General features: G+C 55.1%; 61 protein-coding genes and 1 pseudogene (1 of these 62 running past the window's edge). 31 read left to right on the top strand and 31 right to left on the bottom strand.

What is annotated here, in order from left to right; all coding sequences use genetic code 11:
• The 4 genes from AC0IYS_RS00310 to AC0IYS_RS00295 form a co-directional block, all read left to right on the top strand.
• Nucleotides 1-270: the 3' portion of a hypothetical protein gene (locus tag AC0IYS_RS00310; RefSeq protein ID WP_471703327.1), read on the top strand. Its footprint begins 63 nt before the window's first position; only the last 270 of its 333 coding nucleotides appear in the window; its start codon lies off the left edge, out of view; its stop codon occupies nucleotides 268-270.
• Nucleotides 271-349: 79 nt separating this feature from the next.
• On the top strand, nucleotides 350-562 hold the full coding sequence (locus AC0IYS_RS00305; RefSeq protein ID WP_471703326.1) for a hypothetical protein: 213 nt from the start codon (nucleotides 350-352) through the stop codon (nucleotides 560-562).
• 387 nt (nucleotides 563-949) lie between these two features.
• Nucleotides 950-1606 carry an OmpW/AlkL family protein gene (locus AC0IYS_RS00300; RefSeq protein WP_471703325.1) on the top strand — a complete coding sequence of 219 codons (657 nt, stop codon included), beginning with the start codon at nucleotides 950-952 and terminating at the stop codon, nucleotides 1604-1606.
• Between the two features lie 22 nt (nucleotides 1607-1628).
• Nucleotides 1629-2249 (top strand): recombinase family protein, encoded by a 621-nt coding sequence (locus AC0IYS_RS00295; protein ID WP_471703324.1) that lies wholly within the window; start codon nucleotides 1629-1631, stop codon nucleotides 2247-2249.
• On the opposite strand, the gene AC0IYS_RS00290 is transcribed toward AC0IYS_RS00295, so the two are convergent.
• Both AC0IYS_RS00290 and AC0IYS_RS00285 read right to left on the bottom strand, forming a co-directional pair.
• Nucleotides 2237-3538 (bottom strand): Y-family DNA polymerase, encoded by a 1302-nt coding sequence (locus AC0IYS_RS00290; protein ID WP_471703323.1) that lies wholly within the window; start codon nucleotides 3536-3538, stop codon nucleotides 2237-2239. The two genes, AC0IYS_RS00295 and AC0IYS_RS00290, sit on opposite strands and share 13 nt — an antisense overlap.
• Nucleotide 3539: 1 nt before the next feature.
• Nucleotides 3540-4010, bottom strand: coding sequence for a LexA family protein (locus AC0IYS_RS00285; RefSeq protein WP_471703322.1), 471 nt, complete (start codon nucleotides 4008-4010; stop codon nucleotides 3540-3542).
• Between the two features lie 1148 nt (nucleotides 4011-5158).
• On the opposite strand from AC0IYS_RS00285, the gene ssb reads away from it, so the two are divergent.
• The 4 genes from ssb to AC0IYS_RS00265 all read left to right on the top strand — a co-directional run bounded on the left by ssb (nucleotide 5159) and on the right by AC0IYS_RS00265 (nucleotide 8164).
• Nucleotides 5159-5671 (top strand): single-stranded DNA-binding protein, encoded by a 513-nt coding sequence (gene ssb / locus AC0IYS_RS00280; RefSeq protein ID WP_471703321.1) that lies wholly within the window; start codon nucleotides 5159-5161, stop codon nucleotides 5669-5671.
• Nucleotides 5672-5801: 130 nt separating this feature from the next.
• On the top strand, nucleotides 5802-6572 hold the full coding sequence (locus AC0IYS_RS00275; RefSeq protein ID WP_471703320.1) for a ParA family protein: 771 nt from the start codon (nucleotides 5802-5804) through the stop codon (nucleotides 6570-6572).
• Nucleotides 6569-7747 carry a ParB/RepB/Spo0J family partition protein gene (locus AC0IYS_RS00270; RefSeq protein ID WP_471703319.1) on the top strand — a complete coding sequence of 393 codons (1179 nt, stop codon included), beginning with the start codon at nucleotides 6569-6571 and terminating at the stop codon, nucleotides 7745-7747. The genes AC0IYS_RS00275 and AC0IYS_RS00270 overlap by 4 nt, the downstream gene beginning before the upstream one ends.
• Before the next feature lie 54 nt (nucleotides 7748-7801).
• Nucleotides 7802-8164: a TrfB-related DNA-binding protein gene (locus tag AC0IYS_RS00265; RefSeq protein WP_471703318.1), complete on the top strand. Its 363-nt coding sequence runs from the start codon at nucleotides 7802-7804 to the stop codon at nucleotides 8162-8164.
• Nucleotides 8165-8492: 328 nt separating this feature from the next.
• Here AC0IYS_RS00265 and AC0IYS_RS00260 read toward each other — a convergent pair whose 3' ends face one another.
• The 5 genes from AC0IYS_RS00260 to AC0IYS_RS00240 form a co-directional block, all read right to left on the bottom strand.
• Nucleotides 8493-8636 carry a hypothetical protein gene (locus AC0IYS_RS00260; RefSeq protein WP_471703317.1) on the bottom strand — a complete coding sequence of 48 codons (144 nt, stop codon included), beginning with the start codon at nucleotides 8634-8636 and terminating at the stop codon, nucleotides 8493-8495.
• 68 nt (nucleotides 8637-8704) lie between these two features.
• A complete protein-coding gene (locus AC0IYS_RS00255) occupies nucleotides 8705-8839 on the bottom strand; it encodes a hypothetical protein (protein WP_471703316.1) in 135 nt (44 codons plus the stop codon).
• Between the two features lie 24 nt (nucleotides 8840-8863).
• Nucleotides 8864-9346 carry a hypothetical protein gene (locus AC0IYS_RS00250; RefSeq protein ID WP_471703315.1) on the bottom strand — a complete coding sequence of 161 codons (483 nt, stop codon included), beginning with the start codon at nucleotides 9344-9346 and terminating at the stop codon, nucleotides 8864-8866.
• Complete coding sequence (locus tag AC0IYS_RS00245) at nucleotides 9346-10068, bottom strand: P-loop NTPase family protein (protein WP_471703314.1); 723 nt, start codon at nucleotides 10066-10068, stop codon at nucleotides 9346-9348. Before AC0IYS_RS00245 ends, AC0IYS_RS00250 begins: the two co-directional genes overlap by 1 nt.
• Nucleotides 10069-10071: 3 nt before the next feature.
• Nucleotides 10072-10425, bottom strand: coding sequence for a hypothetical protein (locus AC0IYS_RS00240; protein WP_471703313.1), 354 nt, complete (start codon nucleotides 10423-10425; stop codon nucleotides 10072-10074).
• Between the two features lie 335 nt (nucleotides 10426-10760).
• Between AC0IYS_RS00240 and AC0IYS_RS00235 the strand changes: the two genes are divergently transcribed.
• Together AC0IYS_RS00235 and AC0IYS_RS00230 are read left to right on the top strand one after the other, a co-directional pair.
• Nucleotides 10761-11123, top strand: a complete 363-nt coding sequence (locus AC0IYS_RS00235; RefSeq protein WP_471703312.1) for a plasmid mobilization protein — start codon at nucleotides 10761-10763, stop codon at nucleotides 11121-11123.
• Complete coding sequence (locus tag AC0IYS_RS00230; RefSeq protein ID WP_471703311.1) at nucleotides 11113-13941, top strand: LPD7 domain-containing protein; 2829 nt, start codon at nucleotides 11113-11115, stop codon at nucleotides 13939-13941. The genes AC0IYS_RS00235 and AC0IYS_RS00230 overlap by 11 nt, the downstream gene beginning before the upstream one ends.
• Before the next feature lie 236 nt (nucleotides 13942-14177).
• Here AC0IYS_RS00230 and AC0IYS_RS00225 read toward each other — a convergent pair whose 3' ends face one another.
• The 15 genes from AC0IYS_RS00225 to AC0IYS_RS00155 form a co-directional block, all read right to left on the bottom strand.
• On the bottom strand, nucleotides 14178-14366 hold the full coding sequence (locus tag AC0IYS_RS00225; RefSeq protein ID WP_471703310.1) for a hypothetical protein: 189 nt from the start codon (nucleotides 14364-14366) through the stop codon (nucleotides 14178-14180).
• Between the two features lie 71 nt (nucleotides 14367-14437).
• Nucleotides 14438-15046 (bottom strand): TrbM/KikA/MpfK family conjugal transfer protein, encoded by a 609-nt coding sequence (locus AC0IYS_RS00220; protein ID WP_471703309.1) that lies wholly within the window; start codon nucleotides 15044-15046, stop codon nucleotides 14438-14440.
• A 98-nt stretch (nucleotides 15047-15144) separates the two neighbouring features.
• Nucleotides 15145-16800, bottom strand: coding sequence for an LPD7 domain-containing protein (locus tag AC0IYS_RS00215; RefSeq protein ID WP_471703308.1), 1656 nt, complete (start codon nucleotides 16798-16800; stop codon nucleotides 15145-15147).
• A 14-nt stretch (nucleotides 16801-16814) separates the two neighbouring features.
• A complete protein-coding gene (locus AC0IYS_RS00210) occupies nucleotides 16815-18698 on the bottom strand; it encodes a type IV secretory system conjugative DNA transfer family protein (protein ID WP_471703307.1) in 1884 nt (627 codons plus the stop codon).
• Nucleotides 18691-19923, bottom strand: coding sequence for a P-type DNA transfer ATPase VirB11 (gene virB11 / locus AC0IYS_RS00205; RefSeq protein ID WP_471703306.1), 1233 nt, complete (start codon nucleotides 19921-19923; stop codon nucleotides 18691-18693). The genes AC0IYS_RS00210 and virB11 overlap by 8 nt, the downstream gene beginning before the upstream one ends.
• Nucleotides 19904-21193: a TrbI/VirB10 family protein gene (locus tag AC0IYS_RS00200; protein WP_471703305.1), complete on the bottom strand. Its 1290-nt coding sequence runs from the start codon at nucleotides 21191-21193 to the stop codon at nucleotides 19904-19906. The genes virB11 and AC0IYS_RS00200 overlap by 20 nt, the downstream gene beginning before the upstream one ends.
• Nucleotides 21190-22020: a TrbG/VirB9 family P-type conjugative transfer protein gene (locus AC0IYS_RS00195; protein ID WP_471703304.1), complete on the bottom strand. Its 831-nt coding sequence runs from the start codon at nucleotides 22018-22020 to the stop codon at nucleotides 21190-21192. The genes AC0IYS_RS00200 and AC0IYS_RS00195 overlap by 4 nt, the downstream gene beginning before the upstream one ends.
• Nucleotides 22017-22823: a VirB8/TrbF family protein gene (locus AC0IYS_RS00190; protein WP_471703303.1), complete on the bottom strand. Its 807-nt coding sequence runs from the start codon at nucleotides 22821-22823 to the stop codon at nucleotides 22017-22019. Before AC0IYS_RS00190 ends, AC0IYS_RS00195 begins: the two co-directional genes overlap by 4 nt.
• Nucleotides 22824-22964: 141 nt before the next feature.
• Nucleotides 22965-23894, bottom strand: a complete 930-nt coding sequence (locus tag AC0IYS_RS00185; protein ID WP_471703302.1) for a TrbL/VirB6 family protein — start codon at nucleotides 23892-23894, stop codon at nucleotides 22965-22967.
• An 81-nt stretch (nucleotides 23895-23975) separates the two neighbouring features.
• Nucleotides 23976-24635 carry a P-type DNA transfer protein VirB5 gene (gene virB5, locus AC0IYS_RS00180; protein ID WP_471703301.1) on the bottom strand — a complete coding sequence of 220 codons (660 nt, stop codon included), beginning with the start codon at nucleotides 24633-24635 and terminating at the stop codon, nucleotides 23976-23978.
• 102 nt (nucleotides 24636-24737) lie between these two features.
• On the bottom strand, nucleotides 24738-27107 hold the full coding sequence (locus AC0IYS_RS00175) for a VirB4 family type IV secretion/conjugal transfer ATPase (protein ID WP_471703300.1): 2370 nt from the start codon (nucleotides 27105-27107) through the stop codon (nucleotides 24738-24740).
• A complete protein-coding gene (locus tag AC0IYS_RS00170; protein ID WP_471703299.1) occupies nucleotides 27082-27444 on the bottom strand; it encodes a VirB3 family type IV secretion system protein in 363 nt (120 codons plus the stop codon). Before AC0IYS_RS00170 ends, AC0IYS_RS00175 begins: the two co-directional genes overlap by 26 nt.
• A 2-nt stretch (nucleotides 27445-27446) precedes the next feature.
• Nucleotides 27447-27725, bottom strand: coding sequence for a hypothetical protein (locus AC0IYS_RS00165; protein WP_471703298.1), 279 nt, complete (start codon nucleotides 27723-27725; stop codon nucleotides 27447-27449).
• A gap of 30 nt (nucleotides 27726-27755) precedes the next feature.
• Nucleotides 27756-28382, bottom strand: a complete 627-nt coding sequence (locus AC0IYS_RS00160) for a lytic transglycosylase domain-containing protein (protein WP_471703297.1) — start codon at nucleotides 28380-28382, stop codon at nucleotides 27756-27758.
• Nucleotides 28375-28704 (bottom strand): hypothetical protein, encoded by a 330-nt coding sequence (locus tag AC0IYS_RS00155; protein ID WP_471703296.1) that lies wholly within the window; start codon nucleotides 28702-28704, stop codon nucleotides 28375-28377. The genes AC0IYS_RS00160 and AC0IYS_RS00155 overlap by 8 nt, the downstream gene beginning before the upstream one ends.
• Nucleotides 28705-28889: 185 nt before the next feature.
• Between AC0IYS_RS00155 and mnmH the strand changes: the two genes are divergently transcribed.
• Nucleotides 28890-29963: a tRNA 2-selenouridine(34) synthase MnmH gene (gene mnmH / locus AC0IYS_RS00150; RefSeq protein WP_471703295.1), complete on the top strand. Its 1074-nt coding sequence runs from the start codon at nucleotides 28890-28892 to the stop codon at nucleotides 29961-29963.
• A gap of 211 nt (nucleotides 29964-30174) precedes the next feature.
• On the opposite strand, the gene AC0IYS_RS00145 is transcribed toward mnmH, so the two are convergent.
• The 5 genes from AC0IYS_RS00145 to AC0IYS_RS00125 all read right to left on the bottom strand — a co-directional run bounded on the left by AC0IYS_RS00145 (nucleotide 30175) and on the right by AC0IYS_RS00125 (nucleotide 33926).
• The gene (locus AC0IYS_RS00145) at nucleotides 30175-31143 is read right to left on the bottom strand and encodes an SOS response-associated peptidase family protein (protein WP_471703294.1); all 969 of its coding nucleotides are present in this window, start codon (nucleotides 31141-31143) and stop codon (nucleotides 30175-30177) included.
• Nucleotides 31144-31280: 137 nt separating this feature from the next.
• The gene (locus AC0IYS_RS00140) at nucleotides 31281-32384 is read right to left on the bottom strand and encodes a fatty acid desaturase (RefSeq protein WP_471703293.1); all 1104 of its coding nucleotides are present in this window, start codon (nucleotides 32382-32384) and stop codon (nucleotides 31281-31283) included.
• 40 nt (nucleotides 32385-32424) lie between these two features.
• On the bottom strand, nucleotides 32425-33171 hold the full coding sequence (locus AC0IYS_RS00135) for an autoinducer binding domain-containing protein (RefSeq protein WP_471703292.1): 747 nt from the start codon (nucleotides 33169-33171) through the stop codon (nucleotides 32425-32427).
• Nucleotides 33172-33338: 167 nt separating this feature from the next.
• Nucleotides 33339-33605, bottom strand: a complete 267-nt coding sequence (locus AC0IYS_RS00130) for a hypothetical protein (protein WP_471703291.1) — start codon at nucleotides 33603-33605, stop codon at nucleotides 33339-33341.
• Between the two features lie 3 nt (nucleotides 33606-33608).
• On the bottom strand, nucleotides 33609-33926 hold the full coding sequence (locus tag AC0IYS_RS00125; RefSeq protein WP_471703290.1) for a hypothetical protein: 318 nt from the start codon (nucleotides 33924-33926) through the stop codon (nucleotides 33609-33611).
• 833 nt (nucleotides 33927-34759) lie between these two features.
• Between AC0IYS_RS00125 and AC0IYS_RS00120 the strand changes: the two genes are divergently transcribed.
• The 14 genes from AC0IYS_RS00120 to AC0IYS_RS00055 all read left to right on the top strand — a co-directional run bounded on the left by AC0IYS_RS00120 (nucleotide 34760) and on the right by AC0IYS_RS00055 (nucleotide 43056).
• On the top strand, nucleotides 34760-35584 hold the full coding sequence (locus AC0IYS_RS00120; RefSeq protein WP_471703289.1) for a DUF932 domain-containing protein: 825 nt from the start codon (nucleotides 34760-34762) through the stop codon (nucleotides 35582-35584).
• A 63-nt stretch (nucleotides 35585-35647) separates the two neighbouring features.
• Nucleotides 35648-35836, top strand: a complete 189-nt coding sequence (locus AC0IYS_RS00115) for a hypothetical protein (RefSeq protein WP_471703288.1) — start codon at nucleotides 35648-35650, stop codon at nucleotides 35834-35836.
• Nucleotides 35837-35863: 27 nt separating this feature from the next.
• Nucleotides 35864-36112, top strand: a complete 249-nt coding sequence (locus tag AC0IYS_RS00110) for a hypothetical protein (RefSeq protein ID WP_471703287.1) — start codon at nucleotides 35864-35866, stop codon at nucleotides 36110-36112.
• Between the two features lie 23 nt (nucleotides 36113-36135).
• Nucleotides 36136-36444: a hypothetical protein gene (locus tag AC0IYS_RS00105; RefSeq protein WP_471703286.1), complete on the top strand. Its 309-nt coding sequence runs from the start codon at nucleotides 36136-36138 to the stop codon at nucleotides 36442-36444.
• Nucleotides 36445-36521: 77 nt separating this feature from the next.
• On the top strand, nucleotides 36522-36896 hold the full coding sequence (locus AC0IYS_RS00100; protein WP_471703285.1) for a hypothetical protein: 375 nt from the start codon (nucleotides 36522-36524) through the stop codon (nucleotides 36894-36896).
• Nucleotides 36897-36922: 26 nt separating this feature from the next.
• Nucleotides 36923-37612 (top strand): hypothetical protein, encoded by a 690-nt coding sequence (locus AC0IYS_RS00095; RefSeq protein ID WP_471703284.1) that lies wholly within the window; start codon nucleotides 36923-36925, stop codon nucleotides 37610-37612.
• Nucleotides 37613-37654: 42 nt separating this feature from the next.
• Nucleotides 37655-38188 (top strand): hypothetical protein, encoded by a 534-nt coding sequence (locus AC0IYS_RS00090; protein WP_471703283.1) that lies wholly within the window; start codon nucleotides 37655-37657, stop codon nucleotides 38186-38188.
• A complete protein-coding gene (locus tag AC0IYS_RS00085; RefSeq protein ID WP_471703282.1) occupies nucleotides 38169-39533 on the top strand; it encodes a hypothetical protein in 1365 nt (454 codons plus the stop codon). Before AC0IYS_RS00090 ends, AC0IYS_RS00085 begins: the two co-directional genes overlap by 20 nt.
• 1307 nt (nucleotides 39534-40840) lie before the next feature.
• Nucleotides 40841-41500: a site-specific integrase gene (locus AC0IYS_RS00080; protein WP_471703281.1), complete on the top strand. Its 660-nt coding sequence runs from the start codon at nucleotides 40841-40843 to the stop codon at nucleotides 41498-41500.
• Complete coding sequence (locus AC0IYS_RS00075) at nucleotides 41500-41712, top strand: transcriptional regulator (protein WP_471703280.1); 213 nt, start codon at nucleotides 41500-41502, stop codon at nucleotides 41710-41712. The genes AC0IYS_RS00080 and AC0IYS_RS00075 overlap by 1 nt, the downstream gene beginning before the upstream one ends.
• 69 nt (nucleotides 41713-41781) lie before the next feature.
• Complete coding sequence (locus AC0IYS_RS00070; protein WP_471703279.1) at nucleotides 41782-41946, top strand: hypothetical protein; 165 nt, start codon at nucleotides 41782-41784, stop codon at nucleotides 41944-41946.
• A gap of 17 nt (nucleotides 41947-41963) precedes the next feature.
• Nucleotides 41964-42131 (top strand): hypothetical protein, encoded by a 168-nt coding sequence (locus AC0IYS_RS00065; protein WP_471703278.1) that lies wholly within the window; start codon nucleotides 41964-41966, stop codon nucleotides 42129-42131.
• Nucleotides 42132-42147: 16 nt separating this feature from the next.
• Entirely contained in the window at nucleotides 42148-42474 is a 327-nt protein-coding gene (locus tag AC0IYS_RS00060; protein WP_471703277.1) for a hypothetical protein, read from the top strand.
• Between the two features lie 213 nt (nucleotides 42475-42687).
• Complete coding sequence (locus AC0IYS_RS00055; RefSeq protein ID WP_471703276.1) at nucleotides 42688-43056, top strand: hypothetical protein; 369 nt, start codon at nucleotides 42688-42690, stop codon at nucleotides 43054-43056.
• 617 nt (nucleotides 43057-43673) lie between these two features.
• Here AC0IYS_RS00055 and AC0IYS_RS00050 read toward each other — a convergent pair.
• On the bottom strand, nucleotides 43674-44042 hold the full coding sequence (locus tag AC0IYS_RS00050; protein ID WP_471703275.1) for a hypothetical protein: 369 nt from the start codon (nucleotides 44040-44042) through the stop codon (nucleotides 43674-43676).
• Between the two features lie 1255 nt (nucleotides 44043-45297).
• On the opposite strand from AC0IYS_RS00050, the gene AC0IYS_RS00045 reads away from it, so the two are divergent.
• The 4 genes and pseudogenes from AC0IYS_RS00045 (at nucleotide 45298) to AC0IYS_RS00030 (ending at nucleotide 49720) form a co-directional block, all read left to right on the top strand.
• Nucleotides 45298-46911: a Mu transposase C-terminal domain-containing protein gene (locus AC0IYS_RS00045; RefSeq protein WP_471703274.1), complete on the top strand. Its 1614-nt coding sequence runs from the start codon at nucleotides 45298-45300 to the stop codon at nucleotides 46909-46911.
• 2 nt (nucleotides 46912-46913) lie between these two features.
• Complete coding sequence (locus AC0IYS_RS00040) at nucleotides 46914-47822, top strand: TniB family NTP-binding protein (RefSeq protein ID WP_213355006.1); 909 nt, start codon at nucleotides 46914-46916, stop codon at nucleotides 47820-47822.
• Entirely contained in the window at nucleotides 47819-49030 is a 1212-nt protein-coding gene (locus tag AC0IYS_RS00035; protein ID WP_213355008.1) for a TniQ family protein, read from the top strand. Before AC0IYS_RS00040 ends, AC0IYS_RS00035 begins: the two co-directional genes overlap by 4 nt.
• 82 nt (nucleotides 49031-49112) lie before the next feature.
• A pseudogene (locus AC0IYS_RS00030) lies at nucleotides 49113-49720 on the top strand (recombinase family protein).
• 633 nt (nucleotides 49721-50353) lie between these two features.
• Here AC0IYS_RS00030 and AC0IYS_RS00025 read toward each other — a convergent pair.
• The 3 genes from AC0IYS_RS00025 to AC0IYS_RS00015 form a co-directional block, all read right to left on the bottom strand.
• Entirely contained in the window at nucleotides 50354-50878 is a 525-nt protein-coding gene (locus AC0IYS_RS00025) for a flavodoxin family protein (protein WP_079384242.1), read from the bottom strand.
• 614 nt (nucleotides 50879-51492) lie between these two features.
• Entirely contained in the window at nucleotides 51493-52782 is a 1290-nt protein-coding gene (locus AC0IYS_RS00020) for an ISL3 family transposase (protein ID WP_023343400.1), read from the bottom strand.
• 14 nt (nucleotides 52783-52796) lie between these two features.
• The gene (locus tag AC0IYS_RS00015; RefSeq protein ID WP_032429244.1) at nucleotides 52797-53114 is read right to left on the bottom strand and encodes a DMT family transporter; all 318 of its coding nucleotides are present in this window, start codon (nucleotides 53112-53114) and stop codon (nucleotides 52797-52799) included.
• 188 nt (nucleotides 53115-53302) lie between these two features.
• Between AC0IYS_RS00015 and istA the strand changes: the two genes are divergently transcribed.
• Both istA and istB read left to right on the top strand, forming a co-directional pair.
• Complete coding sequence (istA, locus tag AC0IYS_RS00010; RefSeq protein ID WP_471703273.1) at nucleotides 53303-54382, top strand: IS21 family transposase; 1080 nt, start codon at nucleotides 53303-53305, stop codon at nucleotides 54380-54382.
• On the top strand, nucleotides 54379-55164 hold the full coding sequence (gene istB / locus AC0IYS_RS00005; RefSeq protein WP_471703272.1) for an IS21-like element helper ATPase IstB: 786 nt from the start codon (nucleotides 54379-54381) through the stop codon (nucleotides 55162-55164). The genes istA and istB overlap by 4 nt, the downstream gene beginning before the upstream one ends.
• The last annotated feature ends 107 nt before the right edge of the window (nucleotides 55165-55271 follow it).

The following is a 55271-nucleotide window of genomic DNA, read 5'->3' as shown; positions in this document are numbered from 1 at the left end:
CTAGCATCAGGCATGTGGTGGCATCTGTCGCGTTTCCCCGCTTACCGCGACCAGCTAAAGGGCCTATCGTTAATTAGTGTGTGCTTTGTGTCTGGATTAGCTATGGACAGCAATCTGACCTACTTGCTATGGGGGATCGGATTGCCGATGGAAATAGGAACGGTGAAGGCTGGAAAGATGGCTGAGGTGTACTGGCTTCCACCGCTCACGCTGCTGTATGCTGTATTTGGTTATGCTGTTCTGACTTACCTTGCCAAAAAGAAGAGTTGATTTTTTTGGTGACAAACATAGCGCACCAGGTAGGCGGCGCCGTCACCAAGCAGCCGGGATTAATTTTAGAGGCTCAAATATGAATTCAGATTTCGACCATGATGGCGACCCGATCACGATGACGGCACACGATAAGGCACTGGTGGCGGCTGAAATCATTGACATCGACTCGGAGCTGGCTCATTGCGACAACGACGCTTTGCGTGTCGAGTTGACACGCCAGCGCCGCCATCTTGCGGCAGAAGTCACGGCAGGTCGCCGCCTACCGCTGTCGGACACGGATGGAGCATAAGCGATGGCTCTATATTTTTTTCTTTTCGCTGCGTTTGCCTTAGTCGTGTCAATGCTTCTGCTGGCCTACGCGCTGAGAATTTCGCGGACGCGAAAATATGGCAGCCTCGGGGCGAGTCCCAAAACCCGCTTTGTCTCTATAGGGGCAACACGGCAGGGTAAGCCAACTTGGAGCAAAGACACGGCCTTGTTGCGAGAAATTCTTAAGCACGAACGCGAGCGTCATACCGAATAAAGAATGGTGAGTCGCGTTGCTCTTTTACAGTGTCGTCTTGTGCGACGTATTTTCAATTTTCCGGATATTTTTGACCTTTATCAAATAGGTAATATTGCTAAATAGAATTCTTTAGAATGCAATGTAACTAAATTTCTTGAGAGAGGATTCAAAATGGCACGGTTTAATATAGCTGTCTTGGTAGCGTTGGCACTGGCTGGGGGCAACGCCGCCGCGCAATCTACTGGAACTTTGAGCGCGAAGGCTGGATACAACCAGTTTTTCCCGCAGGTGAAGAGTGGCGATATAACCGGGGTGCCCGGTGCTAAAGTCGATGTGGGCGACGGCGGCGCGCCGTTCGCCAGCGCGGCCTATATGTTCAACGATAGCGTGTCGGCCGAGCTGGCTTTTGGGGTGCCGCCTAAGCTGGACATCGACGGTCGCGGCACCATCGAACAAGCCGGTAAGATTGCCGATGCTAAGGTGTGGTCGCCCATCTTGATGTTCCAGTACCGGTTCGGCCGTCCTGATTCGGCTTTCCGCCCGTATGTCGGACTGGGCGGAACGTACGTCAAATTCAGCAGCGTGACCACAACGCCTATTTTGAGTATGCTGACCAATCCAGGCGGTAAGACGACGGCGGCGATAGACAATGCTTGGGGTGCGGTGGCCCAAATTGGCGCTACATACAGCATTGAAAAGAATTGGTTTATCGACTGCTCTATTGTGCCCATGCGGGTTAAGACTACAGCTCACCTTTCAACCGGCCAATCGGTCAACGTGAAGGTGAATCCAGTCTTGGTCAATATCGCTGTGGGTTACAGGTTTTGATGATTAATTAACTGGACAGACTATGCAGGTTGCAAGAATTTATCAACGTGTCAGCACGGCCGACCAAGACTTGACGCGACAAGCGGCTATTGAGGCGGCCGCTACGGCGGCCGGCTTCTACATCGCTGGCGTCTACCGTGAAAAGGCTTCCGGCGCGCGCGCCGACCGGCCCGAGCTGCTGCGCATGATCGCTGACCTGCGGCCCGGCGATGTGGTCATCGCGGAGAGCATCGACCGCATCAGCCGGTTGCCGCTGGAGGAGGCTGAAAAGCTGGTCGCCTCGATCAAAGCAACTGGGGCCAAGCTATCGGTGCCGGGGATCGTGGACCTGTCGGACATCGCCGCCGCGTCCGATGGCGTCGCCAAGATCGTGCTGGAGTCTGTCCAGAATATGTTGCTTCGCCTCGCGCTACAAATGGCGAGGGATGAGTACGAACAGCGCCGCGAGCGGCAACGTCAAGGTGTGACGCTGGCTAAGATCGATGGCAAATACAAGGGCCGCAAAACCGATACGACGACCCATGAGCGCATTGTCACCTTGCGCGAAGCAAAAAAAACGATCGCTGAGACTGCGCGACTTGCGGGCTGTTCCCACAGCCAAGTCAAGCGGGTATGGGCAATGCACCAAGCTCAGACGGCGTAGACCTTCGGTAGCTCGTCCCATCGTGTGGTGTAGCACGGAGTCTTATTCTCCGACTTCATCGCCCATCGCTGCACCAATCCGGCCGAGCCTATGTGCAGAGCATCGCGACCGAATCGCTGATTCAGCGCATCGAGCGTCGCCATAACACGTGTCGATTGCTCTCGGGACGGCTGGGGATCGAATAGCGTGCCTTGGCTTATTGTATTGGCGCGCAAGTCCATCAGCATAACCCCCGCTTTCTTGTACTGAAATCCCTCGCGGTAGATGAGGGCCAGACCTTGCAACGCAGCGGCCGCCAATATACGGTTGTCGTCTGTCGGCTCGATCAGCGGCACGGTCAAGCCATTGCTGTACTGTGGGTCTTGTTCGCGGAATGGGTTGGTATGCACAAACACATGCACCGCACCGCAGAGCGAGCGTTGTCCGCGCAGCTTTTCGGCCGCCCTGGCGATATAGGTCGACACCGCTTCTTCAAGCTCCATGAGACTTACAGCCATTGTGCCGAACGACTTGGAGGACACGATTTCTTTGCGCGGCGGCGCTATCTCTTCCAGCGCAAGGCATGACAGGCCGCGCAGTTCCTGACAAGTGCGCTCCATCACCACCCCGAATCGAGCGCGAATGTCTCGCGGCGAGGCGTCTTTCAGATCCTGCACCGTGTTGATGCCCATATCGGCCAGCTTGGCAGCTATCCGGCGTCCCACTCCCCATACTTCGCCCACGTCGATACGCAAGAACAGCCAACGCATACGGGCGGCCGACATCGTAGTCAGGTCGCATACGCTATCGAACAGCGGGAATTTCTTTGCGATGTGGTTGGCTAGTTTGGCTTGCGTCTTCGACGCGCCCACACCCACGCACACCGGCAAGGAAGTCCATTGAAGGATGCGCTGCCGTATTTCTTGTCCCATCGCGGTAGGGCTGTCCCAAAGCCCGCCCATGCCGTTCAACGACAGGAAGGACTCATCTATCGAGTACACCTCTACGTGCGGGCTGTAGGTGCGCAGGATGGTCATGATTCGATTGCTCATGTCCCCATAAAGGCAGTAGTTCGAGCTTAGTCCAATAATGCCGTGCTGGCGGGCCAAGTCCTTCATCTGAAACCACGGAGTGCCCATCTTGACGCCCAGGGCTTTAACCTCGTTAGAGCGCGCTACAGCGCATCCGTCGTTGTTAGACAGCACGACTACCGGCCGCCCTTGCAGCTTTGGGTTAAAGGCCCGTTCGCAACTGACGTACATATTGTTCACGTCCACCAGTGCAAAGATTTGTTGGTGCGGGTCCGACATTTCACACCCTGTATTTTCTGATGACGGCAGACACCACGCCCCATACTTGCAATTCCTGCCCTTCGATTAGCCTGATAGGCTCATAGGCGCTGTTCTCCGGGTGCAACTCGATCACGCCTTGTCGCTTATGCAGCCGCTTGAGTGTGTAGTCTCCATCGATGACCGCCAACACGTAATGTCCGTGAATAGGCGTCACGGACCGGTCCACGAGAACGATATCGCCGCCTAGAATTCCGATGCCCGACATGCTGTCCCCCACGACTTCAAAGAAGAACGAAGCTTCTTTGTGCTGTATCAAAAAGGCATTCAGGTCCAAGCCTTTTTCTACGTAATCAGCGGCCGGGGAGGGGAATCCAGCCGATAGCTTGTGTTGCAGCAAGGGCCGGGTGCTGGGTTGCAGATCGAGCGCCGGGGCGAGGATCGCGCAGGGCGGCGACTGGTCTGCAAAGGGGGAGGGGAGGGAATGGTTCATTTTCTTAAATCCAATTACTGTGTTTTTGTACAGTATCGGCAGTATAGCGCCGCAAGTCCAGCGCTGGAAGGGCGGGCGTGGTTTATGTGTGAGCCGCCGCCCGCTCTGATCGCCAGATCGTTTAAGAACTAAAAGCAACTTCTGGGGCTTTTTTTCGCGTACGCGAAAAAACCGGGATGCCCGTTCCGGAGCGCGGTCGCTTACGCTCCCTTGGTCGCTGCGCGACTGGGCGATGAAGCCGCCCACCCCTCCAGGCCACGCCTAGCCAACCCCAACCCCAACCCCAACCCCAACCCCAACCCCAACCCCAACCCCAACCCCAACCCCAACCCCAACCCCAACCCCAACCCCAACCCCGCACTGTACGTACTTGGTGACGCCGCGGTGCTCCTGCAGGAGTTGGCCAGTCACCAAAAAGCGCAACGGTGAAGCGGCTTTTCTTGGTGACGCCGGCGCGCACCAGGTCCGCGATCGTTGTCACCAAAAACGATTGGTGACGCCAGGCCGTCGCCGGCGCCGCGACCGTGTCACCAAACCCGCGATTCGATCCCTCGACGTTCCGGGCCTGTCGCATCGGGGCTGGCCGGGGTCGGCCCGGCCAAACCCGCCCCTACATGCTCCAGCGTGGCAGGGGGTGCCGTCCTTCGGCGGCATCCCGACATTCGTCGGGACTTGAGCCGCCCCCGTTTGCTTTGCTCATCCGTTCTTAAAACCGGCTTGGCAGTACCGGGGTAGGGGGCGGCCAGCGGCAGGGAAGGGGGGCGGGTGGTCTCGTATGGCTCATATGTTGGCTATTCAAACTAGCTATCGTTATTGATTTTTCGATTAACAAAAATGTGTCTAAAAGACAGCATTGACAACTGTAATCGGTTGTCAAAAGGGTTGTCATGAACTATAATAATTACATGGTGGACGAAACGATTCACCAGCAAAAAAACAGTAATTCGTCAACGTAAGTAACCGGAGATTTAAGAATGAACATTAATGCTAAAAGTTTCTGGCTTGGATTTATTACGGCAGCAATCATCATCCTGCCGACTGTGGTTGTCTTGTTCTACAAGCTCGATCAAATGTTCGATCTTCATTAAGTTCACGGCCCCGGTTAAGGCCGGGGCCAATCGGAAACCTCACTTTCAAGGAGAATCAAAATGGCCTCAGTCAACAAAGTAATCATCGTCGGCAACCTCGGTCGCAATCCAGATATCCGCTACTTGCCAAGCGGCGATGCTATCGCCAATATCGCGGTAGCGACCAGCTACCAGCACAAGGACCGTAATACCGGCGAACAGAAGGAGATAACCGAGTGGCACCGTATTACTTTCTTCGGCCGCCTTGCCGAAATCGTCGGCCAGTATCTGAAAAAGGGCTCGTCGGTCTACGTGGAAGGCCGCTTGCAAACGCGCAAGTACGTTAAGGATGGCGTGGATCACTACGCAACCGATATCATCGCGGAGCAAATGCAAATGCTGGGCGGCCCGGCCGGTGCTAACCGCGACGCCAGCCAGCAACAAGCAGACAGCCAGCAGGAAACCCCGGCCAGCGCTCCAGCCGCGCCAGCCGCGACGCCAGCGCCCGCAGCGGCCGCGCCTAAAGGCAAGAACAAACCGCGTGCAGCACCGCAGCCTGAAGGCGCAGAGCGTGACTCTGATATTCCGTTCTAATCAGGTGCTTGTCATGCTGGTATTTTCCCAGCATGACAAGCAAAATGTGTTGCCATTGGTAGGGCGAGACTATAATTGCCCCCGGATAATGATGCTAAATCAGTCAACGTACAGAAATTAAGAGGCTCCTATGAGTATCCTTGCTGTGACAAACCAGAAAAGTGTCGGTAAAACGACCATTGTGTTCAACTTGACCCACAGGGCCGCCGACGCCGACAAGAGCGTTTTGATTGTGTCACTCGATGCACAGGGCAGCCTTGAACTGGTCTTGCCCAAGGCTGACGAGTCGCAGACGAATTTGATGGCCTACGAACTTTTCGAAGAAGAGTTGCCATCGACGCCGCTCGAATATCTGACCGATAAAGTCGCTTTCGTGCGCGCCCGCGATCCTAGGATGTTCGACCTGGACACGAAGGGCGAGGACTACGTCAAACGGTTCAGGAAGAACTTGCGCAAGCTCGCCAAGGACTTCGATTTTTGCATCATCGACACCCCTGGCCGCATTTGCATGCCGCTGACCGCCAGCATGGCCGCCGCCGATGTGGTGCTGTGCCCTACATCGATGGGTCTGTTCGAGCTGGACGCGCTGTCCCAGCTTTGGAAGTTCATCCAGTCCATCAAAAAGGGCGGCACCAATCCGCAATTGCGCTTGTTGGGCATTCTTCCGAGCCTCATCAACACCAAGAGCAAGGACGAGTTGAAAGGGCTGGACCAGCTGCGCCAGAGTTTCGGCAAGGCCGTGTTGCCTATGCAATTGTCGCGCAATGCAGCCGTCCACAAGTCGATCATCAACCGCCGCCCGGTTTGGCAGAATACCAACGGACAGGGCCACCGCAACGCCGCCGCAGAGTGGAAACACGTGTGCGATTTTGTTCTGACGAACATGGGAGTATTGAAATGAAAAAGAATTCTTTGTCGGCCAAGACTGCGGCCCCGAAAGTGACCGGCAACGCCTTCGCCGGTATGAGCGACGTGTTGAGCGCTGGATTTGGCGACATCATCAATGAAAGCGAATACAACGTCGCAGTGCTCAAGCTGACTGACATCTACGTCAGCCCTCAGATTCGTGAGGAAATGGAGGACGAAGAAAATACGATGGCCGAAATGCAAGCGAGCGTTGAGGAGCACGGCGTTTTCCAAACCGTACTAGTGCGGCCGATGGAGAACGGTCCAGCACCTTACGAACTTGTGGCTGGTGGACGGCGGTATAAGGGATCGGAGCTAGCAGGAAAATTGGATATTCCGGCTCTCATCAAAAAGATGACGGACGCCGAAAAGGCCACCATCCAGATGCAGGAGAACATCCAGCGCAAGAACCTGACCCAGTTGGAACTTGCTAAAAGCATTCAGAAGGATTTAGACCAACTGGGCAGCGTCGAGGCAGTATTGGCGAAGCATAAGAAAGGCCGCGCTTGGCTCTCGCAAATCACTGGTTTGCTCAAGCTGCCTGAGCAAGCGAAACGTCTTGTCACTGAGAGAATCAGCGCCGATCTGGACGTGATTAACAGCGTGAAGGTGATCGAGAAGCACGACCCGGACGCCGCGAAAGAACTGGTAGACGACCTGAAACAGTCGAAAGGCAAGAAAGACTCGCGCAAGCAGGTAGCCGAAGTTAAAGCCAAGGTAAAGCCAAAAGCGGAGAAGGGCGAGAAGGCCAAACAGGTGACGGCCGCCGACAAGACCGAGGACATTTTCGCGTCCGCGAAAATCGATGCCCCGATCCCGCAACAGCCGGAAGAACCTGAGCTGGACGACCGACCCGGCCCGGCGCTGGCACCGTGGGATATTCTGACCAACGCTTACAGCCTGATCTACGAAAGCGGGGCCAATCCGAAAATGTTCATGGAAACGCTGGCGCCAGAGGATCGGGCGAACGCAAAGGATTGGCTGGAATCGATGTTCAAGGCGGGCCGCGCATGCAAAACCCTTTCGCAATCCATTATGAAGGGATTGCGGGATCACACCTTTGCGGAGGAAGGACCGGGCGCATTCGCCATGATCGCTTTCTTGCAAGGAGCAGATATCGAAGTGGAAACCTTCAACGCGATTGATATACTAGGCCAAGTTAAGAAGTAGCCGAAATAGGGCGGGGCGCTAACGTCCCGCCCTCAATGATTTTGAGGGTAGATTATGGCAAGAGAAAAACTTCGGCGCATGACCGCAGCCGACTTTGATTCAGTCCGACCGCTATTGAAAAACGTCAGCGATGACCGAGCCGCCGCCGCAAGGGCGGCGCTTGTCGATGGGGAAACGCTTGCAGTGATAGCGCAGCGGCATGGGTGCAGCCGTTCAGCGGTTAACGGAGCCGTAGGGACGTTTTGGAACCGATTGGAGGAATACCACGAGGCGCAGCGCGCAGCGGCCCATGCGGGCCTTCTGGTGCCTCCAGGCTGGGAAGTAGTGACGCTGGTAGCGCCGAGCGCACTGGTAACGAAATTTCGCGCCGAAATCGCGTTGGCGGCCGCCGACGAGCACAAACCCGCCTCAGCATAAAAAAACCCGGCCACGCCTAAGCGCACCGGGTATCAAGTCAACGTAAGCCGAATCGAAAAGACCCCGACTTAACGGGGCAGATTGTAACACACCGCCTTACCTCCCAAGACCGTCGCCAGTCCCGCCGCCTTCCGCATACCGCCCCACTGACGGCCGGTTTTCCAATGCGTGCGGAAAGCAAACGGGGGCGGCTCAAGTCCCGACGAATGTCGGGATGCCGCCGAAGGACGGCACCCCCTGTCACGCTGGAGCATGTAGGGGCGGTTTGGCCGGGCCAACCCCGGCCAGCCCCGATGCGACAGGCCCGGAGCGGCGAGGGATCGAAACGTTACCGGTTTAGCGCGATGACCAGCCACCACGCCCAAACGAACACCAGAATAAAACCAAAGAACGGTATGTGTGCCCATCGCATGAACAGAATCGATAGCAGACCCCGGCCAGCCTTGGCAGCAATGGTTTTGAGTATAGACATAGCAAGCCTCCTTTTGGATTGGTCACAGATCCAGCCAAACCTGGCGCGCCGGCTGTCACCAAACGGCGCTACTTGGCGAATTGGTCGTCAAACGTCTTGTTTCGTTCAGTGGCGACATTTTTTTCGCTGCGGTCGAGGGCCAAGTAACCGACCACGGATGACAGCAACACGACGATGATTACTATGATTGGCATTTTGCGCATGATGGTTTCCTTTGAGTGCAATAGTTATTGCATGTAGTGCATGTATAACAATAGTGTGCTTCCCGCCACGATACCACCAATCACCGCATGCACAGTTGCGGTAATCCATCGCCCCATCTTTTGTTCTCTCGCTTCTTCACTGGCGACAGCCAGTTCGTCGGCTGCTGCCGATATTCTCGATACAGCCTGTTTGACTTCAACATGCATGGCTTCCATTATTTCAGCCCTTGCGTTTGTCGCTGCCTGTAATGCCGCCGCTTTGTGTTGGATATTCGCCCGCTCAACCAGATTGTTAGATGCCGACACCATGCCGTTACGCAGTTCAACCATTTTGCCAATGCGTTCGTCCAGTTCGGCATTGTTGTTATCTTGAACAACTTTAAATGCCGCGATGCTTTCCTCAAGCATCGCTTCATTTAACGCCACTAACGTAAATATCGGGTCCGTGGCGTCAACACGAACGCCGGTTTTCTCGAAGATCGCCGTTCGCAGCTTCTGAATATCCATTACCATTCCACCGTATCAAGCTTTTTGTAAATGTCACCAATTACCGTTTTGAGGCGACTACGTTCCAGAACGTTAAAATTATGGTTGTCCAGTACTTCGCTCAACGTCAATCGCAGTTTTTGCATGCGTTTGATATCATCGCCGAAGGTGTCAGAGTTGCGACCTTGCATCAGCACTACCCCGCGAACATTATCGGCATTTTTTACAAATATGTCCGACTGTACGAAGTTTTCAGTAGTTCCCCAGCTCGCATTCTCGTTCAACCAAATCACCATTGGGCAAGAGGTTTGTTTCGCCAGCGATACAAACCCCGACATGGTATCTTTCAGGTTATCCCCACCACCGATGATGGTATGGATGTACACCGTTTTCCCCGATTCTTGCAGCAGGTCAATAAAGCTGTTTTCCATCAAATAGGACATTAGCGGCGAGAAGGTGTTAGCCCCGTTGTCGATGACAATATTCTTGTCATCTTCCGCGAGTATATCTAGCAACATCTTGTCGAACATTTTGCGGTTGATGGTACGGTCTTCGTTCATGACATCGACCGGCTGCACGTTCAACGCCTTATAAGCGGCAAGCGTAGCGTTTTCTTGATCGGTATCGAAACACTTCAATGTGCCCGGAAACTTCTCCTGTATATATTGTGCAATGATTGTTGACACCAACGTTTTACCGATGCCGCCTTTACCTTGCAATACAAAGTGAACAGTATTTTTCATAGTTTATTCCGTTTGTTTTCCTGATTTGTCATGTTTAAATAAGGTAGAGCGCGCATCTTCTTTCTGTTCTGCTAAACGCCTTTGAAGTTTAGCGGCCTGTGATTCGTTTATGTTCTTGCCGATGTCTTCAACGGTTTGCTTATCGGCATTGGTTGAAGTTATCGGTTGTGAAATCTTTTTTGCAAATCGTCGTACGGCTTCTCGCGATACGACAACATTATTCTCTGCTAGCCATTGGCGTATTTGATCGTCAGTGTATCCTTTGGCTTTCAGCGCACCTATTTGTTGCTCGTATTGTTTAAGCCGGGAAACCTTTTTGCCCGGCTGGACCTTGCTCACGAATTCGTCGATGTCCATGTTGTTTTGTGTTTCCGTTTTGTTGTTACTTGGTATCCGGCCAGCGTGCCGGTGGCACTGGTCTTTGCAACCGTTTGCAACCTCCGTGCAACTATAATATGTCGCTTTGCTCTGTAATGCAACCGAAAGCTACCGAATGCAACTCAGATGCGTGCTTCTCTTGGCAGAGTTGGCCTCTGCCAAGGCACGACAGATATGAATACAAAACTCTTCGAGTTTGGTATCATATCCGTGCCAAAGGGGTGATCCCCTTTGAAACCCCAGCGCCTCCGGCGCAGGGAGCGCCCAGGGGCGCGGGCATTAACGCGACGCGTTGTACTGTTCCAGGGGGAAGCATGGCAAGACCAACTAAAAACAAAGACGCTCTCACCGAGCCTTACTCATTTCGCTTGAGTAAGGCTGAGTCTGCTGTTCTTGCTGATAAGATCAGCCGGTCAAATATGAAGGCTTCCGATTTTCTTCGTGACTGTGTACTAACAAACAAGACGGTAGTGGTTGCAAAACAGAGTGCCAGCCTTGAGAAGAAACGCATGCAGTTCCTTTTCAATAAGACCAGCAATAATATGAACCAGATTGCCCATGTGCTTAACGGTGCGAACGCGGCAGGGAAACTATCCGCCCCGCTCTGCCGGAACGCCATAGCCGATCTGGAAGCCATCGCCAAATATTTAAGATCGGCTCTCCATCATGTTGATTAGAATTAGCGGCGGAAAAGAAGGCATCAAGGAATACTTGGAGAACGGTCACAAGCAAGGCCGTGAGTTCTCCCGTGATGAATTGGACGAACGCGTAATACTGGCTGGCGACTTAGATTTCACAGATCACATCATCAATGACCTCGAAACGGATGGAGAGCGTTACTTGCATATCACGCTCTCGTTCAAGGAGGATGTCGTGTCACGTGCGGATATGGAAAACATTGTTCGTGATTTTGAGAAATTCGCATTTGCAGCTTTTGACCGCGATGAGTATAGCTTTTACGCTGAAGCGCACATTCCAAAAATTAAGAGCTATGTAAGTCAGAAAACTGGGGAAACCGTAGAGCGCAAGCCGCATATCCATTTTGTCATTCCCAAGACAAATATGTTGAGCGGTGGCGCTTTGAATCCTTTCGGGTTGGTTGAGTACAACGAGCGTTTTATCGATGCTTTTCAAGAACACGTAAACAACAAGTATGGCTTAGCCAGCCCTAAAGATAACCGTCGCATTGAATTCACCGATGCTTCCGACATGATTAATCGTTATAAAGACGATGAGTTTTTAGGGAATAACCGGGACTTGAAGAAGGAAATATTAGACCGTGTGATTGATCGAAACATCACCAGTTACGAAGGCTTCAAAGCCTTGCTTAGAGATTTTGGTGATACAAGGACGCGCAATGGCGGTAAGGACAGCGAGTATCAGAACGTCAAACCATCCGACAATGCGAAAGGCGTCAATCTCAAGGAGTACGTGTTTTCCCGCGAATTTATAGAATTGAGCAGGGATGATAAGCGTGCCAGTCTCTCCGCCGAAGTAACACGCAAGTATGAGGTTTCGGGCATCGAAAGAATGGACAGTTCCATCATTCGGGATGGCTTGGAAGAATGGTTCTCGCGCCGCTCTTTAGAGGTTAAATATCTCAATAGCGGAAATTCAAAGCTTTATCAGCAATACAAGGAATCTGATGCTGAAGGCAAGCATCAAATCTTATCCGATCAGGCAAACAAGTTTTATGCCAAATATAAGGAGCCTCACCATGAGTCAGAAGGATTCAGAAGAAACCCATTCGACCAAACCTACGGATTCAAGCAATCCGAACTGGGACGAGACGGACGGGATCACGGACCCGGCTCACCCGGAGCCGTCGAACGCGGCCCAGGGCGAGAACCCGCCATCGATGGAAGACCTGATGTCCCAGTTCGAGGAATTGCCGTACGGGGAACCGGCACCCCAGCCCACGGCCACGAAACCGCCGAAGTCGGGCGGGGCGAAGGCCAAGAGCAAGGCCAAGCCCAAGGAACAAGCGCAGAACGAGAATTCATTCGACTCCAACTCGCGTTTGCCGCAGGTAGGCACCATGACCCTTTCTCGCATCCCCGAGTCGCGTCGGCCCGATCCATCGACGGTTTGCGAACATTGTCCGGCGTCGATGTGGTTGGCTTCCCCCGAGGAAGTCAAATGCTACTGCCGGATCATGCACCTAGTCAGTTGGTCGACCACGGCACCGGTCCCATTGACGGACTGCGACGGCATCGCGATAGCGAGCGCGGCGGCGGAGTCGTAAGGCCGACCGGGCGTCTGACCGATTCCCGGATCAGTCAGCACGGCCGCGATCTGCGCGAACGCGATCAGATCGAGGTCAGTAACGAAATCGAAGAGTTCCGGCAAATAAGGCTTTACCTCGATGCTCACCGATTGCTGGCGGACCTGTCCCAGTCGCACGGTCTAATTCTGGACAAATACGAGGTCATCAAAGCGCCCGATGGGAGCGCTCGTATCATTTGCGGCAACCGCAAGTTGAATGTGTCGGACTTCCTGACGCGGGAAATGCGCCTGTCGTGGACCGACGCGGCTGCGACCCTTCGCGACTCCTACGGACGGCAGGAGGGAATGGAGCCAGTGCGGGGGCCACGGTTGGCGCCATCGTCGGCGCTTTGGCGGCAGTTCCAGAACGAGCGCAAGCGGCTCGGCGGCCAGCGCGCATTGTGGACAAAACAGTTCGCCAGCGAGAAATCGCGCCGGGACGCACTCAAGCACGAACGTGCCCACAATAAGCGCGCCAGCGGCCTTGTAACGCCGATGCAGCGCAAAGCGCAGGACTCTGTAGCCAAGATGGCTTACGTGGCCGCTGAGCGCGATCTGGACGCCTCTATTCGCATCGAGCGCAAGCACCTCAGCAAGCCTGTCACGGAGCAGTACAGGGAATTTTTGCGTGATCTGGCCGGAACCGGGCACGGACCGGCGCTGGCCGAGCTGCGGCGCATGGCGAAGCACCAGCCAGCCCAGGAGCCGCTAGCTGGCGGCTCCATATCTGCGGCCGAAGGCCACCGCGAGGAAAACGGCATCTTCTACAAGGGCCGGGATGTGAAATACCGCGTCCACATCAACGGCGATGTGGTGTATTCGTTGGGCGGCCGCGCCATCATCGAGGATCGGGGTTCCAAGCTGATGATGTTGCAGACAGACCGATTTGCGGTTGAAGCTGGTTTAAGGCTGGCGGAAGCCAAGTTCGGCAGCATCATGATCGTGTCCGGTCCGAAGGAATTCAGAGAGCGCGCCGCTATGGTGGCCGCCGAAGCCGGGCTGAAAGTCACGTTCCAAGACAAGGGGCTGGAGAAGATCAGGGAGCAGCGAGCAGCCGTTATCGCTTCCGAACGCGCCGACAAAGCCTACCACCGCAAGCTGGGACAAGATTACAAACCGCAAGCGCCGTTGCCGACAAGCGCTAGTACGGTCAAATCCCCAGTTGCGCCCTCGCCCGACCGGGGACCGGTACGGGACGATCCGAGCAAGAAGCAAGAGCGGGAGAGGTGATTTGGGTACACCTGGCAGCTCCTGCAGGAGCTGGCCAGTCACCAAACGCCTAAGCCGTGATGACACGATCCGCCGATCGATGCGCGTCGGCTGTCACCAAGTTTCGCGTCCGCGAAAACGCCGACTTACGGACAATAAAAAACCCTGCGTGAGCAGGGCTGATGTGGTGACAGATCCTGTGACCAGGTGCGCGTATTCTGTCACCATCATTGTGACTGTATGTTCCTCCAATGGGTTCAGTTAATAAATTCGTTTGTGTCGCCATCGTCGTTCGGCCGCGTCTGGTCCTCGAATCCCAAGAGGATGTCGCCGTCATCGTCGGACTTGACCTCGACCGCGCCGGTGTCTTCGTTGAACGAAACCACCCTGCCCGCAATTTCAGTAAAGCGGTCTATTAAAAAGTAAATCCTGTCCCCTTCTTTCATACGAACACCTTTCCGATGATTTGGTGACACGATCGCGGCGCCGGCGCGCCAATCGTGTCACCAATGGTTTGCTACTGGGGCGCGTTAGCGAGCATGCTTTCGAGCCGGGTAATTTCAGCGCGCAAGGCGATGGCGGGCGCACGCTTAGCGTCGAAGTCTGCTTTCTCGGCTTGGCAATGCCCTGCTTCGACCGCACCTTGTTGCGCGATGCAACTTTCCAACACTTGACGAGCCGCCACGCTTTGCTGAGTTTGCGTGTTGTAGACCGGCGTCAGTGATTCAAGCGCCGCTTGAATTTGCTCCTTTGGCGGCAAAGCGGACTGCGCGCCCTGCTGGGTATCCTCGCTATCCTCGCCCGCCTGTTGTTGTGCGGCCTCGTTGCGCTCGCTCTCAGTTAGCGATTGTTCGGCTTTACTCTGCGCATCGCCCTCTTGAACGTCAGGACAAAGTTTGAGGAAATTTTTGCGCGCCTGTAGGGTTTTCCAAGGTTTTGTGAACACGATGCTGAAATATTTTTTGAGTGACGGCGTGCATTCATGCGGCGGTTGGCCGGTCGATAAACACAAGGTTGCCTCGCAAGCAAGCGAAGCCATAGCGCTTAAGTTCTGCGCATGGGCTGACTGCAAGCCCAAGGAGAATGTGACGACAGCCAGAGTGGCGGCCATACGTTTCAATTTCATGGTTAATCTTTCATAAAGGTTGTGCGTAGTGGATGTTGGTGACGCCGGCAGCGCCAGGTGCGCGCCATCGTGTCACCAAGATTTTCGCGGCCGCGAAATTATCGGCTGCGAACCTGCTCTTGTTTTACGCCCCGATCACGCGTTTGTTCTGGCACTGGCTTCTCAACTGATCGAACCGACACCTTGGGGGCAGGCACCTGCGCAAGATTTACAGTGCCGTTATTGATGCCTTCGGTCAGGCTTGAAATGATCTTCTGGCGTTCACTTTCCGGGTACTTGGCAATTTGCTTGCTTAGCACCTTGGCAATACCGTCCACCTTCAGTTTCTCGTCGCTCGTCATCGACCGTTCCACCTTGAGTTCAACCGGCTTGACTTCCCACTTGTTACGGAAGGCGTCGATGGATTCCTTGCCCACGATCCGGCCGTTATCATCGAGCTTGTTCCGGTCAACAACCACATCCTCGCTGCCTTTGCGCGTCAAGGTAACGGAGTCGCCCTTCTTGACGGCTGCGTCACTGATGGCCCGTTCCAAGTCCTTGCCCCAAATGACCTTTTCGCCGCTCGCGGTTTCGAGCTTGACGAAGTAATTGTCGTTTTCCTTGGGGTTGAAGTTGAACTTGGCCGGGCCGTGATCCAGCAGCTTGCCGGTTTGGCGGTCGTCGCGCGCGACATCGTGCGCCGGATCGGTCGCTGTGACGGACGGCGTCCCCGGCTTCTCAGTTTTGGGCGCTGGCTTTGCTGGCGCTTCCGTCGCGACTTCCGGCGTGGCTCGCTCGCGGCCAACAACAACCTCGACGCTGTTGCCGGTCTTTTCGGGCGCGCCAGCGATGGCTGGCTTGTCGCTGGTCATGCCGCGTTCGCGTTTCAGTTGTTCGAGCTGCTCCAGGTCGCGCTCGTTCGGTTTGTAGTTCTTCGTCTCCATGCCACGCGCCGAGGCTTCCAGCCAAGCGATCTGCTTGAAATTGTCGGTGCCCTTCAACTCCAGCGTGCCCCAGTTCTTGGCGGCCGCCACGGCGATCATGTCGGCAATCACAGCCCTGTCTTCAACCGGTGTAGATAGCTTTTTGCCGTGATCTTCAAACCGCAGCGCATCCGTGGATTTATCCATGAATTTGCCGTCCTTGACCTTGTAGCTGCCGATCACCGTTTCAGGTAACGCGTAATCAGTCTTGCTGAGGATGATCTTGCGACCCTTTTCATCCACAACCGCTGCCGCGTCCGTGCCCGGTTCCTGTTTGTCGGACGCCGATTGCGGTTTTGGGGCGTCTAGAGTCGCCGTAGCCCCTTTTTTTTCTGATGAGACGGGGGTTGTGGCCTCCGCTTCCTTCGAAGCGCTGGGGGGCTGTTTTGAAGGCTCTTGCTGGTCCTTCATCTTGGACGATTGGCGCGCTTCATATGCCTTGCTATCGATAGGCAGCTTGTCATAGAAGCTCGGTAGCACGTTCTCGCCCAGGCTCTTTACAAAGGTGCCATCCGGGGCGGTGGCGGGCTGGATCACGCGGCCGATATCGACGTTTTTGTCGATGTTGGATTTGGCGTGGACCACATGGGGATTCGCCTTTTCGTTGACCAGTATGTCGGAGCCGTTCGCTTGAAGCTTGTTGGCTTCCTTCATGATCTTCTGGAAGTCGGCACCCTCGTAGCTCAGCGTGTACGCCTTCTCGTCCGATGCCTTGGTAGACAATTGCATCACCGTCTGCGGTTTGGTGTTCTCAACCTCTTTGGCAATTGGTGTTACCTCAATGCTGTTCATAGTGACTCCTTGGATTAAGCGGCTTGCGCCATAGTGTTTTCTTCGTCATGCGCTGCTTTTGCTTCAAATGCCGCAAAGTCGAAACCGATGGCAGCGCCGATAGCGTCAAGAATTTCTTGGCTATTCACGATGTCGTCAGCTTCGGTCGTTGCAAGTTCATCGAGCGTCAAAGCCCGATCACGGTGGACGGTCTTCACGATGCGCAGGACCGGCACTTTCGGCGTCGGCAAATTCATGCGATCTGCAAAGACCGGATCGTTGTAGTAGATGACCTTGTCGGCCAAAATTGGCTTGGTATTTTTCTTGAGGACGATGACTTTGCCGAAGCCCAGCTCGCGCAGTTCCTGCGGCAGCATCAACGCCCGTTTCTGATCGGACTCGTTGGTGCCCTGCCCTGCTTTGCCGGGCTGACGCGAACGGCTCTTGTTCTTGAGCGTGTAGTAGCCCAGCAGTTCCGAGTACTCCTTCGCGTCTTTCAAGTCGTCGGGCTGGTACAGCAGCTTGGTAGTGCAGTTGCTCAGCAGCGTGTCGGCCCCTTCCTTGCCGTAGCCGTCCTCATCCCCTGCGATCTGCGAATTGTTCTGATACACCAGCGCGAGACGCATATTGAAGGCCGCCATGATGGCTATGGACTTGCGGATGATGGTGATCCGCCCCAGCGCCGTAAACTCATCCATCAACATCAGGCATTGGTATTTGAGTGACGGATCGTCTTCAGGCAGGGTTTTGGTGTTGAGATTAATCGCCAGCGAGAAGAAGATATTCATCAGTACCGAATAGCGCACCAAGTCTTCGGCGGTCATGCCGATGTAGATAGACATTTTTTTACGGCGTACCTCGCGTAAGTCGAAGTCGTTGCCGCTGGTGGCTGCGGACAGAACAGGATCGCGGAAGATTTTTAACGGCTCCAAGAACGTACCCAGGATGTCGCCTTGCGCCTTCTCCGAGAGGGTCGAGTACCCACGCAGGGCATCGACGCATTCAACCGACAGGCGAGGGTGCGGACTGTCGCTGGCCTCACGTGCGCGAATGGTCGATTCGATCCACTTGCTCAATCCTTCACCGCTGGCCGGAGTCGCCAGCCGCAACAGGTTTGGCATGGTGAAATCTTCATCCGGCGTTTCCATCATGTACAAGCACAAACCCAAGAACAGAGTTTGGGCGTTACCCGTGAAGAATCGATCCTTTTCGCTCTTGATCGGGAACCACATCACCGCTTGATTTTGCAGGTCGCTGATGCGATGCTCGTATTCGTCGCGTACGTAGAACAAGGGATTGAAGCGGTGCGACTCAAAGTTTTGTTGCCCTGGAGCGAACAGATAGCAAGCCTGTCCCCACAAAGCGCGGAAACCGGCAGTGATGCGCCAGTTCTCCAGCTTCAGATCGAGGTTGATAATCGAGTGGGCATAAAAAAGGAGATTGGGGATCACGAACCCGACCCCCTTGCCGCCTTGGGTCGCGGAGGCGAGGCTCAAAAATTCCTTACCGTAGTACAGCAGGAACTTGCCACCCTTCTTAGCCAATACGAGAGCGGGCCACGGACTATTAGGCTTGCCGGTAAGTCCCGAACGGCGAATTTCCCCCCAGTTCGCCCAACGCTGATTACCGTGAAGCGCGACGGCCGGGCCGCTGAACATGATGAACATGAACAGCCCGAGCGGCAGCACCGGCACCGCGACGGCTGCGCCGATGCCGCCCATTAGCGCCCGCTTAACTTTAGGGATATGGTGGTACGCATCCCAGTAATCGCGCAACGACATCAATGTCATCGTGTCTGCCGGGATTTTCTGGAAATGCGCAAACAATCGGCCGCCGACATACAAGCCGGTCACGCTCAGGCCCACGAGGAACACCAAGCCAATCACCGCCAAAATCAGATACTTGCCGGTTTTAGACATCTTTATCTCCCCTCATCATTTTTGCTTTGCGAACAGGGTCGAAATAGAGCTGCGTCATCTTGGTGTGCTCGAACTGGGCGACTACATCGAGCGAGCAAGTCACATCGCGCACAATGTGGTCCCAGTCGAGCCTTAGCCCCACTTCCGATTGCTTAATTAGCGTTGCGATCCGCTGGAATGTCCCAAGGGGATCATTGGCGTGCGCAGTCGTCAGCGAGCCGGGATGACCAGTGTTCAGCGCGGCGATGTAATCGAAAGCCTCGTCGCCTCGCAACTCAGTCAGAAAAATGCGGTCAGGCTTCATGCGCATGCAGTTTTTTAACTGCTGCTTGGGCGTGACGAAATCGCCGTAGAACAGATGCACTTTGTTCCAGTGAAGCGGCAAATCCAATTCGTGCGTGTCCTCGATGGTGATGATGCACGTATTGGCCGGCACCAAGTCCGCGAGCGCCTTCATGAACGTGGTTTTGCCGCTTCCGGTGCCGCCGGAAAGACAAATGTTCAGCTTGTACTTGATGCACAGATGGAAAAAGAGCTTCATGTCGCGGGCATGCTTGGCCGCTAGTAGCTCAAGCTCGAATTTCTGCAAGTGAACGTCGCTGGGCACTTGCCTGAACGTGGACACGTCCTGGAAGTTGTTGAGTCGGCCGGTTTTAACATAGTCATCGATGGTGAAACGCTCGCTGTTGGCGATACGGAAAACCATTGCCACAGTGTCGCGCTCGCAAGCAGGGTGGATGACGATCTGGCCGCGCTGACCGTCTGGCAAGCGCACATTCTTGATGGGCGATTGCGCATCGAGCGCAGTCCCGCCGTTGAAGATCGAAGCGGCGTTAGCCAACTCGCGAAGAATTTGCAGATTGCATTCGGGCACCGGATAGGCTTTCCAGCCCTCGGACGATTCCGTGATGACGGTCCCCGGCTGGTTGACCCGCACATCGGTGACGCCTGGTATCTCAAAGAAGCGTTGCAAACCTGACTGTTTGAGCTTTTCCCTGACGGTCACGCTGCGGTCATACCCACCCTTCGATTCAAGGGCACGTTCTGAAGGTGTTACCGGAGGCTTCGGTTTCGACAGGGTAGCGGTTTTCGCGTCCGCGAAAATATGTGTTCGGGCGGATGCCAGCTCAACGGGGGCGCGCTGCTGTGAGCCCTCCCCGCGTCCTTGCGTGTACCCTTCGGCCAATTGAGCATTGCCGTTGAGATTATTTACGGGCGAGTTCATATACCCCCCTGAAATCTATATCGCGCAACACTAGGATGTCGTTGACGATACCTTGATTGACGTATCCGGTTGGCGGGATGTTGATGGTATTTTCAAGCGTTTTCGAGGCCAGATCCTGACCGGCCGTGGACGTGGTGCTGAACTGGATTGTCCCGCCACCGTCCTTGGCACGGTTAGACAACGCTTGCCCTGCGTCACCTATCAGGCTGAGCAACACAGCGCCACCGAAACGCTGACTCAAATGATTGTCTACATCCGCAGGAATCCCAGCGCGACCAAGCGGATCGGTTGCCATGGAATTGACATCGGCGAACACGCCGTACGGCGTGTCGATCCTAGACCAGACAACGCCCATGCGCGCTTGCCCCTGCACCATCGCTTCCCGGCGCTCGCCAAAAGCTACGCTACCGCGCTCGATCAGGACGACCTTGCCGTCCGACGACCAGACGTCATTTGATATAACGCACTTCACCGCGCCAGCATGTTCGCTGGTCATAGCGGTGATAGTTCCGCAGGGGATCGACGTTTCGCGGTGAAGTAACATCGTCAGATCGGGCCGCTGACCAGCCTTACCAGCCAATAACGCAGATGGCTTTACTTTGTCGTCCAAGCCGTTGCGTGCAGCGTCGGCAGGAGCCGCAGCGACCGAGCGCACCGCGCCGGACACGCTTGAGGAAGTAGCACGACGGCTGCCATCGTCGCCCAACACGTTGGCGCCGCCGCTAGCGCCTGTCACCAGCACCTCGCCATCCAACTGCCGCTGTTCCCGCGTCATGACCGGCGCTGCCTTTGCTCCACCACCGGCAGAGCTTCCGCCTCCGCGAGCCGCGTTAGCCCCGGCCGCTCCCTGCCCCGCCCCAGCTGAAGCCCTGGCCCCGGTTGGCTCGACGGCGATGGCGTCTGCTGGCGTCACCAGATGGCCTGTAGCGGCGTTTGCTGTCGGAGTCACCGCCGCCTGTGCTGACGTGGCTGCTTCAACCTCTTCCTGCTTCTCTATGCGCGCCTTGGCGGCGCGTATGTCGGCTGGGGCAGCAGAAGACAGCGCGGCGGCTTTCGGGCGCGCCTTGGCCTTCTCAGCGACCGCTTCACGTTTGTTATTTTCGAGCTGCTTCATGAACATCGAAAGCCCTACCACGGCGATAATGATCGCCAGCAGCAGCACTCCGGCCGTGATTAGGCGCGTCACGTTATTTTTCTTTTTCCCGACCGTCAGATCGGGAATGTCGCGGTCGATTGGTTCTTCAGGCGCGGCGGTTGTCATCGAATTCATAGCGGGTCCTTTAACATGCGGACGGCATTAGGTACGCTAGTACCCAGCACGTTGTTTTTTCCATCGGGGTTGAAACTGTCATTGCGGATCGCCATGACAGCCGCGCCGTAGCGCAGAACGAAATTAGCCGCTACATCGTGGACGATCACGGTTGCGGTCTGCGGGTCCATGTGGAAGTTCGTCATGGACTCTTCGCCATCGGGCAGCAACTTGAACACGACGGGAAGCGGACGCGCAGAATCGAAGCGCATGTAGGTAAAGCGGCCGTCGTCCTCAACGGAGCTTGGCGCAAGTGATTCGTCGCCCTGCTTCATGTAGTTGCGATTGCGCGCTTGCGGGGGACCGGCCGCGATCACAGCCGCTTCGATCTTTTGCAGCCGTTCGTTGACCATCTTTGCCCGTTGTGCCGCTTCTTGGGCCGCCTTCAGCTCAGTATCGGGATACTTGAAGCGCAGGATGTTTGTCACCGCCGCGCCCGACTTGGCGGGAACCGAGATAATCTCGAAGGCGTAGGTACGCTTGGTCGTCACCACCAACAGCTTAGTGTCAGGCTTGACGCTTTTAGGCTTGAGCATGATATTTCGGCCCTTTGGCCCTACCGACCACGCCTTGCCGTCGCCCATACCCATCAATCCCTCGTCTGTGTCAACGATGCGTTCGTCTTCCTCGAACTGGATCAACGTTGGTTCGCCCACACTGGTATAGATCGGCACAACGCGGTGGAAGTCATAAGCCTCCACGCGTATGCGTGGATCGCCCTGGGGGGCGGCCAGCGATTGACCAGCGGCCAGCGCTATCGCTAGCGCGGAAATGATGCGTCGGTTCATTGCGTCACCTCCGCAGCAGCAGCGTCATTGTTCACCGCCGAGTTTTTGGTTACGTCACGTTCGGGGGTGAAGCTGGTCACCTTGAACCCTGGCACGTTAATGCCACGGTCCTTGTCATCCTTTGGCGCATCCAGGTATTCACGAGCGATGGTGGCTTGGAAATATTCGGTATGGGGCTTTTCCTGACCGTTCAGCGGAATAAACCGCTTCTCATAGGAGACGAGCGCTACATTGCCAACCCATGAAATCGTGCCCGCTTTCGCAATGATCCTCATATTGTTTTTGTATTTATTCACCGGCGATTTGACGTTCGCGGTGCCGGGGTCCATATACTCCTTGTAGCGCTTGCCCTCTTCCGCCGACGATAACTCCAGGGTAGCGTCGTAGAAGTCTTGGATAGTCTCCCAGTCGTAGGACTCCCGGTAGTGGATGTACTGCTTCAAGTAGTACAAGTCTGTGGCCTTGGGCAGCGCGATTTTGCCGTTGCTCAGCGCCCGGAGTTGCACAATCTCGCCAACGTTTTCCTTCAACATCCACACCACCGGAGGATTTGGCTTGTGCGTGAACATATTGATACCCGCCGCAGCAATGGCGACACCGGCCAGCACCATTGCGCCAGTCGCCACGCGCCATGCGATCTTTTTCGAATCACGCTCGGCAACGCGCTTGGATTTCTCGAAGTCCAGCGCCTGCTCCAGATACCATTCGCTCAACTGATCCATCGTCATCGTGCCCTTCACTTCGCGAGCCGACGCGTCCTTACCCGTCTTGCGGGCACCAAAGTTTTTTAAGATTGCTAGCATGGTTATTGCCCCTTTTGCGTCGATGGTTGATTAACTGGCGTCCAGTCGCCCGTTGGCTGGGGCGGCTTGGGAGGCGTGCTGCTGCAGCCGGTAGCAAGGACTACACAGGCGATGATTGCGATAATTTTTTGCATGGTGTACTCACTTTTTTTCAGGGGACATGGAGCCGCCTTGCGGCGAATTTTTTGGGGACATGCTGCCGCCCGTTGCCGGGGTCTTTCCCTTGAAACTGGGCATCTTCGGCATGCCGGGAATCTTGCGTACCATCGTGGAGATACCGATCCCGCCCGCAAGTGCTGCGGCGATAGCAGGGAAATTGAGCGACACGAATATCATCACGAACGACAGCAGCGAAATATTGAACACGGACGAAATGGTCAGCCCGGTCGGTATCTGCGTGGTCATCAACGCAATCTCGATCTGCGCGCCAAACGAAAACAGCATGGTTAAGAAGGCGTAGTTCAATACCTGCGCAGTCCAGTTCTTAAACAGGTCACGCGTGGCGGGGAAAAGGGCGGCGGCGATAAACAGGGGGCCGACCGCCACCAGCACTCCCAGGGCGACCTTGGCAAGAATGATGTAGGCGATCGCTATCGCCATGAATACGCCGCCGAACACGGCGACGCTGACAATCGCCATCAGGGCGAAGAGACTCTGCTTGATGCCATCGGCAGCCGTATACATCAAAATGAAGGCATCTATGAAGGCGTTCGCCATCGTATCGAGCGCCGCTGGGGCGTTGTATCCGGGCGGGCCAGCGACTGACGCCAGATCATCACCAAGGCCGATGACGAAGGGAGCTACGTATAGTTGGTAGGTGCTGATGTTTAAGCCGTAAGTGATGATCGCAGCCCATCCGATCATCCGGTAAAACCAGTCCTGCATATCATCGAGGATGTCGGCGTTGCCGCGCATGTACGAATACACGATCAACAGCACGTACAGACCGAAGGCCGTGGAAACAATCGGCGAAATGAGCGCAATCATTTTCGCCGTTCCGTTGACCAAGACAGCGGTCACGGCTGTATCGAAATAGTTGTAGACGTAGGTAAAAGGTGTAATGGTGGCCATGATATTGGGACTGGCGTCCCACTCCGATCTTCATGTTGAAGTTGTGGGCGGGCCGGACAAGACAGCCCGCCCGGTCCTGCTTTATTGAGCGAACGCAGTATCAAATTCCCGCGCCCGTTGTTGATCGGCAAGCTGCTTTTCGGCCGCTTGCAATTGCACGAGCAGGTTCAGGCGGACCTGCTCGTTCTGGATCATCGCTTGCTCTGCCGCCATGCGGTTAGCCAGATCGGCGGCACCTTTGGCGTCCTGCTGCGCGTTGGCTTCGACCATCAAAGCGTTGATGTTGGCGAGCCGTGCTTCGGTCGCCTTGTACGCTTCCATCGTCATCGCCTTGTTGGCAACCATTACGTCTTGCTGACGCTTGCGGCCGCCAATCGCGGTACTGTCGAAACCCTCGTTTGAATAAATGGTGCTCGCCCGGCCGGTGATGCTGGGATAGGAGCCGGTCTGCAATTGGTTGTAAATACCGGCCCATTCCTCGGGCAAGTAACTACGCAAAGCCGGGTTGTTCATGATTTGCCCGAGATTGCGCAAACCGGTCATGGCCTTGTACTGATTTTGTAGCCCTTGAATCTGAGACACCATTTGCTGGTATTGCTTGGTCCACTGCGCAATCGTCTGGACTTGATTGACAATGGCGGGCACATCGACCAGCACAGAAACGGGAATCCCTGCGAAGGACGGGGTGGAAGCTGCGAACAACATCACCGCCGCCACCCTCGCCTGTTTGAAAATTTTCATGTGAAACTCCTTTTGTTTTTCGCGTCCGCGAAAATATGATTGGCGGCGGGGACAAGGGATTTTTCGCGGACGCGAAAATATTGGTTCCGCCGCCTGTTGCGTCTACGCGAGGGCGTGGGCTTGTTTTTTGCCTTTGCGCTGCATCTGGAACTCAGGCATCCAGACATCCGGGTCGGTGCCAACCCGTGACACGATTTCATTGAAAATGGCGATGTTTTCCGTATTGCTGGACAAGACAGAAATCTGGTCGTCCATCCCATACAGGTCGAGCTTGGCAAAACAGCTTTGATTACCCTGCTTGATGAGGAACGTGCGCGAATCGACATCGAGCGCCTTGAGCTTGTCGAATTCCTTGCGCGTCAGTCCCACACGCTGATAGCTGTCGAACTCGGCAGATGGGTTTGGCAGGAGCAACTTGGTAGGCGTCTGGTCGCGGATCGCCGCGAAGATAGGCGAGTTGATCGCGTCTTCGGGCGACTGCGACGCCATAACCATGAATTCATCGCGCTTCCGGCCAGTCTTTAGCACGTCAAACATCATTTTTTGCGTGCTAGGGTAGGACGCCGGGACATAGAATTCTTCGATAACCGTAGCAAGCAAACCGCCCTTCTTCTGCATCATGTTCTTGAGGTGGAAGAGATATGCCAGCACCGGTTCGGTAGGCTTGTAATTCTCGCGTAAGAAGTCGGAGACATCGAAACCCACCATACGTTCGTTGATGAGGCCCATGTTGTCCGCGACGTTATCCAGCGCCCAGGCGAATTCGCCATCGGCCGCTTCGCACCATTTGGCAAGGCGCTGCGGCAGTGAGTTGCCCCCACCGGTCGGGATGTTCTCCAGCAAACGGCTGAATCGGCGGTGCTGGATATCAAGACTCATGACGGCATCGACTGCCACCTTGATCTGATTGCCCTCTTCGTCCGTGACCTTGCCGTCATGGTCTTCGGCGCATGTGCGAACCAAGCCGTACAGGAACTGGCGGTTCCCCGGCGTATCCGGCAGTTGGAAAGGGGCCAAGCCGGTACGCTCACCGGCTTTGAGAGAGAAATAGATGCCGCCGAGAGCGGCGATAAATATTTTCAGACCTTCGTCTTTATCCAGCGCGAAAATCTTGGTGTCGAAGCGCTCCATAAAGCCGATCAGGGTCGTTTCGACCGTTGTCTTACCGGCGCCGGTAGCACCCAAAATCAGCGTGTGCCCGGCGATCTTCTCACCGACATTGTTCTCGCCTTCTTTTGTGTGATGGAAATTGAAGCTGTATAGCGACGACGATATTGATTGCAATGGAATGACGGCCGATCCATCGCCCAGGGGGTTGCCCTCCGATTTGCCAGTCGAGTAGTTGTGCATGCCGAAACCCGCAGCTAGGTTGCGGGTGGACTTCAGCATTGGCCGTGGCTTGTTTTTCGCGCCCGGCACATGGGTAAAATATGTATAGGGGGCCGAGAGTGCGGCCTTCAAGAATTTCGCGCCGCACTCGCCTAGCAGTGTGGACGTCACCATCGTGCCGTTGTCCACCGCCTTTTTTTTGGTCTGGCCGAACACTGTCAGAACGCAATGGTATTCACCAAAAGCAAGTTCGCCGGAACTCAAATAGCCAAGCGCAGATTGCAGTTCCTCAAGCTGATGCGTGGCCTTGTCTTTGACCGACTGGAGCTTGTTGATCTGCGCGCTGATGGCTTTCTGTGCCTGTAACAGCCCCATGCACTGAAACGACTGTGTAAGGGTGAATTCAGCGGGCAGCGACAGTACTTTGTCGAACATGCCCCACTTGGTCTCATCGGGAAAACCCTTCATATCGTAATTCGTGGCGTACCGGGTTTCATTTGGCCCGCGAATCTCGTGAAGGTCGAAGCCCCAGTGGTGCCACGAACTGGGGATCATCTCGCTTGCTGGGTCAGAAAACACCGGTTGCTGTTCCTTGAAGCCGTTTATGAGCGAACCGAGGAATTCGAAGTTGTGCGAGAACAGCACGTTGTTTGACACATACGTGGTCAGATATTCAGGATCGTAGGCACTCAGGCCCTTAATAACCTGTTCGCCCAACTCCTCCAGTTCTAACGCGCCCTCTTCAATATCGTCGTGCTTCAATAGCAGGGATATATAGAAATTGTTTTCGTAATAGCTACCGCGATCAAAGCGTTGCAGGTACAGTTTGGCGAACTCGCGCATGAAAGCGGATTTGAACTGAAACTTGCTCTCGAAGGAGACTTCTTCGCGCTTCAACGTAGTCCAAATGGCGAGCCGGTTCCCCTTCTCCTTCCCCATCGAGGCAAGAATGCGGTTGCGGCTGTCAAAGCGGTTGACGATCACGTCGTCAGCCAGCGACTCGAAAGGCATGCCGGTCAGCTTGATGACCAAAAGCGCCTTGTCGTCGGTATAGCTGACGACATGGCGCTTCACATGCCGGTCGATTTTCGGCAAACGGTCTTCGACAGACGGCTGGTTATTTAGGATGGCGCTTGTAGACATTTTTTCTCCGTCCGAATCGGATAGGTGAGAGGGTGAAGGTGTTGCCAAAAAGCTTGGCGTTTCTTCGCGACAAGCGGCACCGGAATTCGAGAACGGCAATCCGCAACGCTTGGTCGTCGTTCGTGCTGATCTGTTTGATGAACAAAAGAACAGGCACGCCGACGACCGCGAAGAAAATGCCCCCTACCCCGATGATTGCAGCGGCGATGACGGCTAAAACTATGCTCACCAACGACACCATAATCAGAGCCACAAGCGGAATGCCCCATACCATCGCCACGCGTGAAAGCGCATTGAACGAGGGGTACACCGCTTGCTGTTCAGGAGGCTTTTCCATGCTTATGCCCAGATGGCGTAGGCCCAGCCGGCCAGCGTGACACCAGCGCCGCACACAGCGGTTTTCATGACGGCTTGGCCGAAGTCGCCCCACTGGATTTTGTCGGTGGCGAGCTGCGCGCCCTTCGCGCCCAGGTACACGGCCGCCAAAATTCCGAGAACGACGAAGAACCAGATTTTGAAGTCGTCAATGGCTGTATCACCGGCAGACAAACCAGCGGCGCTGGCGTAGGTCGAAACGGTGATGGCGGCCAGAGCGATTGCGAATTTAAGCTTTTTCATGGGAATACCTTTAAGTAGAATGGTTGGTTTTTAAAACTCTTGGAACACATCCCAGGTCGCGGGTCGCGGCCCTTCGTTTGCTACGGGATTCGATACTTCATCAGACTGTTTTGCGACTGGATCTCCTTGCGGTGGCGCTTTCCGCGCAGTCTTCGCGGCTACGGGAACCGGCTGAACTACAGCCTTGAATCCGTCCGGTTCGAGGTGTGCAAAGACCTTTTCAACGTAACTAGGTTTGTTTCCCTCCCTTTTTTGGCCGGTACTGAAATTGCCGCTGTAGTAGCAGGACAGCGCGGCCTTGGTTGCTAAAATGCCTTCACCCAGCTTGGCGACGGCCCGGTTGTTGCACTCGTCAAAAATCGATGACCCTACGAGTGCGTTCTTCTTCGGGTCAAAAACGGTTTCATGTGTCAGACCGTACTTGGCGAGGTTGGCCTGATTGACTTGGCGGCAACCCATGCTGTAGTTGTAGCCAAGCGCTTTGAGGTTCAGCGCGGTCGCCACGGCCTCACTTTTATTGCGGGGTTGGCGTACAAGTCGGCCGCCAACGACGCCTATGGCGTATGGGTTGAAGGACGACTCGACAGCCACCTGCGCGCGCTCAAGGGGTGCAGCGGCGTAGCGCATACAGTCGTTCGGCGGCATGAAGTCAGCCATTACACCCCCTCACCAGCTCTGCGACCGGCACCCGGCAAAGCCGCCAACCGCCTACTTCGATGTACACGTCACTCGCTGCCGCGCAGTTGTCTTGCACGAAAGTGATCGCCCCTATCAGGTTCCGCCATACCTTCAACTCGCCGCGTGATGTAGCGATCTGCTGAGAATCCTGCCCTTCGAACTTCACCGCCACAGCCCACACGCCCGCTCCCGCTTCATGCACCGTCACGACATAACCGCCAGTCATGGCGGTAGCTAGGACGGCAAGGTATTGCTTGGTCAACCGTGTCATCCGGCATTGCTGCTTCGGCAGATCGTTCATATTCTTAGCAATTCGTGAATTTGATTTAGTTTATACGAAAAAACAGACAAAACGCGAATTTGTTTGAAAAAAGTAGGTTTTGTATTTTTTCCGCTCGTTTCGTGCTAGTGCCGTATTGTTGATTGCCACCTATGCAATCCCAAATGGGGCAAAATATTAGGTGGATCGGCTGAGGTCGATGTACCATGGAAGGTTTTTTTAATTGCAACAATGGGAAAAGTGCCACCATGCAAGAGTTGATGATGAGAAAGGCTTACGATCTGGTGATCGACGCCCGGTCGGAGCGCGAATTCGCGGAAGACCACATTCCCGGCGCTGTGAATCTGCCAGTCGTGAATAACGAGGAATATGCGGAGGTCGGAACGTTGCACCGCACGGATAAGATGGGCGCGTACCGGATCGGCGTGAAATACTCGCTCGTCAACATCGCCCGACACGTCCAGCAAGTGATATCCGGCTACCCGGACGATGCGCGAATTCTGGTGTACTGCTTCCGGGGCGGGAAACGCAGCAAGCTATGGGCCGACGCACTCGACACCATTGGCTACAAGGTCGAAAAGCTTAAAGGCGGGTGGAAGGGTTATCGCCGCTGGGTAAACGAGCAGCTTACCGAGGTGCCATTGCACTTTCAGTACAACGTGCTGAGCGGCCCGACAGGCGGAGGGAAAACGAGGCTTCTGCATGCCCTTGAGGAAATAGGCGCGCAGGTTCTTGACCTTGAAGCTATTGCCCGGCACAGAGGGTCGGTGCTAGGTGCGCTCCCTGACGGTACGCCGCAGCCCACGCAAAAATATTTCGACAGTTTGCTGCTTGAAAAGTTGTCGTCATTCGACCCCGAACGCACGATATGGCTCGAAGCGGAAAGCAAAAAGATCGGCAATGTTCAACTGCCCGATGCATTGCTGGAGGCAATGCGCAAGGGACGAACGTATCAGGTTGTGGCCGATATGCCCCAACGCGTCAAACTCTGGCGTGAGGACTACCGGCATTTCGAGGAAGACCCAATGTTCATGCTTGAGCGACTGCTGTACTTGCGGCCGCTAATTGGCGGGGAAGAATTCGCGGCTTGGGAGAACATGGCGAAAGAAAGGAAAATGCCTGAGCTATTCGAGCGTTTGATGGTCAAACATTACGATCCGGCTTACCGGCGCTCGGTGCTACGCAACTATCCAGATATCGATAAATCGCCAATTGTCGAGATACATGATGTTTCGCCGGAAGCGCTGCGGAAGGTAGCGAAGACGTTATTGTTGCCTTGACGATTTTCGCGGACGCGAAAAAAATCGCCCTCGTAGGTTGGTGACAAAATCGCGGCGCCGGCGGCGGGCATCTGTCACCATTTGACTTTGGTGACAGCGAACGCGAACCAGGTCCTTGTATTTGTCGCCAAACAATATGCTCTGGCGTCGTGGGTGTTGGTGACTGGCCATCGGCTCCAGGAATGCACTGGCGTCACCAATCGGCCGGCGATTAGGCGGCGAGCAAATGCGTGTAGTACGGACGTTCCTTATCTTCGAGCATTGCATCGTAGACATCGGCTGCGTCGGCCGGGGCTGACAACCAGCCTTCAAAGTTCCCAGCTTTGAGCGGGACCGGGCATCGATCATGGCCCGCGTCGGACACCTCTAGCGGCGGCTCATCAGTGATGAGAGCAAATGACAACAGATCGGGCTCACCTTTGCCGGTCCAATGCGACCAAAGGCTCGCCAAAGCCATTGGCTCGCCGCCCTCGGGAACAAACTTGAGGATAACGTTCTGTTCGGCCTCGCCCTCTGCCAGCTCGCGCCGCTCCAACCTGTGCAGCTTCACGTTCTCGTAAAAGGCTCCCGCCATCACCACCGCATGCGTATGACCAAACAAACCCTTCCAGAAGCCTTTCAGGCTGTCTCGACGGGCATTGTAGGTGCCGGGGTACTTGGTGTCATAGAATGCTGGTTTGCCCGCTGGGCGGCATTGGAACCGCATAGGGCGCACCAGCAGCTTGCCGTCAGCGTCCATCGTTAGCACCGGGCAATAGTAACCGGCGAAAATACGCTCGTCGCGATCCTTCGGTTCCGTACGTTCAAGGTCGTCAAGCTTTCGCACGAAGTCGGCTATCTTCTTCGTTGCAATACGCTGGTCCTCGCTAGCTTTTTTTGTCGTCTTGCTGGTCAAGCTGCGCTCAGCATCAGCCAACCTGCGGCGCTGGGCGAATAATTGCTCTTGCAACAGCGGTATTTGCTGGGTGTCGTATGCGCGAACCAGCTCCTGACACTTTGCTTCGTCCTCGCACTCGGGGGCCGCAAGCTTGAAGGCATCTGTCATCCCCTTCGGGACTGAGATTTTCTCGCCGTTTTGCCGACGAATAAATAATTGCAAAAAAGCCTTGAAATCGACTTGCGCGCCGTAGGCTCGCTGATAGCTGCGGTAACTGGACCAAACCTGAGCTGAATAACACATCGCGCCTCCCGGTTGCTGCGCTGTAAATCACGCGCTCTCAGAAGTATAAGCCGGGTCGTGCCCAATCGTCGCCTTGGTGACAGATCCACGCGCCAGGCAGCTGGGGATTGACACCAAGTTTTTCGCGGACGCGAAAATTACCCTTTGCGAAGCATCTGGGCTATGCGGGCCGCTCCAATACAATCACCATCGTGCATCAATTCCTCTTGCGATTGGAAGGCTTCACGCCACCCTTTCAGCCGCGCTTTCATTACGCGGTCAAATAGCGGAGGGACCAACGCCAAAACGAACATCACAGGGTAGGAGGCGGGGAGGGTAAGCGCCCCCCTTGGCAGGGTCAATTTGTAGAACGGCTGGCGCTGATCGAGGTGGTGTTGACCGTGATAGGCATGATTTAGGGTAACGCACGCTTGCATCCAGCAGCCATCCTCCCAAGCAAAACCAAAGTCTTGCAGTTCTGGCGTATACCGTTGCGACAATCCCCAATGCTGCAAATATGTGATGGCTTGGATGGAAAACGCAGCCCCGACTACTTCGGCTGCATAGAAGACAAGTCCTTGCCATCCTGCCACGCTATAGAAAGCGGCCGCTATGGCGGCCGGGATGAAAACACGCCTCAGCAGTCGATTGGAAGTCCAGGGCAGCTCCAACCGCTTCAAGCGGGATGTTTCATATTCCCATGCGTCTCCGAAGGTTCCGGCGTAGCGCGTTAGAGCATAGTGATAAACCGACTGCCCCGGTTTGGCCGCGTCGCCCCCGATGAAATGCCCGGTTCTGGCGTGGTGACTAGCATGTTCCTCCGGGAAGTGGAAATAGCCTATCGACGCATCGAGCAGGACCCCTAGCGTGCGATCCAGTCGGCCTCCGGCGTGGACCAACTCATGTGCAACAGCAGTGTTCAGCGACACCACTATCCAAAATGCCAAGCCTACCCCGACATATTCCAGGGACGTGAGTGATTGGCTACCAAGCAACCAAATAGTCCAAGGCAGCAGCACTAACCACGCGCCGAAATATAGCCGGGGTACGCTTCGTAGATAAGCGAGAAGACGAGGGGAGGGAGCAGTGTTCGCGGGTGACTCGTCGTTGCCTACATATATACGCGCCACCGGCAGCGCGACGAAGAAAAATAAAACCGCGAGCCAGGGGAAGCCTACCAAGACGCCTATGACAAATAACAACTGCGGCAACAACGCCAACACGTACCCGGCGTTTTTGATGTTCCTGCTACCTATGGACATATTTTCCCCATTGACCCGTTGGCATCGCGATCAGTACCGCCTATTCGAGTATTCCTACAGCCTCGGCGTGTCTGACAGCTTGTTCTATTTTATCAACGTCAAATTTTTCTTTAATCGTGTTGAGTTTCTTGTAAACAGCAGCGAGCTTTATATCGTAGATAGCAGCAATCTCGCAAGCAACTTTCCCCTTGCGCGCTAGCTGTAGCATTTCAACGTCAGTTTCAAGCAAGCTATATTTGCGCATCGCCTGTTGGCGTAAACGGGCATTCCACCACAAAAGCAACTCGGTCCCTAGGGCACCATACTGGACGCGCTTACGCATGAACTGCGGTTCAGCTATGTCTTCAGGCTCATCTGAACCCACGTACAGCAACCCCATACGCTTACCCGAACCCATCGATGTGTGCGTCGGGATGACCAAGCCGCTCCGAAAGCCCAGCTCGGCCGACGCTCGCATCATTTCCGCCTGTCCGCTAGTTTGTACTTTGATTTTAGACCCTAGAATCGGCGCACTGTTCGAGCGCGCATAGTCGAAAAAAGGGTCATTCATGGCCCACATACGCTTGCTGTACAACTTACACAACTCGGGACTGCACCCGATAAAGTACCGAAGACTCTCATTATTGTCACAGAAGACTGTCGGCAACAGCGTGGTATAGACAAACCACTGTCCACCCAACAACTCAACCACATCTTTGACCAGCGCTGCGGCTTCAACTTCCGTAGTGCAATAAGACAAATCTGCGATGGCGTCCATAACATCATAGACTTCGTGCATGATACCCATAGGTAATCCTTTCATATCCGCCGTTTTGCCTTACGAATCTATATAGAGATTGGTTGCATCGGCCGAACGGTCAGACAAGGGTTTATAGGTACGGTTCCCTTCCAAGAGGCAAATAATGCATAACACTTTGTCAGGACGAATGTTTATCTATATGCGATAACTGAATATCAATCGTCCTCCTCAAGGACTCCAAGGTCATTAAAAGAGCTGCCACAAGAACCGCAAGCTGAAAGTGCTACTGCTTCCCATGTCGGCGCCGTCTTATAGGCGAAGACAGTCTCGGCGGTACACTTTGGACACTCTTGTATCAAAATATGGAATGGCTTGTCGCATGATTCACATTTAAAATCGTGTAACTCATTCGCGGCTAATAGTTCCATCTCGTCAATGTAATGATGTGCGCAATGCGGGCATTCGAACTTGATATCACTCATGTGTTAGCTCCTACGGACAAAAGTCCAGTCTTCAATAGCAATTTCAACATTCTTACAATCGGGGCAAGTGTCTTGGACAAAAGAGACAGCATCAGCTAGATTGCGCCACGTTTTTAAATCACCTCGGCTAGTGAAAACGTCAAAACATCTATCAGGATCACGTATTTTGATAGCGATTTGCCACAGTCCAGCAGTAGGCGATTTAATCTCAACAGAGTAATTTCCGCGATTAGTTTCAGCTATCACCAATACTTCTTGTTTATTCAGACCCATTTTGATTGTTTTTTTAAGTTGCTGCCGCCAGAGAGCAGGATGGAGCATTTTACCGTATCGTTTGTAAAAATCTGGTTTTGCTCATTCTTAACCAACAAAAATCCTAAAGCAACATCTGGGGCTTTTTTTCGCGTACGCGAAAAAACCGGGATGCCCATTCCGGAGCGCGGTCGCTTACGCTCCCTTGGTCGCTGCGCGACTGGGCGATGAAGCCGCCCACCCCTCCAGGCCACGCCTAGCCAACCCCAACCCCAACCTGTGCATACTTGGTGACGCCGCGGTGCTCCTGCAGGAGTTGGCCAGTCACCAAAACGCGGCATGAGGCGCGGCGTTGAAGTGTTTTCTTGGTGACGCCGGCGCGCACCAGGTCCGCGATCGCTGTCACCAAAAATCGATTGGTGACGCCAGGCCGTCGCCGGCGCCGCGATCGTGTCACCAAACCCCACGATTCGATCCCTCGACGTTCCGGGCCTGTCGCATCGGGGCTGGCCGGGGTCGGCCCGGCCAAACCCGCCCCTACATGCTCCAGCGTGGCAGGGGGTGCCGTCCTTCGGCGGCATCCCGACATTCGTCGGGACTTGAGCCGCCCCCGTTTGCTTTGCTCATCCGTTCTTAAAACCGGCTTGGCAGTACCGGGGTAGAGGGCGGCCAGCGGCAGGGAAGGGGGGCGGGTGGTCTCGCATGGCTCATATATTGGCTATTTATATTGGCTATTGCTTTGTCAATTTCAATTTAAATAAATGTAGGACATTAATTCTTTATGACAACCTGAAAGGGTTGTCAAAGGTGTTGTCATGAACTATAATAATTACATGGTGAACGAAACGAGTCACCTGTTAAAAAACCTAAATCAATGTCAACGTAACCTAAAGGAAATGACCATGTTAGCTACCAAATTTGCCCGCAACCTGTCGATGATCCGCTCGGTAACGCCCCTGAGCAACGACCAGATCATGCGCGTCGCACCGTCGATCTTTGCTGTCGAAAAGCACACCAGCCGTTCAGACCGCTACACCTACATTCCAACCAGCATTGTGCTGGAGCGCTTGCGCAAAGAGGGCTTTTCGCCGTTCATGGCGTGCCAATCGAAACCACGCGATGCATCGAAACGCGAACACACAAAACACATGCTGCGCCTGCGCCACGAAAGCCAGATCGTCAGCAAGGAAGCCAACGAAATCGTCCTGCTGAATTCCCACGACGGCACCAGCAGCTATCAAATGCTTGCGGGTAAATTCCGCTTTGTGTGCGCAAACGGTCTGGTTTGGGGCGACACCACAAGCGACGTTCGCATCCGTCACAAAGGCGACATCGTTGACAACGTGATCGAAGGCGCTTTCCGCGTGCTGGAAGACTTCGAGCTGCTGGACGGCCAGATCGACGGCATGAAGTCGTTGACGTTGAGCGAAGGCGGGCAACTTGCCTTTGCCCGTGCAGCGCTGGCCCTGAAATACGATACCGACGTTGCCCCGGCCCCAGTTACCGAACGCCAGATTTTGACCCCGAGGCGCATCGAGGACCAAGGCAGCGACATTTGGAGCACCTTCAACCGCGTGCAGGAACACATGATCGACGGCGGTCTGCGCGGTCGTAACGCAACCGGCCGCCGCATGGAAACCCGGCCAGTGACCGGCATCGATACCAACATCAAGTTGAATCGCGCTCTGTGGGTTCTGGCCGAGGAAATGCGCAAGCTGACCGCCTAACCGGAATGCGTTAAAGGAGGAAGGGCGCAAGCCCTTCCCCTCCAAATCAACAGGAATCGTACGATGAAACCCAACGATACGAAGTTAGCAGCAGCGCCGGTACAAACGATTTACGTGGGCGAGGAATTGACCCGCTGCCCAAGCTGCCGCACCCGAACCGAATTGCTCGCGATGTGCGCCGCCAATGTGCGCCGCGAAGGTTGCCCGACATGCGGCCAGCAATTCGATGTGGTGGATGACGACGAGGATTGAGCCAGCGTGCGGCAACAGGGGCACATCATGACATCGAAGATCAAGTTTTTTTCTCAGCAGCATAAGAAGCGCGCCCGCTCTACGGCAAAACGCCTGAAAGCGATGATGAAGAAATACCGCCGTGATCCCGCCGACAATTTCGGCGTCTTGAGCGAGGCGGCCGCTCTGGCGGTTAAGGCTTCGTACTATCTGCGGGAAGCCGAAGCGGCAGGGCGGATCATTCTCACGGACCACGGCGAGCGCCGACAGGTTTTTTTGAACAGCATGCACGTTTGACCGACGCACACTAGGAGAACGAAATGTCTACCTTACACGTCCCACCACTAGCGCAGGTCGAGCAAATGATAGGCGAGTGCCTAATCACGCTACCAAGCGGCACCGTTACGGAAGCACGACGAGATGAAGTCATCGCGGCATGCGCCGGGCCGGTCATGTTGCTGATCGAAGCGGTGCGCTTGTCCGGTGCCGCTGGGCCTGATTGCGAGGCAGTGCTTATCTGCTGCATCCGCCGTCTGTACGCTCAGGCCGAGGATGCGCGCCGCGTCGACCACTTCGCCAACCTGATGACCAAATTGAACCAGTTCCGCGAAGGCCCCACAAGCCCATAAAATTGGTGACACTCGAAGCGCCTGGCGCAGCTGGATCTGTCACCATTCTACTAAGTGAGACAAATATGACTAAGCCTATGAAAATCGTTACCACTGTTGCCGCCGTCGCCGCAACCCTGCCGGATATGATCGGCAAACTGGACACCGAGCTGAAGGAATTGGCGGCACAGATGGCCGTCTTGAAGAAAGCCGGGTTGATCTACGCAAATCCGCATATGAAGGACGGAAAGTACCTTGTCCTGCTGTACCCCTCGCAAGCTGGCGACAAGCGAGTCCGCGAGTATGTCGGCAAAGACCCGCAGAAGGTCAAGGAGGCGCTAGAGGCAATCGAACGCGCTAAGGAGCATGACGAACTGGGCCGCCAGCACGAACGGCTAGAGCAGGTCTTAGCGCAAGGCCACCGCAGTTTGCAAGAGGCTGCGCGTATTTTGTCCACCCGCAAGCTGTACTAACCCGGTTAACGATATAAGGAGGCGCTATGTATAAATCAGAAACACAACCTGTAAGCCCATACCATACTGCACGGGAGTGCGGCCGGTTCGTCGCCATTGCGGCCGCTACCCTCATCGGTGGAGGTGCGGCGTTGGGCAAAGTGATGGAGGAATACGACGCCATCGCGGCCGCCCTTAGTTACGCATGGGTGACGGCGTGGACGGCATTTGTGTGGACGATTACTGTTGGCGGTAGTTTTTGGGGCAGTGTGACAGTGGCCGGGGTAGCGATGGCCGCCGTCGCTTGGTCAAAATGTGTGCGCGCGAAACTGACAGCCGGGCAGGGGGCACGCCCTTTGTTTGTGACGTGCATCATTCTCAATTGGGCAGGCACCGTAATATTAGCGATTCTGGCAATAAAATTGTTTGGCACGGATGCCGTTACGTCATACCAAACTACGGCTAGGTACATTGTCAACGCTGGCGTCATACTCCGATTTCTCGTGTTCTCTCATGAAATGATGGATCGATACTTGCCCCCCGTTGAACAAACCAATTCCCAACGGCAGCATCGGGACGCCCTATCGGTGGAAAAACGCTTAGCGTTTGCCGCTCGCCTCAAAGAGTGGGGACTGCGACAATGGGAGCGTGAGCGCGTGATGGCCGTCTTCAATGTACACGGCGAAGCGGCAGCGATTGAGGCTGCACGGAGCCACAGCAAGAACATACCAGAGTGACCCCTGGACTTGACTGTTGATTACATCCCTGATGAGAACGATATGAGCAAAGTACCTTTTTACAAGCGCTATTTAACCCCGTTAGTTTATAAGAAATGGTTCGACCCAACGATAGCTGTGGTTCTTGTTGTAATCGTTGGTTCTATTATCTGCTACAAGCTGGATCAACATGAGCAAATGAACAACCGTGAATGGGCTGCGGGCGTTGCGAAAGTGAACAAGTATCAGGATGTGGTCGTACCCCGACTGTTCAAGTCATGGTCGGAAAATGTCGTCCGCAAGGATGGTTCTATAGAGCGCTGGGCGGGCATGAACTCAGAGATAGTTTTTATTGATTATGTGCCATCTTGCCGGAAGTTTTCTGAACGGGAGCCGGTCCCTTGCTGGACAGTGTATGCAAAGACCAAAGGCACAGCGCGTTATTTCACAGTTGATGCCGAGGTCAATCAAAACTGGAGCATCAAATTTGTGCCACAGCACAAGGAAATTACCCTACAGTCAGTGGTAGCTAAAGCTGTTCAGTTGGGGCGGGACGATGTTGTAAAGCGGCTATCCGTTGCAAAGACAGACGCCTAGCCTGGGGGCGTTGGCCGGGACTGCTCCCGGCCAACTTCTCTGCGAACCATTCGATACCGGTGGCAAGGTGCCAACTGGTTTCCAAATCAACGTAATGCTGAATATGCCCGATTTTCGCGGGCGCGAAAATGCACTGAGAGACAAACCGATGACTGCGATTGAAGACGACGATAAAGCACCCAGCGCCGCTGATGACGTCAATGATAGCGTTTCCGAACCAACGTTAATCGAGAAGGCTAACGCGCTGGCGGCAAAGGCGTTGGCGCAGCCCAAAAAGCGCCGCGCCACCAAGAAGCTGACACCGCGAGCATTCGACAATATCCAGCTGAATTTATTCCGCGATTATCTTGTCAATAACGACGACGAGCGTTCCCAGCTGAGTAACACGTTTGACCTATGGGACAGCGTACCCAAGTATTCGGTATCGCGCCAAACAATGAGCAAGATGCGTAGCACTGACGGCAACCTCAAGTTGTTGAAACATGATTTTCACTACCGGGGAAAAAAATTCCGTGCTGTGATCCAGCCCGCCAAAATCGAGGTGCCCAATGCTACGGGCGAACTAGTGGAAATGGATTTCTATCCAAGTGCGAATGAAGAGTTGATCGAGGACGCTTTGCGGAAGATCGCTACCGATCAGCAGCAAGGTTTTTTCGACAAGGATGACTATCGCAGCGGCGTCATGTTCTCGTTGCATGCGCTGCGCGAGGAATTGAAGCGCCGGGGCCATGCGCGCTCGTTTCAAGAAATCATGCTCAGCTTGCGCATCATGGCAAAGAGCAACATAGAAATCATCGACACCAGCGAGACAGGCGAGGGCGTAGCCCTTAGCAACTACCTACCCGCGCTGGCCGGTGTGACACGTGCGGATCTAAACGCCGACGCGAATGCAAAGTGGGTCGCGCAATTTCACCCGCTTGTCACGCGCAGCATTGACGAACTGACATACCGCCAATTTAATTATCACAAGATGATGTCTCATGACACCCAGTTGGCGCGCTGGCTACACCGGTCAATCGTGTTGAAGTTCACCTTTGCGCAACTGGGGCGATCTTTTGAAATGCGTTTCTCGACCATCAAACGCGATAGCGCAATGTTCACAGGATACGCAGAGGGTTCGACACGGCTCGCAGTGAAGGCGCTGGACGATGCGTTTGCTGAACTAACACCGCACATCATTTTGCTGATCGATAAAAAGATCGTGCGAGGCGACCGCAACAAAATTCTGGATGTCATTTACACGTTCTCGCCGTCGCATGAGTTTGTCAAATCCGTCAAGGCAGCAAACAAACGCATCAACATAGCGGAAGAACGACTCGGCCGCCCTGTTAGGGGCATCGCTTAAAGGTAGGTTCTACTTACACATCGAATCGTGGTGACGCGATCGCGCCGGCGCCGGCATTACGCTGTCACCAAATTGGCGACAGCAGCCGCTCTCCTGGACGGCGTCCCAGTCACCAAGACAATACAAAGTTCGGTGACTGGCCAACTCCTGCAGCGACTTTTCTTTGTCCCAAATGCCCGGCGATACCGGTAGGTTTGGTTACAGGAGTCGGGAAGTGGCGGCACCATTTGCCAAGCAGGTAGGTTTGGCTTACAGGTGACGCCATTGGACCGCCCCATCGAGCACGTGATAGGTTGCCGTTTTGGTAGGTTTAGCTTACGCATAGGTAGGGATAGATTACAGGTGGCGGGATATCGCCGTAGGTTTAGCTTACGGTTCCAGGTAGGTTTAGCTAACGAGTCATTTTTTTGTGGATTTTCAGAGACTTATCCACAGGCAGCGCGGTAGGCATAGCTTACAGTTCGCGGAAAGGCAGGTAGGTTTAGCTTACGGGTAAGAGAAAACACGGTAGGTTTAACTTACAGTACGGCAGCCGCCGTGATCGCAAGCTCCAAAATCACCGTTTCAGGCATATAGGGGATGTCCTAAAAAGAGGTGCCATGGTAGGTTTTACTTACGCTTCCGCAGCGCAAGTTATTGATTTGCAAGCCCTTATAGGCCGTTTTTTCGGCCCTAGCCTTTTCAGCCTTTCCTTTATCCTTCTTTAGCCGTTTAAAAGAGGAGCGCGGGGTAGTAAAAATAGGCCCCCATCCTTCAGATGGGAGGCAGAACCGCCCGCAAGCGGGCTGGACGACCCCCATAGAATAACTACAAAACCAGCGCCGCAAGCGGCGACGTTAACCCCAGAAAAACCAGTACGCAACCGACAACGGTACGCTCGGTCTAAGCGGCCCGACCGGTGCGATAAACCCGCCCCAGTCGCCCTGGCCTTACGGCCATCCCTACGGGACGCTAAGACCCGGATAAATCACGCCCGCCCGGTCGCAAACCCCGCGACCGGCCGCCCGCTCAACCGGGCTGGTGTGCCAGCCTCGCAGCAAACGATATTGACAAAATGAATTCAGCAAAAGACGTCTACAGGAAGAGGGGTCGCTTGGCCGCTGGTGCTACAGGGCTCTCAGCGGGCCGCCACGCGTCGTTTGCTTACCACCGTGGGGCGATGGGTATGGTGACTTCAAATAATCGCTCTACGGGCCTGTATTGATAGGGTTTTCCGAGGACTGAGACAGCGCCTTGCACGCAGCCGGATTTCCGCGTATTCTTCAAATGATTAACTCTGAATACAATCAATAACGACTGCGGATAAGATGGCAAAAGCCCCCTATATTGAAGAACACCGACTGAAGCACATGCTAAAAGTTGCGGCTGTAAGTGGCGAGCTACCAGTGCGCAATGTCGCGCTGCTGATGTGCGTGTACGGCACCGGCATGATGCTGACCGAACTGGCCCGGTTGCCCCTGCGTGCATACCTGAAGGCCGATGGCTCCGTGCTGGATGAATCCGCAGTGCCTGCGGAGATTGCGTACAACGGCAGCGAGCGCCCACTGTACTGGTCCAACGTCAAGCTTGTTGCAGCCATCGACAAGTACCTCGCCTATCGCGTGGAACACCACCATCGCGTCACGACTCGCAAGGCCGCATACAGAAGCTTGGACCCGGACGCGTCGATATTTCTCACCGATGAAGGCGAGCCGTACAAGCTGACACAGAGGCGCACCGGCACGGGCGCAATCAGCTATTCGTGCGACAGTCTCAGCCAGCTTTTCCGCAAGCTGCACTTGCAGGCGGGCGTCGAGGGCGCGAGCGCGATGTCCGGTCGGCGCACGTTTGCTGTTCGCCTGAACAACAACAATATCGACCTCAAGCACATCAAGGTTTTGCTGGGCTTGAAGACGCTACAGGCCACTAAGGCGCTGATTGATGCTGACCCGGTAAGGCTGGGCAAGATCGCAGCGAGCGTGTTCTGATGCCGAAGAGCCAGCTTACGCAGCAGGAGTTTTTGCGGGACGCCATGCACCGCCTCGGTATGACGCGGGACGAATTCGCCCAGCGGATCGCAGTCAAACGTAAGACGCTGGATAACTGGCTGCTGCCGCCCAGCGAATCAGCGCGAGGCATGCCGGATATGGCGTGGAAGTTCATTCAAGAGATTTTGGACCGGGAAGTAAAAAGCGCTTGACTACCCCCATTGAGGGTATATAATGATCTACATGGAAGCGCAATCCAGCGCGGCGAAATGGGAGAAGAAATGAACGTCGAACAAAAAGGCCGTCTTATCTGGGCAATCATCGCGCACCTGAAATTTCATGCTCGGGAGCAGAAGAAAGCCTTTGACGAAGGCGACACGTTCTTTTCGTTGGCCTTTAAATCCGATGACGACTTGCAGCGCATTGCACGCCTCACTGGCGTCTAACCGAGAAGGAAAATATTGTGATCGACGTCCCTGACCAATATCGAAAGCAGTACCTGGAAGGCGAGCAGGCCGCGTTCGATGAGGAACCGCATTCATGCCGTTATGCGGTCGGATCGGAAGAGGCGTATTGGTGGAATCGCGGTTACGAGACCGGCGAAGATTTGAACGAAGAACTGGCGCAGTAGCGCCCAAGGAAAACGCATGAAAAACAAATCAATCGCCTCCCTGTTCGTTGATGCGCCCCAGCCTGCACCCGCGCCGGTCAAGCCGTCCCGGTGGGTTCCATTGGCGCAGCAGTACGGTATGTCTGTAGATTTCGGGGTGCAGTGTGTAAGCGTTGTCGGCGCGGATGTGATCGAATTTTGGGGCGATTGCTTTACTCACCAGGATGTTGGCGCGGCTGTGCTGGAAGTGGCCGGCTCGATGAAAAAAATGGCCAAGCCAGATTTCAGCAGCGACGCATTCAACAAACAGGCCGAGCGCGAGATTTTGCGCAGTGGTTTGATCGGTCCTCGCGACCGCAACTAGAGCAGACCGGAAAATACCCTGACCGTCGATAACCGTAACCCGGAGGATTCATGTTAAAGCGAAGCACGAAAGTTATGTGGATGGGTATCCCGCTGACTTGGCTTATTTTTATGACAGAAGCAAAGATGCTATTAGGCGAACTCTTGTTTTATGGGATCATAATTCTAGGGTTCGTGATGTTTCTGGCGGGCATTGTGCTCATGATCTTTGATCGTGAATTTAGTGGCGAATAGCTCCTACAAACTTCCGCCGGTTATCAAGAAACTGTGGGCCACCGCGTTAGCAAACCGTCTTAGCCGCATAGAAAACTTCGCTGACGCGAAAAAGGAAATCATGTCTCATTCAAAAGCACTCTTGGGTTCCGCCATATTCATCATCGCCGTGATGGGCGTCATGAGTTACATATTCAGCTTACAACCGACCGACAAAGATGCACAGACAATGATCGCTTTGTACAGGTGCAAGCCCACGAATGAATTCGTGGGCAAGGATGCCGATCGATTGTATCTGTGCGCCAACGGTATCAAGTACAAATACGAAGCCTTCAGGCAGTTTGCATACCAACAAAAGAAGGCATCCTAAAGGACCGAGGAAACTACTGCGGGGCGATCAACTGGTTCCGCCAGGGCCGCAAGTTCATGCGCGGCACTCTCCCTTAGTAGGCCGAGAAATCCTGCGCCGGCTGGCGCGCCGAGCTAGTCGGACACTAGCGCAACGCAGTTAAATTTCGCGGACGCGAAAAGGAGGATGCGATGTCTCGACTAGTAAAAATGGGGAAAAATGAGCTATTGGGTTTTGCTTTGATAGTAGTGCTTGACTTCATAGTCTGTTGGTTCCTGTCATTTAAAATGGGTTGGAGGGTACTGCATTTCGATTCGAACGATTCGTTCCTAATTAGCTTGCTGGTGTCTGCATTCGTTCTCGTTACCGTAGCTGGTGGGATGGACGCATATAGCAAGATAACAAGTTCAAAGCCCGAAAAATCCGGTCGATAAAAGTCTAAGGAAAATTTCCATGAACATACTTCAAGCATTGTGCGGTGTTGGCCTCTGTGCCCTGGTCGTAGCGAATGTTTTGCGAAATCGACCCAACGTCGCTGCGGTTATTGCAGTTATCGGGGTGGCGGGTTGGGTAGTCGCATCTAAACTGTAACAAGGGAGAATCCCCCTTGGAGTCAAACGAAGGTTTAGCAGCTAAATTTAGCAGACGCGAAACAAGGAAGATAGTATTAAAGGATCGTTTTTGATTTGTGCATTCTTGCGGGACTTCAAATACTCGCAGTAGAGTAAACCTGCGCTTTGGCGCCCGCCACCTGGACGGTCTCCGGGATGAGGAAAAAGCATGATGAGCAGACAAATAAATAACCAAAGTTCCGAAAGAATTTCGTTTCTTGAGTTCGCCTTGTTGTTCGCCAGTTTGGGGGTTTTTCTATTTTTCGTTGGCGGGATAGCGTATATGACAGGCAGTCTGCCGTCAGAACTAGATTCTCCCCTATTTCCGTATTTCATTTTCATTTGTGGTGCGGTTAGTGTTGCCATCTTACTAGGAGTCGCGATTTCTTCGCCCACAACCAACCCTCGTGGAAGTAACTAAGCAGCAAACTTAATAGGGAAAATGCCATGTGGATCGGAATTTTTGTAGTGGTTGCTGTCGTCATCTGTTGTTTGGCCTGGGCTGTGACCAGCGATTTTGGGGGTAAAAGGTATCCCTTGTCATTCCGTGTTAAACGCGGATCGACGGAAGCCTATGAGGTAGCCGGTCTCGTCCAAGTAACTGACTTTTTAAGTGGTCGCGGATTGGTCGCGGGTTCGCCTGAATGGGAAGCCGCGCTCGCTGGTAACCCCATTGACGTCGATGGGGTTTCGGTGCATTTCATACCCGTTGGCCACCGCGTTAGCAAACCGTCTTAACCGAGAGGAAAATCAGCGTGGTCACAACGGACGAATCGACAGCGCTAGATGCCATCAAGGACGCGCTAAAAGCGCGCCAGCGCGCACGCGAGTTAAGCGAGCGTGTTGGGTACGGAAGCTTGGTCGTCGGCCCGCTGGTGGACGCGCAGCGCGAGGCGCAATATGCTCTCGATACTGCACTAGGCCGGAACTAAGGATAAACATGCCAGGAACGACTGACATAGCGATTTTTAGAATCGCCCTCAAAGAAGCGGAAGACGAACTTCACCAGCTCGGCCAAAAGCTCGCAAATCATGGCTTGGGGAATAGCACCGTCGCAAAGTCACTGGATGTAGTGCGCATTGCGCTATACGGTTCTGATGGCGCTGGGAATGGATTGGAGTCCTTTGACCAAGCATGTTCGACGTTACGTGCTCTAAGGACCATAGAAACCGAGCTACCGGATAACAAGGTTAAATAGAATAGCCAAAATGTGTCTAGCCAAGTTAAATCGACTCAGGTATTTTTAGCCATCCCTTAATCAGATGGCTAAATTAGGTATACCCTTAATGGCTAGTTGATAGTTAGTTAATGTTGGTATAATTTGTTTTATTCTCCTACTTCTCAAAGATTGATGATGTTGCCACCTCTCACTGTAGGCCGCAGGATCGCAGCGGCTGTAGGCATTTTTTTCGGTATGTCAGCTTTGGGTGGCCTGATGTTGGGTGTCATTTTCAGAAGACGACGGCACCAACTGACTGGGTTTGGCACCTGTTGTGCAGACGGTTCCTGGCAGCCAATATCAGTAGTCCTCTGCACCAATCTCGTCTATGCTCAATACTCCTGTGCACGAAAGTGAGGTCAGGGTATGGCGTCAGATACACTCGGAATTACCGAGCGAGGGGTGGCTACCCTGCCCAGCGAGGCATGGGAGATGGCCAAGCTCAGAACGGACATCATCGGACCGCTGGCGGCGCTCGAAATCGTCGGCCATCAGGCCGCCGATGCCGCTGCTCACTCATTGGGCTTGTCTCGGCGACAGGTGTACGTCCTGATCCGCCGCGCTCGGCAAGGCACCGGACTTGTGACGGACCTCGCGCCAAATCAGTCAAGCGGTGGCAAAGGCGCGGGCCGTTTGCCAGAACCGGTCGAGCGCATCATTCGCGAGCTGCTGCAAAAGCGTTTCTTGACCAAGCAGAAGCCCAGCCTGGCGGCGCTCCACCGCGAAGTCACACAGGCTTGCAAGGCACAAAAGCTGCGGGTTCCCGCGCGCAACACCGTAGCCTTGCGGATTGCCTGCCTCGATCCTCTCAAAACCACTCGCCGCCGAGAAGGCCAAGATGTCTCCCGCGACCTGCAAGGTGCCGGTGGCGTCCCGCGGGCAATCACCGTGCCGTTGGAGCAGGTGCAGATCGACCACACCGTCATCGACCTGATCGTGGTCGATGAGCGCGACCGGCAACCGATTGGCCGCCCGTACCTGACCATCGCCATCGACGGATTCACTCGCTGCGTGCTCGGTATGGTCGTCACACTGGAAGCCCCATCCGCCGTTTCGGTCGGCCTGTGCCTCGCGCATGTTGCCTGTGACAAGCGCCCTTGGTTGGAAGGGCTGAACGTGGAGATGGATTGGCCGATGAGCGGCAAGCCTAGCTTGCTCTACCTAGACAACGCGGCCGAGTTCAAAAGCGAGGCCTTGCGCCGTGGCTGCGAGCAACATGGTATCCGGTTGGACTATCGTCCGCCCGGGCAGCCGCACTACGGCGGCACCGTGGAACGGATTATCGGCACGGTGATGCAAATGATCCACGACGAATTGCCGGGAACGACATTCTCCAATCCCGACCAGCGCGGGGACTACGATTCCGAAAACAAGGCAGCCCTGACGTTGCGTGAACTGGAGCGCTGGCTCACATTGGCGGTCGGCACCTATCACGGCTCCGTACACAACGGACTGCTCCAACCGCCGGCCGCGCGCTGGATCGAGGCCGTGGCGCGTGCCGACGCACCGGCCATCATCACCCGCGCCACCGCTTTCCTGGTCGATTTCCTGCCCATCATTCGCCGCACGCTGACGCGCACCGGATTTGTCATTGACCACATCCACTACTACGCCGATGCGCTGAAGCCGTGGATCGCACGGCGTGGCCGCTTGCCTGCTTTCCTGATCCGGCGTGACCCGCGCGACATCAGCCGCATCTGGGTGCTGGAACCGGAGGGGCAGCACTATCTGGAAATCCCCTACCGGACCTTGTCGCATCCGGCGGTCACCCTCTGGGAGCAACGGCAGGCGCTGGCAAAATTGCGGCAACAAGGGCGTGAACAGGTAGATGAGTCGGCGCTGTTCCGCATAATCGGCCAGATGCGCGAGATCGTGACCACCGCGCAAAAGGCCACGCGCAAGGCGCGACGTGATGCAGATCGGCGCCAGCACCTCAAAGCGTCAGCTCATCTGGACAAGCCCGTTCCGCCGAAAACGGACATTGCTGACCCGCAGGCAGACAACCTGCCACCGGCGAAACCGTTCGACGAAATCGAGGAGTGGTAGCTGTGGACGAATATCCCATCATCGACGTATCCCACCTGTTGCCAGTAGCGCAAGGACTGGCCCGGCTACCGGCGGACGAACGCATCCAGCGCATTCGGGCAGATCGCTGGATCGGCTATCCGCGAGCGGTCGAGGCGCTGAACCGGCTGGAAACCCTGCATGCGTGGCCGAACAAGCAACGTATGCCTAATCTGCTGCTGGTTGGCCCCACCAACAACGGCAAGTCGATGATCATCGAGAAATTCCGGCGCGCTCATCCGGCCAGCGCCGATGCCGACCAGGAGCACATGCCGGTGCTGGTTGTGCAGATGCCGTCCGAACCGTCGGTGATCCGCTTCTACGTCGCGCTGCTCGCGGCGATGGGTGCGCCATTGCGTCCGCGCCCACGGCTGCCGGAAATGGAACAATTAGCGTTGGCACTGCTACGTAAGGTTGGCGTGCGCATGCTGGTGATCGACGAGCTACACAACGTCCTGGCCGGCAACAGCGTCAACCGCCGGGAATTCCTCAATCTGCTGCGATTCCTAGGCAACGAGCTGCGTATCCCGCTGGTCGGAGTCGGTACGCGCGACGCCTACCTGGCCATCCGCTCGGATGACCAGTTGGAAAACCGGTTCGAGCCGATGATGCTGCCTGTATGGGAGGCCAACGACGATTGCTGCTCATTGCTGGCCAGCTTCGCCGCTTCGCTTCCGTTGCGACGATCTTCCGCGATTGCCACGCCGGACATGGCGCGCTACCTGCTCACGCGCAGCGAGGGCACCATCGGCGAGCTGTCTCACCTGCTAATGGCGGCCGCTGTTGCCGCCGTAGAGAGTGGCGAGGAAACGATCAACCACCGCACGCTCAGCATGGCGGATTACATCGGCCCTAGCGAGCGGCGACGCCAGTTCGAGCGAGAGCTGATGTGAAATCGACACCACGCTGGCCGCTGCATCCGGCACCCATAGAAGGCGAAGCTCTGTCCTCATGGATTAACCGCGTCGCCCTTTGCTACCAGATGGATGTGCATGACCTGCTGGAACACGACCTCGGCCACGGCCAGGTCGATGATCTGGATACTGTGCCACCGCTGTCGCTGCTGACGGCACTTTCCCAACGAAGCGGCATCAAGCTGGGCCAGCTGCGCTGCATGAGTGTCGCCGGTTGGGCGCCGTGGCTGCTCGATAGTCTCGACGACCGGCTTTCGGCCGCTCTAGAAACCTATGTGTTCCAGTTCTCGGTATTACTACCGAAGCGCAACAGAAAGACCAGATCGATCACGAGCTGGCGCGCGTGGTTGCCCAGCCAGCCGATCCGCCGGGCGTGCCGGCTCTGCCTGAACGATCCAGCGAATCGGGCCGTACTGCTCGTTTGGAAATTGCCTCTGACATTGAGCTGTCCACTGCATGGTTGCTGGCTGGAATCCTATTGGGGCGTGCCAGGACGCTTTCTCGGCTGGGAGAGCGCCGACGCTGCGCCGCGCACGGCCTGCGACGCGATTGCGGCGATGGATCGGCGCACCTGGCAAGCCCTCACAATGGGGTATGTGGAATTGCCGCGCCGCCGAATTCATGCCGGTCTCTGGTTCCGGCTGCTGCGCACGCTCCTTGATGAACTGAATACCCCACTTTCGCAGTGCGGAACCTGCTCCGGGAGTATCCACTATGTCTGGGAACGCTGCGGCCATCCGCTGCGCGCCGGGCAAAGCCTGTGGCGTCCCTACGAAATTCTGAACCCAGCGATACAGTTGCAGATGCTGGAGGCGGCGGCCACCGCCATTGACCTGATCGAATCGAAGGTGTTGAGACCGCGCGGGGAACAAGCAGCACTGTTCTTGCCGGAGCCGCAAACCGGATTCACCAACGGTCTGTCCGCGAAGGAGCCCAAGCAGGAACCCGTGAACTACTGGCAGGAGATGATCAAGGCGATCAACGAAGCGGTCGCCGAGGCGCGACACAATCCGGAGACGGCCCGTTTTTTGTTCGCGCTGGCCGCTTATGGGCAGCAAGATCCCGAGTCTTTGGATCGCTTGCGTGTCACGTTGGCCAGGGAGGGCATTCCTTCAGAATTTCTGTCACATCATGAACCTGATGGACCCTTTACATGTCGTAGAATAAATGACGCGTTAAGTGACTAATTTTGACGCCCTGATCGTTTGGGCGCACACTGTCACATAATCGAACGTATACGTGACGGGTGAAAAGGTGCTGATCGGCTACATGCGGGTATCGAAGGCGGACGGATCCCAGTCCACCAATTTGCAACGCGATGCGCTCATCGCCGCTGGTGTGAGCCTTGCGCACCTTTACGAGGATCTGGCCTCGGGCAGGCGCGATGATCGCCCAGGGTTGGCTGCTTGCCTGAAGGCGCTTCGTGAAGGGGACACGCTGATCGTGTGGAAGCTCGATCGGCTTGGCCGTGATCTGCGCCACCTGATCAACACCGTGCACGACCTAACTGCGCGTAGCGTGGGCCTGAAGGTCCTGACCGGTCACGGTGCGGCGGTCGACACGACGACTGCCGCCGGCAAGCTTGTGTTCGGTATTTTTGCCGCGCTGGCCGAGTTCGAGCGTGAGTTGATTTCCGAGCGAACAGTCGCTGGACTTATCTCGGCGCGCGCTCGCGGCAGGAAGGGGGGCGCCCCTTCAAGATGACCGCCGCCAAGCTACGCCTGGCGATGGCCAGCATGGGGCAACCGGAAACCAAGGTGGGCGATCTCTGCGAAGAACTCGGGATTACCCGGCAGACGCTCTACCGGCACGTGTCGCCCAAGGGCGAACTGCGGCCAGACGGCGTAAAGCTGCTCTCCCTCGGTTCAGCCGCATAAATGGAGGCGACCTGGAACGGGGCGCTGTTCAGTGCGGCAACGATCCGATTACCGGTGTCGACCCAGAGCAGCCGTAGAGCTTTTGGGAAAGCTGTCGTTCAACGCTTAGTTAATGGGCAGTTTGTAAGTTGCGCTTGCGATAAACTTTCCGCAATGATTCACCAAATGCGCGACTTACGAACTGTCCCAGCGCACGCAGTGCGCGAATTCAACGCCTTGTTGTAAGCTGGACGTTAGTTGTTGCTACAAAGTGCAAACTCTTACGAAAACCGCACCCAATTATTTTGTTCAACGCGCGGACTTGATGGAGCTGTAGCCAAGCGCGATTCACTTTAATTCAATTTCAATTTTTACTAACACTCGGCGAATTTAGCATGCCAGTGAAACCTACGTGAACTTTCAGCACTCGACCACAGGTTAGACCGGACGGCAGGTGATGTAATAGAAACTGCAAACGCTTTTCTTCACAACACCAACCAAGTGCGATAACAAAACTAAAATATTACCTTACAACGCCAAGTTCAGCCGCAGTTTGTAAGTTGGTTTTTTGTGGGTACTTTTGCGTAGCAAAACCACAAAAAAGCAACTTACAAACTGTCGAGCGCACGAAGTGCGCGGTGCTGGAACGACTTGTTATAGCCGCTCTTGGGATTTGACAGTACGCAAAAAGTTTTCAACATCTTGCTTATAATTATCTTGAACATAACCATTTTCACAATTAGCGTGAACATAACCGCCATATTGCATGCCCAGATAACGAAAAGTGTCTTTTAATGAGCCAAGAAACGAGCTATCAGCATCGGCGCTAATTGAAGTACATACAATATAAGCTGTTTTTCCGCGCAACCGTCTGCCTATATCCTTTAACTCATCTAAGTCCAAAAAATCAGATGTTCTGTCAATAAAGGTCTTCATTTGAGCACTGGGGCTATACCAATACACAGGTGTTACAAAAATGATTTTTTCGTACCCAAGAAGTTTATGTATTACTGGAAGAAAATCATCGCCAATATTCTTGTGATCGTAGTCATAGGGCGTTATATTTTTTTCAGAAATATCAACCACCTCCATTCCAAGCTCACCCGCTATCCAGTCAATAAATTTTCCTGTATTCCCATTACGTCTTGCACTCGCAAAGACTGCTATTACATTACTCAATTGGAACTCCTTTTAAAGCTATAACGCTTAGTTAATGGGCAGTTTGTAAGTTGCGCTTGCGATAAACTTTCCGCAATGATTCACCAAATGCGCGACTTACGAACTGTCCCAGCGCACGCAGTGCGCGAATTCAACGCCTTGTTGTAAGCTGGACGTTAGTTGTTGCTACAAAGTGCAAACTCTTACGAAAACCGCACCCAATTATTTTGTTCAACGCGCGGACTTGATGGAGCTGTAGCCAAGCGCGATTCACTTTAATTCAATTTCAATTTTTACTAACACTCGGCGAATTTAGCATGCCAGTGAAACCTACGTGAACTTTCAGCACTCGACCACAGGTTAGACCGGACGGCAGGTGATGTAATAGAAACTGCAAACGCTTTTCTTCACAACACCAACCAAGTGCGATAACAAAACTAAAATATTACCTTACAACTTTGTTTTAGGGCGACTGCCCTGCTGCGTAACATCGTTGCTGCTCCATAACATCAAACATCGACCCACGGCGTAACGCGCTTGCTGCTTGGATGCCCGAGGCATAGACTGTACAAAAAAAGGGTATCCGGATTTAATGGTTGATGGGGCTCCTTCACCCCACCAACCTTATACCACCCTCAGATGGTTGATAGATCGACCCCGTAATTGAGTTCCTCTGCGAAATCCGACAGTCCGTAACAGATGGTTTTCTTGTAGAATGGAGAGACCTTCGCAGTTGAGGCCTTCTTCTTGTGCTTCGTGGTGTAGAGCATTCGTGCCCGCATCACCTCGAAGGAGTAACCACGCCCTTCACGGTTCTTGTCCTTGGCCAGTCGGTTGATGGATTCCGTGTAAGCATTGGTGACGGGCATATCCGTCTCGAAGTAGGTCATGATCTCTTCGCGCCAGTTGCCCACCGCTCTGACCAGATCGCTCCAGATTTCCTTCTGGCCTTTCGGGACGGTGGCTATCCACTCGTCCAGGGCGGCTTCTGCCTGGGAGCGCGTGATGGCATCCCAGATGCCGTAGAAGTGCTCCTTGTGCTCGTAGGCGGCCAGCAGTTGCGGGAATGCGCCTGTCCAGGTCTCCATGATCAGCCGCTCTCGGTCTGAGACTTCGTGAGCGCGTTTCAGCAGGATTTTCCGGTCTCCCTTGAGGGTTCGGCTCTGGGAGGGTTTCAGCTCCTTTCTTAGGCCCTTGCGCACCTTCTCCAAGGCATCATTGGCCATGCGCACCACATGGAATTTATCGACCACGATACGGGCCTGTGGTAGCACCGTCTTGACCGCCGTACGGTAGGGGTTCCACATGTCCATGCTGACGATCTCGACCTTCTGCCGGTCTTTCAGCTTCATCAGGTAGTTGGTCACCAAGTCCTGCCGGCGGGTGGTCAGCAGGTCGAGCAGGGTTCTCTCCTCGATGTTGGTCAGAATGCAGCGGTAGCGCTTGTTCAGGTACAGCTCGTCTATACCCAGAATGCGAGGCGTCTCGAATCGGTGCCAGCGCCCCAGGAACTCGGCGCGAGCGCTGAAGATGTCGCGTACCGTCTTCTCGTCCAGGCCAGTCTGCGCCGCCACGAAGGTGTAGGGGTGGTTGAAGGATTCTTTCTCCACGTACTCATGCAGCCGCCGCGTCATGCGGAAGCCGTCCACCATCTCCGGTAGCTGGGGCCTGAAGGAGGTCTTGCAGGCCCGGCAGGTGTACCGGCGACGAACCACCCAGAGGGTGACCCGCTTGCCGTGGATGGGCAAATCACGATAAGGAACATCACGCTTGCCGAACCGCACGATTTCACCCTGCACGCCACATTTCTCGCACGCGATGGGATCGGGTGCGTCCACCTGGAAGTGCATTTCGTCGTCTGTCGACTTGGAGTCCCTGACCTCATAATTTGAGAGGTTAATAAGGCCAGTAACGAGACCCATCATTAATAACCTCGATGTCAGGCGCTGGATAGTTTCATTAACACCAACCCTGAAACAATGAGGATCGCAGCAATGATTCTCGCTGCATTAACCGGTTCAGCCAAAAATGCGATTCCGACAAGAAAAGCGCCTACAGCTCCTATTCCCGTCCAGATTGTGTAGGCAGTTCCGAGTGGAATAGTTCGCATGGCGACTGCTAACAGCCAGAAGCTGGCCACCATTGTAGAAATCGTGATGATCGATGGTAAGAGCCGACTGAAGCCATGAGATTGCTTCATTGTGTAAGCCCACACAATCTCAAGGACACCGGCAACGAGAAGATATACCCAAGGCATTGACCCCTCCGAAATATAACGGGGCCAGGTCGTCCTGGTCATTACTTCCCAAGGTGGGGGAGGTCGTCCTCCTATAGATGGACTGATACTAACCCGCGAAGGGTGTCAGCAGCGGTTGTAAACTGATACAAGCAGCGATTGAAAACTGATACACCGTTTTGAGATGATGGCTGCTTTGCGGAGCGGCCTTGAAACCCAACGAGGTATACGTGGAAATTCAGTTATTGAGTAAGCATGGGTTGAGTCTGCGGCGCATCGCCGCCGAGGTGGGCTGCGCGGTGAACACGGTGCGGCGGCACTTGGCACTAGAGGCAGTCCCGAAGTACGAGCGCAAGGTCAAGCGCCCTACGAAGCTGGCGGCGCACGAGAGCTATCTGCGCGAGCGCCAGACGGCAGCGCAGCCGAATTGGATACCGGCCAGCGTCTTGCACCGCGAGATTGTCGAGCGTGGCTACCAAGGTGGTCTCAGCCAGTTGCGTACGTTCATGCGCTCGTTGCGTCCGGCGCTGCCGGTCGAGCCCGAGGTGCGCTTCGAGACGGCGATGGGCGAGCAGTTGCAGGTCGACTGGGTCGAGTTCCGCAAAGGCAGCGCGCCGCTGCACGCGTTCTGCGCCACGATGGGCTACAGCCGCGCCAGCTACGTCGAATTCGTCAGCGACATGAAGGTGGCCACGCTGATCGGTTGCCACGAGCGCGCCTTTGCCGCGTTCGGCGGCGTGCCGCGCAAGGTCCTGTACGACAACATGAAGACGGTGGTGATCGAGCGCGACGTGTACGGCGACGGCCAGCACCGCTACCATGCCGGGTTCCTGGACTTTGCCAAGCACAGCGGCTTCATCATCAAGCTGTGCCAGCCGTACCGGGCCAAAACCAAGGGCAAGGTCGAGCGCTTCAACGGCTACCTGCGCCGTTCGTTTTACGTGCCGTTGGCGAGCCGCCTTGCCCAGAGCGGTTTGCAGCTCGACGTCGTGACGGCGAACGCCGAGGTGGCGCGGTGGCTGCGCGAGGTGGCCAACGCGCGGGTGCACGGCACGACGCAGGAGCAGCCGGTGGTGCGGATGGCGTTGGAAGTGCCGCACTTGCAGCAACTGGCGCCGCCGTGGCGTGGCGACGTGGCCGCCGCGCGGCCGCAGCTGGCCGAACCGGAGACGCCGCTACCGCGACCTGCCATCGTGGCCGAGCGGATCGCCGAAGCAGCGCCGGCGCAGCACCCGTTGGCGGTCTATGAGCAGTTGCTGATGAACGTCAAGCAAGGGGTGGCGGCATGAACCTGCAATATGAACGGATCGCCCAGATGTGCGAAGCGCTCAAGCTGTCTTTTGTCGCACAGGGCTACGGCGCAGCGGCCCAGCAGGCGGCCAAGGACGAGATAGCCTACAGCGACTTCCTGGAGGGACTGCTGCGCGAGGAAATGGCGGGACGGACGGTGCGCAAGCAGAGCATGATGACGCGCTTGGCCGGCTTCCCGGCGATCAAAACGCTGGAGCAGTTCAACTACGACTTCGCCAAGGGCGTCAAGCGCAGCCAGGTCGAGGAACTGGCCGGATTGGGCTTCATCGAGCGCAACGAAAACGTGGTGCTCGTCGGCCCCAGCGGCGTTGGCAAGACACACCTGGCGATGGCGTTGGGGTACAAGGCCACGCAGGCCGGCATCAAGACGCGCTTCATGACGGCGTCCGATTTGCTCCTGACGCTAACGACGGCGCACGCGCAAAACAGCTTGAAGACGGTGATGCACCGGGCCATCAAGACGTACAGGCTGCTGATTATTGACGAAATCGGCTACCTGCCGATGAACCGCGAACAAGCCAACCTGTTCTTCCAGGTGATCGCGGCGCTGTACGAAAAAGGCAGCCTGATCGTGACAAGCAATCTGCCGTTCGGGCAATGGGACGCGACGTTTGCGCAGGACGCAACGCTGACGGCAGCGCTGCTGGACCGCTTGCTGCACCACGCCCATATCGTGCCCATAGCTGGCGAAAGTTACCGGCTGAAGCATCAGCGACAAGCAGGAATTGTGCAGAGTATCAGGGGCGACCAGGCTGCTTGACCGGGCTACGAAAAGAGGAAAAATCCAGCGCGTGCTGGTGAAGGAGGTGTATCAGTTTTAAATCGCTGCGAGCGCCAAAACTGTATCAGTTTTCAATCGCTGTTGAC

The sequence above is a fragment of the Duganella sp. AC237 genome (assembly GCF_979254035.1).
Note: the sequence above shows the minus strand (reverse complement) of the source record. Positions and strands in the feature narration are given on the sequence as shown.

What these genes read in the sequence shown, in the direction of transcription:
- AC0IYS_RS00305 (WP_471703326.1), top strand. Translation starts at nt 350, where the DNA reads ATGAATTCAGATTTCGACCATGATGGCGACCCGATCACGATGACGGCA.
- AC0IYS_RS00300 (WP_471703325.1), top strand. Translation starts at nt 950, where the DNA reads ATGGCACGGTTTAATATAGCTGTCTTGGTAGCGTTGGCACTGGCTGGG.
- AC0IYS_RS00295 (WP_471703324.1), top strand. Translation starts at nt 1,629, where the DNA reads ATGCAGGTTGCAAGAATTTATCAACGTGTCAGCACGGCCGACCAAGAC.
- AC0IYS_RS00290 (WP_471703323.1), bottom strand. Translation starts at nt 3,538, where the DNA reads ATGTCGGACCCGCACCAACAAATCTTTGCACTGGTGGACGTGAACAAT.
- AC0IYS_RS00285 (WP_471703322.1), bottom strand. Translation starts at nt 4,010, where the DNA reads ATGAACCATTCCCTCCCCTCCCCCTTTGCAGACCAGTCGCCGCCCTGC.
- ssb (WP_471703321.1), top strand. Translation starts at nt 5,159, where the DNA reads ATGGCCTCAGTCAACAAAGTAATCATCGTCGGCAACCTCGGTCGCAAT.
- AC0IYS_RS00275 (WP_471703320.1), top strand. Translation starts at nt 5,802, where the DNA reads ATGAGTATCCTTGCTGTGACAAACCAGAAAAGTGTCGGTAAAACGACC.
- AC0IYS_RS00270 (WP_471703319.1), top strand. Translation starts at nt 6,569, where the DNA reads ATGAAAAAGAATTCTTTGTCGGCCAAGACTGCGGCCCCGAAAGTGACC.
- AC0IYS_RS00265 (WP_471703318.1), top strand. Translation starts at nt 7,802, where the DNA reads ATGGCAAGAGAAAAACTTCGGCGCATGACCGCAGCCGACTTTGATTCA.
- AC0IYS_RS00260 (WP_471703317.1), bottom strand. Translation starts at nt 8,636, where the DNA reads ATGTCTATACTCAAAACCATTGCTGCCAAGGCTGGCCGGGGTCTGCTA.
- AC0IYS_RS00255 (WP_471703316.1), bottom strand. Translation starts at nt 8,839, where the DNA reads ATGCGCAAAATGCCAATCATAGTAATCATCGTCGTGTTGCTGTCATCC.
- AC0IYS_RS00250 (WP_471703315.1), bottom strand. Translation starts at nt 9,346, where the DNA reads ATGGATATTCAGAAGCTGCGAACGGCGATCTTCGAGAAAACCGGCGTT.
- AC0IYS_RS00245 (WP_471703314.1), bottom strand. Translation starts at nt 10,068, where the DNA reads ATGAAAAATACTGTTCACTTTGTATTGCAAGGTAAAGGCGGCATCGGT.
- AC0IYS_RS00240 (WP_471703313.1), bottom strand. Translation starts at nt 10,425, where the DNA reads ATGGACATCGACGAATTCGTGAGCAAGGTCCAGCCGGGCAAAAAGGTT.
- AC0IYS_RS00235 (WP_471703312.1), top strand. Translation starts at nt 10,761, where the DNA reads ATGGCAAGACCAACTAAAAACAAAGACGCTCTCACCGAGCCTTACTCA.
- AC0IYS_RS00230 (WP_471703311.1), top strand. Translation starts at nt 11,113, where the DNA reads ATGTTGATTAGAATTAGCGGCGGAAAAGAAGGCATCAAGGAATACTTG.
- AC0IYS_RS00225 (WP_471703310.1), bottom strand. Translation starts at nt 14,366, where the DNA reads ATGAAAGAAGGGGACAGGATTTACTTTTTAATAGACCGCTTTACTGAA.
- AC0IYS_RS00220 (WP_471703309.1), bottom strand. Translation starts at nt 15,046, where the DNA reads ATGAAATTGAAACGTATGGCCGCCACTCTGGCTGTCGTCACATTCTCC.
- AC0IYS_RS00215 (WP_471703308.1), bottom strand. Translation starts at nt 16,800, where the DNA reads ATGAACAGCATTGAGGTAACACCAATTGCCAAAGAGGTTGAGAACACC.
- AC0IYS_RS00210 (WP_471703307.1), bottom strand. Translation starts at nt 18,698, where the DNA reads ATGTCTAAAACCGGCAAGTATCTGATTTTGGCGGTGATTGGCTTGGTG.
- virB11 (WP_471703306.1), bottom strand. Translation starts at nt 19,923, where the DNA reads ATGAACTCGCCCGTAAATAATCTCAACGGCAATGCTCAATTGGCCGAA.
- AC0IYS_RS00200 (WP_471703305.1), bottom strand. Translation starts at nt 21,193, where the DNA reads ATGAATTCGATGACAACCGCCGCGCCTGAAGAACCAATCGACCGCGAC.
- AC0IYS_RS00195 (WP_471703304.1), bottom strand. Translation starts at nt 22,020, where the DNA reads ATGAACCGACGCATCATTTCCGCGCTAGCGATAGCGCTGGCCGCTGGT.
- AC0IYS_RS00190 (WP_471703303.1), bottom strand. Translation starts at nt 22,823, where the DNA reads ATGCTAGCAATCTTAAAAAACTTTGGTGCCCGCAAGACGGGTAAGGAC.
- AC0IYS_RS00185 (WP_471703302.1), bottom strand. Translation starts at nt 23,894, where the DNA reads ATGGCCACCATTACACCTTTTACCTACGTCTACAACTATTTCGATACA.
- virB5 (WP_471703301.1), bottom strand. Translation starts at nt 24,635, where the DNA reads ATGAAAATTTTCAAACAGGCGAGGGTGGCGGCGGTGATGTTGTTCGCA.
- AC0IYS_RS00175 (WP_471703300.1), bottom strand. Translation starts at nt 27,107, where the DNA reads ATGTCTACAAGCGCCATCCTAAATAACCAGCCGTCTGTCGAAGACCGT.
- AC0IYS_RS00170 (WP_471703299.1), bottom strand. Translation starts at nt 27,444, where the DNA reads ATGGAAAAGCCTCCTGAACAGCAAGCGGTGTACCCCTCGTTCAATGCG.
- AC0IYS_RS00165 (WP_471703298.1), bottom strand. Translation starts at nt 27,725, where the DNA reads ATGAAAAAGCTTAAATTCGCAATCGCTCTGGCCGCCATCACCGTTTCG.
- AC0IYS_RS00160 (WP_471703297.1), bottom strand. Translation starts at nt 28,382, where the DNA reads ATGGCTGACTTCATGCCGCCGAACGACTGTATGCGCTACGCCGCTGCA.
- AC0IYS_RS00155 (WP_471703296.1), bottom strand. Translation starts at nt 28,704, where the DNA reads ATGAACGATCTGCCGAAGCAGCAATGCCGGATGACACGGTTGACCAAG.
- mnmH (WP_471703295.1), top strand. Translation starts at nt 28,890, where the DNA reads ATGGAAGGTTTTTTTAATTGCAACAATGGGAAAAGTGCCACCATGCAA.
- AC0IYS_RS00145 (WP_471703294.1), bottom strand. Translation starts at nt 31,143, where the DNA reads ATGTGTTATTCAGCTCAGGTTTGGTCCAGTTACCGCAGCTATCAGCGA.
- AC0IYS_RS00140 (WP_471703293.1), bottom strand. Translation starts at nt 32,384, where the DNA reads ATGTCCATAGGTAGCAGGAACATCAAAAACGCCGGGTACGTGTTGGCG.
- AC0IYS_RS00135 (WP_471703292.1), bottom strand. Translation starts at nt 33,171, where the DNA reads ATGGGTATCATGCACGAAGTCTATGATGTTATGGACGCCATCGCAGAT.
- AC0IYS_RS00130 (WP_471703291.1), bottom strand. Translation starts at nt 33,605, where the DNA reads ATGAGTGATATCAAGTTCGAATGCCCGCATTGCGCACATCATTACATT.
- AC0IYS_RS00125 (WP_471703290.1), bottom strand. Translation starts at nt 33,926, where the DNA reads ATGCTCCATCCTGCTCTCTGGCGGCAGCAACTTAAAAAAACAATCAAA.
- AC0IYS_RS00120 (WP_471703289.1), top strand. Translation starts at nt 34,760, where the DNA reads ATGTTAGCTACCAAATTTGCCCGCAACCTGTCGATGATCCGCTCGGTA.
- AC0IYS_RS00115 (WP_471703288.1), top strand. Translation starts at nt 35,648, where the DNA reads ATGAAACCCAACGATACGAAGTTAGCAGCAGCGCCGGTACAAACGATT.
- AC0IYS_RS00110 (WP_471703287.1), top strand. Translation starts at nt 35,864, where the DNA reads ATGACATCGAAGATCAAGTTTTTTTCTCAGCAGCATAAGAAGCGCGCC.
- AC0IYS_RS00105 (WP_471703286.1), top strand. Translation starts at nt 36,136, where the DNA reads ATGTCTACCTTACACGTCCCACCACTAGCGCAGGTCGAGCAAATGATA.
- AC0IYS_RS00100 (WP_471703285.1), top strand. Translation starts at nt 36,522, where the DNA reads ATGAAAATCGTTACCACTGTTGCCGCCGTCGCCGCAACCCTGCCGGAT.
- AC0IYS_RS00095 (WP_471703284.1), top strand. Translation starts at nt 36,923, where the DNA reads ATGTATAAATCAGAAACACAACCTGTAAGCCCATACCATACTGCACGG.
- AC0IYS_RS00090 (WP_471703283.1), top strand. Translation starts at nt 37,655, where the DNA reads ATGAGCAAAGTACCTTTTTACAAGCGCTATTTAACCCCGTTAGTTTAT.
- AC0IYS_RS00080 (WP_471703281.1), top strand. Translation starts at nt 40,841, where the DNA reads ATGGCAAAAGCCCCCTATATTGAAGAACACCGACTGAAGCACATGCTA.
- AC0IYS_RS00075 (WP_471703280.1), top strand. Translation starts at nt 41,500, where the DNA reads ATGCCGAAGAGCCAGCTTACGCAGCAGGAGTTTTTGCGGGACGCCATG.
- AC0IYS_RS00070 (WP_471703279.1), top strand. Translation starts at nt 41,782, where the DNA reads ATGAACGTCGAACAAAAAGGCCGTCTTATCTGGGCAATCATCGCGCAC.
- AC0IYS_RS00060 (WP_471703277.1), top strand. Translation starts at nt 42,148, where the DNA reads ATGAAAAACAAATCAATCGCCTCCCTGTTCGTTGATGCGCCCCAGCCT.
- AC0IYS_RS00045 (WP_471703274.1), top strand. Translation starts at nt 45,298, where the DNA reads ATGGCCAAGCTCAGAACGGACATCATCGGACCGCTGGCGGCGCTCGAA.
- AC0IYS_RS00020 (WP_023343400.1), bottom strand. Translation starts at nt 52,782, where the DNA reads ATGATGGGTCTCGTTACTGGCCTTATTAACCTCTCAAATTATGAGGTC.
- AC0IYS_RS00015 (WP_032429244.1), bottom strand. Translation starts at nt 53,114, where the DNA reads ATGCCTTGGGTATATCTTCTCGTTGCCGGTGTCCTTGAGATTGTGTGG.
- istB (WP_471703272.1), top strand. Translation starts at nt 54,379, where the DNA reads ATGAACCTGCAATATGAACGGATCGCCCAGATGTGCGAAGCGCTCAAG.